Below are 57,671 nucleotides of genomic sequence, written 5' to 3'. Positions count from 1 at the left end.
GCGCTTTGGGCGGCGAGTTGCTTCTGGGACGTGCGGTCAGCGGATTTCTGCGCGAAGCCGGTGGGCAGATAACCGGCATCGTTACCGATGAGGGCGCGATCGCCGCCGAACGGGTCGTGCTCGCCTGCGGTACGGGGATCTCGGCGCTGCTGGACGGCAGCGAATTCTCGTTGCCGATCGAGGCGTCGCCGGCAATTTTATTGCGCTATCACGCGGCGGCGCAGGCGGTGAACACGCTGATTGCGGGCGACGACATCGAAGTGCGTCATGCGCAAAATGGCGATCTGCTCGCGGCGGAGGATTATCCCGCTGGCGGCAATGTCAAACACGTGGAAGAGGACGCGCAATCGGCGATTCAAAGCCGCCTGCACGGCTCGGCGCCATTGCAGCTGCAGACGTGTTCGGTGGGGCTGCGCCCCAGGCCGCGCGACGGTTATCCCATTCTCGGGTCGCTGGGCGCCACCTGTCTCTATGTGGCGGTGATGCATCCGGCCGTGATGTGCGCTCCGACGCTGGGTCGGCTGGTCAGCGACGAGCTGCTGCACGGCGTTAATCCCGCCATTCCTCACGGCTACCGCCCGGCGCGATTCACTGATCGGGCTGCTGGATAATCTTTCCGGCTACGGATTAACACCGTTATGCGCTCAACGTTGCAGCGGTTTTTTGCGCCGTCGGCGAGGCTCTTATATATTTATTAGCATGCCTGAGGCAGGTTAGGCATGAAACGGCGGTCGATCGGGCCGCTGCAAGTACGACAGTTAATCCGTTCGCCAAGAGGCTGCGAGCCTGTGCTTTCGGTAGGGACAGCCGCCAATCGTTTCTACGGCGACCGAAGGCGGAGCAGCTACTCACCGGTCACGAGGACACTTACCATGCATAAGAGAACACTGGCGTCACTGCATTACGAAAACATGCCTTACGATGGGGTACACTTTCACATTTTGAAACGGGAGACGCCTGGCCATACGGCGTTGCTGAAACTGGATGCGGGCAGCCGGCAACCGGCGCGTTTTCATCCGGGCTGGGTGAAACTGATGGTGCTGAGCGGTGAACTGAAGGTTGACGATCAGACGTTGCAACCCCATGAGATGTTGATCATTCCTGCCAATACCGCTTATACGGTACAGGCCATCACGGAAGTGATTTGTCTGGCGATTTCCGAGCTGGACGGCGCCGAGTTGGCCCGTTGATGAGATAACAACGTTGGATGGAGGAGAGCCTAGGCGCTCTCCTTATCCCTTCAGCAGTAAGCCGTCCCCCAGGCCGAGTTACCTGCTGATTGATGCGTACACCTCCTGATTATGCCACCGCGCTTTCCCTCTCCATCACTTTCGGCCGCGTCGCCCCCGCAACGAGCCGCCATCGCGCAGCGCATGCGCAACGTCATCGCCTCCGTTTTACGCAGAACGATGAAATTTTGGTGTAAATAGTGAGTTTCTTCGCATAAGGCCCCTGGTGTGGCTTGCGAGAACGTCACTATATGGAGGATCATGCGCTCCCTCTATCAAATAAAAGACATTCGCGTTATCAAAAGGGACAAACGATCATGGGATTCGAAGTCGACAACGCCGAAACGAAACGCATTGACCTCAGCAGCCACGAAAACTCCTCGTTCGAGGTGACGGGGCTGGTGAAACACTATCCGGCGGGCTTCATCATTCCTTACCACTCGCATAAACGCTGTCATTTGCTCTATTCGCAACAGGGCGTTATGGCGGTCGAGGCGAGCAGCGGTCGCTGGATCGTGCCGCCCACCACCGCGGTTTGGTTGCGGCCGGGGGTAGAACATCAGATCGTCATGCAGAGCAACATCTGCGTTTACGGGATTTTGGTCGATGAAATCACCGCCGCGTGTTTGCCGCTGCGCGACGGCGTATTACAGGTTTCACCGCTGTTGCGAGAACTGATCGCCCAGTTGGCGACGCTGGCGCCTGAAGGGGCGGAGACCAAACGCAATGCGCTGCTCAGAGCGCTGTTCCTGGAGGAGCTGAGCCTGCAGCCGCAGCTGGCGCTGCATCTGCCTTGGCCGGTAGAGGCGAGAATGGCCGAAATTTGCCGGCAGTTGGTCATCACACCGGCCGACGAACGCGGTATTGAGGCCTGGGCCGATTCACTGTCGATCAGCGTAAAGACCTTTCAACGCCATTTCAGCCAACAAACCGGCATCACCTTCGGCCAGTGGAAACAACGCCTGCGGCTGCTGTCGTCCATTCCGCTGCTGCTGGCCGGCAACTCGATCATCCACGCCGCCTTCGAAAGCGGTTACGAGAGTCACAGCGCCTATTCGGTGGCGTTCAAAAAACTGTTTGGCGTTTCGCCTTCGCGCTTTACGCTATAGCCTTATGGCATAGCGCGCTTCTCCTATAGATTGAAGCAACCTAATGACGTATAAAGCAAAGCAGTCAACTTCCGAGGCCGCGTCCCGTGATAAAAATTGTCGTGTATCTGATTCTCGCCGTGACGATCGCCATTATTGCGGCAAGAGTCCTCTTTCGTTTGCCGGATATTTCCCAACGTTCACCGCAGGCGGCGTTGCCGGCGGATCCTGCCGCGCTATTGCCGGCGCGAGCCGCCGAACTGATGGCGGCGCATCCCGGCCTGAGCGGCGTGGTGCCGCTGGTCAGCGGCCACGATGCATTCGCCAGCCGCCTGGCGCTGGCGCGAATGGCGGAAAGGTCGATCGACGCCCAGTATTACATCTGGCATAACGATACCTCCGGGCAGATCCTGCTGAAAACCCTGTATGACGCCGCCCAGCGCGGCGTGCGCGTGCGGCTGCTCTTGGACGATAACGGCGTCGCCATGGACGAGACCCTTGCGGCGCTGAACGCCCAGGAAAACGTCGAGATCCGTCTGTTCAACCCATCAACCGTGCGCACGCCGAAGTTGGCCGGCTACGCCTTTGACTTTATGCGCATGAACCGGCGCATGCATAACAAGTCTTATATCGTCGATGGCGCGGTGGCGATCATCGGCGGCCGCAACATCGGCGACGAGTATTTCCAGGTCGGCGACGAAAACTATTTCCTCGATCTCGACGTGTTGAGCGTCGGTAACGTGGTGGCGGAAACCGCCGAGGTCTTCGATCGCTACTGGAACAGCGCTTCGGTGTTTGGCGTTGAGCAAATTATCCGAGGCGAAGGCAATCTTTCTGCTTTCCTGACGCAGGCCACCGCGACCGAAAGCAGTGACCGGGCCCGCAAACTGGCGGTGCAGCTGGAAACCAGTGCGGTGCGCTTTCGCGATGGCGCCGTGCAGCCGGAATTCACCCAGGTCGAGCTGGTGGCCGACGATCCGGCGAAAGGGTTGGGTAAGGCTTCGCGCGATCGTTTGATGGTGACGCAGCTCAGCAAGATCATCGGCGGTGTCAACCAGCAGTTGGAGCTGGTCTCCGCCTATTTCGTGCCGGGCCGGGAAGGGGCGAGCTTTTTTGAATCGCTTGCCAAACAGGGGAAATCCATCCGTGTGCTGACCAACGCGATGAACACCACCGACGTGCTGGTGGTCCATGCCGGCTACGCCAAATACCGACGTGAGCTGCTGAAGGCGGGCGTCGAGCTGTTCGAGCTGAAATTGCGCGCCGGCCAACCGACGGGGCGCAAGGAGCTCAAACCGCTGGGGCTGTCCGGCGCGGCGCTGCACGCGAAAACCTTCGCCATAGACGATAAGCGGGTGTTTATCGGTTCGTTCAATTTCGATCCGCGCTCGGCGCACCTGAACTGCGAAATGGGCTTTTTGATCGACAGCCCGACGCTGGCGGCCGACACCCGCCAACTGTTTGATGGCCCGCTCGAGTACGCCGCCTACCGGCCGACATTGACGCCCAAGGGCAAAATGGTGTGGAACGAAGCCTTCGAAGACGGTCACACCGAGGTGCACCAGCAAGAACCCGGCGCCGGCTGGGTAAAACGCATCGTTCTCACCGTGGCCGGCTGGCTGCCTATCGAGTGGATGTTGTAATGGCGTAGCGGTAGGGAAAAGGAGGGTACGCCGGTTTTGGCCGGCGAGCCTTATGGTCACCAAACAGCTGCAAACTCGCGGTTATATGGCGCTGCTATGAAGGGGCCGGACACGCAAAGCAGCCATTTACTGCGCATGGAAGGCTACCGCGACAGGCTGATGGCCGCCGGCTTTCAGCTGGATCTGGCGGCACGGGGAATTGCGGGTTCGGCGGTCGCATTTGGGGGAAAAACTGGCGTGAGATTTGTCTTTTTTGTGACGATGTCACTTTGGGGTTTTGATGAGAACTCGTCGCGATATAAAGAAAAAACTCTATAGAAGAGAAAGTGTTACATCCAAAGGGCCCATCGCCAGCGGTGGTGAATACCGTTGGGGACGCCATGGCAAACAGGCGGATGATGAGCAGTTGCCGCTGCGTGAAAGCATGCATGGGCGGATACAACATGGCATGGATTACACGCCGCTATTTCAATTTCTGCTCAGTAAAGTGGGCCAACCCTGGAATGAAGTACATAGCGAAGCGGTTAGTCGATTGGACAAACCAGCACCCATTTTTTACCTGGTGGCGCTGCACCGTAAAAACTGGCGGAGCTATGTCTGCTGTGGTGAATCTAGCTATTACAGCGGACTGTGTGTCGATGAACGCGGGATACTGCAGAAAGTGAACCCGGCATTTACCGCAGAGGATGTGCCGGTGAGATGCCGTTGTTGCACCTACACGTTCAACGGGGAACTTGTGCCCGTCACGGAAAAGAACTGGCAAAAGCCTTATGAGAAGGAGTCCTGGGAATAATCAGGTCTCACGAGTGTCATTCTGGTGCAGATTTGGACTGCCGGAGTTTGCCAGATTTCATGTAGCGCGATCAAAAAGGAGGGTATTTTGACCCATTTTGCAGAGTGGCACAGCCAAATCCAGGCGCTTGAGGTTGAACTGCATCAGCCGCCGGTGCGGCGCGATCCGCGGCGCGTCGCGGCATTGCTGCATGAAGACTTTGAAGAGATTGGTCGTTCAGGGCTGCGTTATGACAAACGCCAAACCGTTGCGGCGCTGGAAATGGAAACTGAACATCCGCAGATTTTTGCCCAAGGTTTTAAGCTGGCGCAAATCAGCGAAGGCGCCGTGTTGCTGACGTATAAAAGTTTTCAGCGTGACGCGCAGGGCCACGCCGTTCGTTGCACCGAACGCTCATCGATTTGGCTTCTGACAGCCAAGGCAGGTTGGCAGATGCGGTTTCATCAAGGTACGCCGACTAAGGGTTAAACTGAGATGGGTTGATAGATGAGCTTAAACATAAAAAAGGATATCAGCCTGATAAGGCCTTGAAGGTGAGGTGAGAAAGGACGGGCAGGATAACCCCGGTGCGTATCCAGCAATTCAATTTAACATAATATACATTATGCGCACCTAGGTGCAGGTATGTGGATTATGCCGTCCAGGCCATGATTCATGGGGTTTCACCTGTGGCCAACCAGGCCAGCGCCAACTGCTCGTGCCGTTGAATAAATTCGTCTTTCAACCGGCCATAAGCCGCTGGATTTTGCCGGCAGTCTTCTGCTGCCTGGTATTTGATTGCCCTGTATTGCTGAGCAATATCATAATGCTTGCGCAGATAATCTCTGAACGCCAAATGTCAGATCGCCTGTTCACTTCCCGCAATGAATGCATGCACGTGATGCGTGCGTTTGCCGTTTCCCTTGATGTCGTAACGCCTGCCGGCAATGCCGTTCTCGCCACGCGGCGTATATCCCATGTCACGCATCCTGTCATTCAAGCTATCCAACGCCGGCAGACTTTCAACCTCCAGCAATATATCAATCGTTGGGATAGTGATGATGCGCGCTGACATTTTCCACTCTAATAATGATGACCGGGCATGGTTTCCAATGGCGCATACCTGCCGGTATTGGCCAAAAACCCCCTGCTTTTTTGATCGCGCTACGTGAAATCTGATAAAACGTGGCGGCTACGATACTGCAGATTTCTCCCAAACGCGTCATTTAAGCGGGCAGTATTTGCACGCCAAATGCGCATTGGCGCGCGTTTCATTGCTTTCGGCGCCCACCACGGCGTTGGCTATACTGAATGGAAACATTCTTCCTCGCTCCAGGAGCCTCTCCATGTTTGATCATGTGAAATTTGGCGTCAGCGACTTTGCCCTAAGCAAAGCGTTTTTCCTCAATGCGCTGGCGCCGCTGGGTGTAAAAATCGTCGCTGAAGGCGAGCCCGGCTATGGCGTCGAACTTTGTCCCGATCGGGGTAATGTGTCATTGTGCCTGTTTCAAACCGACGAAAAGCCGGCGCATCTGCACCTGGCATTTGTCGCAAGCAGCCGTGAGCAGGTCGATGCGTTCTACCACGCAGCGCTAAACGCCGGCGGCAAAGACAATGGCGCGCCCGGTTTACGGCCCCATTACCATGCCCACTACTATGCGGCATTTGTGATCGGCCCGGATGGCCACAATATCGAGGCAGTTTGCCACAATCCGATGGACTAGTATTTTTTCCAGTTAAAACAGCATGTTAATTGCGAGGTAACGCACTGGATTTAACATAACGTAATTGTGACATCGTCACTTAAAGTTACCCCGTCACGTCAATCCACTCCGCTCCCGTGATGCCGGCCAGCCGCTGCGGCGCAATTCTCACGCCTGAATTATCGCTGCCGCCTGCCGGAAGCACTTCACTGTAGCTGCACAGGCTGCGATCGCAGTAAACTCTCACCGTTGCCGGTGCGGCAAAGGGGCAAACGCCGCCGGGCGGATAGCCGGTCAGCGCCTCCACCTCCTCCGTCGGCAGCATGCGTGCCTTTACGCCAAAGAATTGCTTGTACTTCTTGTTGTCGATTCTGGCGGTTCCCGCCATTACCAGCAGCACCACATCGTCGTTAACGCGAAACGAAAGCGTCTTGGCGATCTGCCCGCTCTCCACGCCAAAGGCTTCTGCCGCCAGCGCCACCGTTGCGGTGTTCTTTGCCAGCACCATCACCGTCGTCTCCGGTGCGTGCTCGGCCAGAAAACGCTGAACGCGTTCTATGCTCATGCCTTGCCTCCTGATATTGCTAAGCCATTGATAATGCCGAAGTGATGGTTTCGGTTTTAACATCGCATGCTAAAAATGAGAATCAAAATTGTTCAAATCGGTGAATCTGAACAAAGCTTTAAGGGGCCAACGCCTTTTTTATCTATCATTTTTCATGGAGATAACCGTATGACCACGCAAACGACAGCAAGGCCTTCAGCGGCCGCGGTGGCCGTCTATGAATGGCTCAATCCGATACCCTACGGATTTTTTACCGCGGCGCTCATTTTCGACATCATCTATGCCTGCACGGCGAATATTCAATGGGTCAATGGTGCCAGTTGGCTGATCGCCATCGGCCTGATTTTTGCCATTATTCCCCGGCTGATTAACCTGGTACAGGTGTGGTTCGGCAGCGGCCGGCTACAGGGCTCATCGGTCAAGCTCCATTTCTGGCTGAATCTGTTGGGCATCGTTCTTGCCATTATCAACGCTTTCGTGCATAGCCGGGATGCGTATGCCGTGGTGCCGCAAGGTCTGGTGCTGTCTGCGATCGTGGTCGCGCTGCTGAGCTTCGCCAACATTCTGCTGGCCGTGAGCGCCCGCGCAAAATAAGGAGGTTTTCATGAAGCTATCATCCATCGCGATTGCGCTTTCGGCCGTGCTGGCGCTGGCCGGCTGCGATAACAGCGCCGTCATTTCGCCGGAACAACAAATGGGGCCGGATCCGGCGTTGCCGGCGGCGCAAGACTTCCTGATGCCGCCGATGCAGGTGCCAAAGGGCGTAGGCTGGCAGCAAAACCAGATGCCGAAAGTCGCCGAAGGCTTGAAAATTGACAAGGTGGCAGACGGTTTGCTGCACCCGCGTCAGTTGCTTACCCTGCCCAACGGCGATGTTTTGGTGGTGGAGGCCAACGGGCCGGGCACCGAAGCGGTCAGCACCCCCAAGCAGCTGATCGCCGGGCTGGTTAAGGGCAAGTCAGGTAAAGGGGGAAAAGGCGGTAACCGCATCACCCTGCTGCGCCCAACCGCCGACGGCAGTTGGGAAAAGCATGTCTTCCTCGAGGGGCTCGATTCTCCGTTCGGCGTTCAGCTGATTGGCAACACCCTGTATGTGGCCAACACCGGCAATATCATGCAGTACGCCTATCAGCCGGGCGAAACGCGCATCAGCGATCCGGGTAAAGAGCTGGCCGATCTGCCGGACACCATCAATCATCATTGGACCAAAGCCCTGCTGGCCAGCCCGGACGGTAAAAAGCTGTATGTCGGCGTCGGCTCCAACAGCAACATCACCGAAAACGGCCTAGCCGTAGAGTACCGTCGCGCCGCCGTGCTGGAAGTGGACACCGCCTCCGGCGCCAGCCGCATCTTCGCCAGCGGCCTGCGCAATCCGACCGGGCTGCAGTGGGAACCGCACAGCGGCAAGCTGTGGGCGATTGTCAACGAGCGTGACGAGATCGGCGCCGATCTGGTGCCGGACTACCTGACCTCGGTGCAGGACGGCGGCTTCTACGGCTGGCCTTACAGCTATTTCGGCCAGCACGTCGATCGTCGGGTACAGCCGGCGCGGCCGGATCTGGTGGCGAAAGCCATCAAGCCGGACTACGCTCTCAGCTCGCACGTCGCGCCGCTGGGGCTGCTGTTCTACACCGCGAGCGCTCTGCCGGCCGACTATCGCGGCGGCGCCTTTGTCAGCGAGCACGGCAGCTGGGATCGTTCGCCGCTGAACGGCTATCGGGTCAGCTACGTGGCGTTTGAGCAAGGCAAGCCGGTCGGTAAACTCAAAGCGGTGGTCACTGGCTTTGTCTCCGACGACGAGAAGGAACTCTATGGCGCACCGGTTGGATTAGCGGTCGATAAGGCTGGCGCCCTGCTGATTGCGGATGATGTGGGCAACACCGTTTGGCGCATCAGCGCTAAATAACGTTAACGTGCAGGTTCCGAAGAACCTGCACGTGACATTGTCACTCAATGCTTTGCGCCAACCAGACCGTTCTTCCCCCGCAGGCGGGATCTTCTACCACATGATCAACCACGCGGAAGCCGTTCTCCTGCAGCAAGCGCGTATACTCCTCAGGCGCCAGGCTGGCGTGAAACAGCGGCTGGCCTTCGAAATTGCCGATCGCCACGCCGTCTTCAGGGCCGCTGGTGAACATCAGTGCGGCATTCGGCTTGGCGTGCCGTCTGAACAGTAGAAACATGCGGCGCTGATCGTCGCGCGCCAAATGGAAGAAGCTGTCCCAGGCCAGCAGGCCGTCGAATCTTGTCGCCAGATTCAGCTGGCGCATATCCATCTGCCGCCACTCCTGCTGTGGAAAACGCTGCCTGCAGCGCGCGATCATCGCCTGCGCACCGTCGATGCCGGTGACTCGATACCCTTGTTCAATAAAATAGGCGGCGATCGGCGCGCCATTGCCGCAGCCGAGATCGAGCAGCCGTGCATTGGCCGGGGTAAGCTGTAAAAAGCGGTCGAGCCACGGCCGCTCAAACAGCGCGGTGGGTCTGAGGCGTTCCCAGGCGGCGGCATGTTCGTCATAAAGCGGAATAATCATGCTCGCCAGTTCTTCCGTCATTAATATTTTCCCCGTTATGTTATTGGCGCAATAAAAATAGCCTTTGGTCAAAATTAACGCGCTTATCCGATAATATATTCATCAACAGGCCGTTGACCAGAAATAAAAGGTTTTAACATTTCGACATAAACCAGTACAATTCCCTCCCCTGTGTTAACCCTTTTTTAGGTTGATTGTGTCGTTAATTCAGCCCCATGCATCGCGAAATCGGGCCGCCGCCTGGTTAGGGATGTTTGCCATTCTGATGTTGTTCATTGCGCCGGTGATCTCGCGATCCCTGGAGCATGTACGCGCCGGAAGTGCTGGAACGACCGTCATGGCGGATTGCGGCATGGATATGCCGATACATCACGAGATGCACTCGCCGCTGCCTGAACCTGAAAAAGCCGCGCAGCCGCTGATGCAGCACGGCGGCGGCCACCACAACATGGCGATGATGATGGACGACAGCGCCTGCGGCTACTGTGTGCTGTTGTTGCATGCGCCGCTGCTGGACGTGAGCCACGCCCCGCTGTTCTGGTCTCAATCTCTGGCCTCGCGCCCGCCGCCGACTCATTATCTCGTTCCCCTGTTTGCCCACGTTGTTCACACCGAATTACAGCCGCGCGCGCCGCCCGTCTCTTTCCTCTGATTTAACAATAAGCCCATTGCCGTTCTCTGTATTGCCGTTGATCGCTTCAACCCGGCGGAATTAATTCGCCCAATGGTTATGCATCGAGACGACATTATTAGCCCGGTTATTTCCACGTAGAGGGAATTAACCCCCCGTATTTTCCGATGGTGATTTTCGCCAGGCCTCCCCACGCCTGAATAAATCGCCGGAGAATAATGGAAAAAGTTAGCTTAAGGAAAGATGATGTTTAAACCCGCTTATAAAAAGAACGCCGCCACCCGCGCCATTACCACCGCCATGCCGCTGTTCCTGCTGGCAGGCCACGCGGGGCAGGCGCATCAGCACCCTACCGACGCACAGGTTAATGATGGCGACGTGATCACCGTCACCGCACCGCTCTACTCTCCGCTGACCATCGTGACGTCACCGAAAACCCCGCGTCAGCCGGTGCCCGCCAGCGACGGTTCGGACTATCTGAAAACCATCCCCGGTTTTTCGCAGATCCGCAACGGTGGCACCAACGGCGATCCGGTGTTCCGCGGCATGTTCGGTTCGCGGTTGAAGATCCTCACCGACGGTTCGGAAATGCTGGGCGCCTGCCCATCGAGAATGGACGCGCCCACCTCTTACATCTCGCCGGAAAGTTTCGATCTGCTGACCATCACCAAAGGGCCGCAGACGGTGCTGTGGGGGCCGGGATCGTCGGCGGGCACCGTGCGTTTCGAACGTGAACGCCCGCGCTTCGACAAGCCGGGCGTCAAAGGCAACGCCAGCGTGCTGACCGGCTCCAACGGCCGCTGGGACGAGAATATCGACGCCAGCCTCGGCGCCGAGCAAGGTTACTTGCGGGTGATGGCCAACAAATCCCGTTCCAACGACTATCAGGACGGCACCCATACGCGCGTGCCGTCGCGCTGGGACAAGTGGAACGGCGATCTGGCGCTCGGCTGGACGCCGGATGCCGACACGCTGCTGGAAGTGACTATGGGACGCGGCAACGGCGAAGCGCGCTATGCCGGCCGCAGCATGGACGGTTCGCAGTTCAAGCGCGAAAGCCTGGGCATGCGGGTGGAAAAATCCAACATCGGCGAGGTGCTGGATAAGCTGGAAGCGCAGGTCTACTACAACTACGCCAACCACGTGATGGACAACGTCACCCTGCGCTCGCCGGGCAGCGGCGGCATGGGCGGCCACGGTGGCCATGGCGGCATGAGCATGGGCGGCCACGGCGGGCATATGATGTCCTCCGGCATGACGATGCAGCTCGATCGCCGCACCGTCGGCGGCCGCGTGATGGGCACCTGGCAGTGGCAGGACGTGAAGCTGGAAAGCGGCCTGGACACCCAAACCAACACCCACCGCAGCATGAGCCGCGGCAGTTGGGAAAAAGACGCCCAGTTCAACAGCTACGGCGCATTCAGCGAGCTGACCTGGTCCACCAGCGAGCAGGATAAGCTGATCGGCGGCGCGCGTCTCGATCGCACCCTGGTAGAGAACTTCCGCAACGGCGGCGATGCGGAGCGTTCCAACACCCTGCCGAGCGGCTTTATGCGCCTTGAGCACACGCTGGCCGAGCTGCCGCTGATGCTGTACGCCGGCGTCGGTTATACCGAGCGTTTCCCGGATTACTGGGAGCTGTTCTCGCCGAAGCTGGGTCCGAACGGCAGCAAAGATCCGTTCGCCAGCGTCAAGAGCGAGAAAACCACGCAACTCGATATCGGCGCGCAGTACAACGGCAAGCGCTTCAACGGTTGGGTCTCCGCTTACCTGGGCCGGGTCGATGATTTCATCCTGTTCAAATACGATCCGCACAACGCGCGCCTCAGCCAGGCCGATAACGTCAACGCCAACATTATGGGCGGTGAAATGGGCATGGGCTACCAGCTGAGCGAACACTGGAAAACCGACGCCAGCCTGGCCTACTCCTGGGGTAAAAACACCCGCGACGGCCGCCCGCTGCCGCAGATCCCGCCGCTGGAAGCGCGCCTGGGGCTGACCTACGAGTACGGCGACTGGAGCGGCACCGGCCTGTGGCGTCTGGTCAGCAGCCAAAACCGCGTGGCGATCAACGAAGGCAACGTGGTGGGCAAAGACTTTGCCGAAAGCGCCGGCTTCGGCGTGCTCTCCGCCAACGCTGCCTACAAGGTGAATAAAAACGTCAAGCTGAGCGCCGGTCTGGATAACATCCTGAACAAGACCTACAGCGAGCACCTCAACCTGGCGGGCAACAGCGCCTTTGGCTATTCGGCCAACAGCGCGGTGAATGAACCGGGCCGCACCCTGTGGGCCAAGGTTAACGTCACCTTCTAAGCGACTCACCGGGCGATGGATAACCGTCGCCCGGTCAGGCGATATGCGATCCGGTTCTTAGGATATGAGTTTTAAGTTTTTCCCATTCGGTTAGGCGGCGATTACTATCATCCTCAGGTTAATCATTGCTCCGGAGGGAATATGCAAAAGATCACTCGTTTTCTGGCCCTGCTCGGCGAGCTGATGATCGAAAAAGCCGAAGACACCGCAACACAGGCTGCCCAGCCTGACGATCGTGACGACGCGTTGCCACCGCGCCTTGAGCGTGGCATTCCGCTGGCCGACCGCTTCCTGTTCATGTAATTTCCCGCGCTGTTTCCGCTCACACTGAACGCACGATATGTTCTCGCAGCCGCTGGTGAGCGGGATCCCGATGCGATCGTTCGTGCCACAGCATAGTCATTTCAAAACCCGGCACCGCCAACTCGGACATTCGCAACAGCACTATCAGGCGCATCCGGGGCGTGTCGTTAATTCAGGGCGGCGAGAAATGCCCGATAGCCCTGCGCGCTGCTGTCCAGCTCGTGCTGCTGAACCTGCTCTGCAGCCCCGTCCGAAGCGGCTTCCTTGCCGTAAAAGGCAAAGAACGAAGCATAGTCGGCCCGCACGTAACCGGCGGTGACTTCAAACGGCCGGAAGATTTCCTCCAGCGAGTAGCGATAACGCCCTTCACGCGCGTAATCTTCTGCGCGCACGCCCGCCGTGACCGCCAGCGCCAGTTTCTTGTTCTGCATCTTATAGCCGCTGCGGGAACCGTAGGCCCAGCCGTAGGTGAGCACGTCGTCCAGCCATTTTTTCAGCAGCGGCGGGCTGCTGAACCAGTAAATCGGGAACTGCAGCACGATGTTGTCATGGGCTTCAATCAACTGCTGTTCTTTGGCGACGTCGATCTGCCAGTCCGGATAGGCCTGATGCAGTTCGTGCACGGTATACAGCGCCGGATAGCGGCGCAGTTCCTCCAGCCAACGTTTATTGACCACCGAGTTCGCCATATCGGGATGGGTCACGACCACCAAGGTTTTCATACTGAGTTCTCCAGTCAGGTGTTTCGACGCATCTTAGAGTATGCTGACAGAATGTAAAATACGCACACTCACGACACATACTTACCCTGGAGAAAGTGTAAATGACCGCAGAATCCCGCTGCAGCCCAACGGGCATCAGCCTCGAAGACACCGGCTATGGCTATACGCTGTCGGTGATCAACGGCAAATACAAAATGATTATTCTCTACTGGCTGGCGCTGTATAAGCCGGTATTGCGGTTCAACGAACTGCAGCGCTGTATCGGCACCATTTCGTACAAGACGCTCAGTTCGACGCTTAAAGAGCTGGAAAAAGATCGGCTAGTGGTGAGAAAGGAGTATCCGCAGATCCCGCCCAAGGTGGAGTACAGCCTGTCCGAGCGCGGGCGTTCGCTGATCCCGGTGATCGACATGATGTGCCACTGGGGGGAACAGCACCGGCCGGAAGCGCCGGTGCCATAAGGGGTTAATTGTCCGCCGCCGCTGAGGTTGCCGGCGCGGGTTCATCGTGCTCGACCAACGCGTCTGCCGGCCGGCACTGGCGCAGCGTGCGCACGCTGCAGGCCACCAGCACGCCGAGCACTGCGGCGAACGCACCGAACGACAGCACGCTCATCAATGGGGTGAACACCCTGCCCAGAACGCCGAGCCCCAGCGCGCCGATCGAATCGCCGGTCACATCCTGTGCGGTGCCGAGGCTGTTCACCCGCCCCAGCAGATGGTCCGGCGTGTTGCTCTGGATCAGCATGAACTGCAGAAGTGAGGCGATGGCATTGGCATAGCCGTAGCACACCAGCGCCAACAGCGCCGGCGCCAGATGGCTGAACAGCCCCAGCGATGCGATGGCGGTGAACGCGACGATAGCGGCGGCCAGGATCAGCACGCCAGGGCGAGAGAAACGCCCCACCCAACCGCTGGTCAGCGCGCCCAGCATCGCACCGAGCGGCACCGCAGAATACATCAGGCCAATTGAGGAGGCCCCGACGTGGTAAGCGTTCTGCGCCAGCGCCGGGAACAGCACCCTGACGGCGCCGACGATGCTCATCAACATCCCCAGCAGCACTACCGAACCCACCACCTTATTGCGCCAGACAAACTGGAAGCCGCTGGCGAGCGCGCGCAGCGGGTGTTCCGGCTCCTGCTGCTGCGGCAGCAGCGTCGGCAAGCGCACCAGCGGCACAAGGGTGCCCAGCGTCCCGGCCGCCGCGACGGCGAAGGCGAGACCGACGCCGCCGAACACGATGATAATCCCGCCCAGCGCCGGCGCCAGGATCGCGCCGATGCGCACCGTCACCATGCTCAAGGCCCCCGCCGCCGCCAGGTTTTCACGCCCGACCAGCAGCGGGATCACCGCCATCAGCGCCGTCATGCCCAGCGCGCCAAAGAATCCGTCCCAGGCTGCCAGCAGGTAGAGCGCCCACAGCGACGGCGCCGGGGCGAAGGCGTTAAGACTCAGGGCGACAAAACCCAGCCCGCAGGTGCCGCGCGCGAACAGGATCAGCTTGCGGCGATCGTATCGATCGGCGAGTACCCCGCCCAGCATCAGGCCGATAAACATGCCCACCCCGTCCAGCGCCACCGCCACCCCCACCTGCAACGTGGAGCCGGTCATCGCCTGGATCTGAATCGGCACCCCCACCGCCAGCATGCCGAGTGAAAACACCGACAGCATGCGGGCGCAGAAAATCGCGCGAAAATGCGCATTGCTTCTCAGCAAACTGAAATCAAGAAAAAAAGAAGGTCTGGCCATAGTGTCCTGCATATCATGTTTTAGTACGGACCGGGGCGCACGCCCCGGCCCGGTTGCGTTATACCAACCCGTATTGCCGCGTCAGCAACTCATGCAATAGCGGCCCGAGCGTCTCCAGCGAGGCCGGCGACAGGATGTCTGCGTGTTCGCAGCCTTGGTGATGGCAGATCAGCCCATCCAGATACGGCGCCCACACGGCGTTGATATCCATCTCTGGCGGCAGCGTCCGGTCGGCGACAAACAGCGTCGCCGTGCCGTGGAAACGCCGGCTGCGCGCCTGAGAAAGAAGGCGCACCGCGTCGCGGTAGTTGGCGACAATGCTGTCAAACATCGCCGCCTTCTCCGCCATCAGCGCCGGATCGCCATGATCTTCCGCCATAAACTCGGCCTGCTCCTGCGCCACCTCCTTCTGCGCCTCCTCCTCGGTGGGGCCGGTCCAGTCCTGGCCTTCCGGCGGATAGGTATCCAGCATGCCGAGGAACGCCACCTCCTCACCCTGCTGCTGCAGGCGCGCGGCCATCGAATGCGCCAGCGTGCCGCCGAGCGAATAGCCCAGCAGGTAGTAAGGCCCCTGCGGCTGCAGGCGGCGCAGAGTGGCGAGATGACGATCGACCATCTGCTCAATGTCTTCGCAGGTGGCGATGGCACCATCCGGCCTTGGCGACTGCAGCCCGATAATCGGATAGCTCCCCGGCAGATAACGGCTCAGCCCCGAGTACTGCCAGGCGAAACCGGAAGCCGGGTGCAGACAGAACAACGCCGGGCCTTGGCCGGCCCGCAGCTGCAGGCATTCGCCGACGCCGCGGCTTTCGGCCGAGTTGGCGGCCTGCGCGTCATCGAGCAGGTGCGCCATCTTCTCCAGGCTGCGGGCGAACATGATTTGCCCGACGGTCAATGGCCGAGGGACGCGCCGCCGCAATTCCGCCGCCAGACGCATCGCCAGCAGCGAGTGGCCGCCCAGTGCGAAGAAGTCGTCGTCGGCGTACACGTTTTCACGGCCCAGCAGTTCCCCGAACAGCGCCGCCAGCAGGCGCTCGCTGTCGCTGTGCGGCGCGCGGCCGCTCTGCGGGTTCAGCTGCGGCCGCGGCAACGCCTTGCGATCCAGCTTGCCGCTGGCGCTGAGCGGGAAGCTGTCGGTCATGACATAGCTGACCGGCATCATATGCGCCGGCAAACGCGCCTCCAGCGCCTGATGCAGTACGGCGGTATCCAGCGTCACGCCCGGTTGGGCGATCAGCCAGGCGACCAGCTGCCGCATATCGGCGCCGCCCAGTCCCGTCGCGCCCTCGCCCAGTTCGATGGCGTGCACCGCCGCTTGCGCTACCCCCGGCTGCGCCAGCAGCGCCTGCTCGATTTCGCCCAGCTCGATGCGCTGGCCGCGGATCTTCAGCTGATCGTCGCTGCGGCCCAAATACTCGACGCTGCCGTCCTCCAGCCAGCGGGCGATATCGCCGGTACGATACATGCGCGCGCCGTTGCCGGCGGGATCGGCGACAAACCGCTGCGCCGTTAATCCCGGCCGATGCAGATAGCCGTCGGCCAGCTGAATGCCGCGCAGGTAGAGATCGCCGGCGCAGCCGACGGGCACCGGCCGCAGCATGGCGTCGAGAATGCTCAGTTGGGTGTTCCAGACCGGTTTGCCGATCGGCACGCCGGCGCCGCTCACCGCCGCCAATGCCTCGCCGGACGCCGGTTGATAGGTAACATCGACCGCTGCCTCCGTCGGGCCATACAGGTTATGCAGCGGCGCGGCAACCAATGCCTGATAGCGGGAAGCCAGTTCACACGACAGCGCTTCGCCGCTGCAGAACACGCGTTTCAGGCTGGCGGCGGCGCGCTGCGGCGCCCGTTCGTTCAGCGCCTCAACCCAGATAGCCAACATCGACGGAACGAAATGCAGCGTGGTCACGCCATAGTCGTCGATCAAGGTCGTCAGCGCCTGCGGATCGCGGTGCGCCTCCGGCGGCGCCATCACCAGGCGCGCGCCGACCATCAGCGGCCAGAAGAACTCCCAAACGGAAACGTCGAAGCTGCACGGCGTTTTCTGCAGGACCACGTCCTGCGCATCAAGCGCATACTCATGCTGCATCCAGAACAGGCGGTTGACGATCGCCCGGTGGTTCACCACCACCCCTTTCGGCCGCCCGGTAGAGCCGGAGGTATACAGCACGTAGGCGGGATAATCGCCGCTCCTCGCCGCTGGGCGCGGTGCCGGTTCGCGCCCGCTGTCGTCCAGCGCATCGAACCGCAGCGTCGGCGCCAGCGCGGCGAAGCGGGCATCCAACGCGCTCTCGGTAACGATCAGCCGTGGTTTGGCGTCCTCCACCATGTAGGCCAGCCGCTCGTCCGGATAGCCGGTATCCAGCGGCAGCCAGGCGGCGCCGGTCTGCACAATCGCCGTCAGCGCCAGGCTGAGGCGCACCGAACGCGGCAACGCCACCGCGACGATATCGCCCGGCTGAATGCCGGCCGCCGTCAGCCGTTCGGCCAACAGCGCGGCCTGGCGCTGCATGTCACGGTAGCTGAGGCTGTGCCCGGCGTCCTGCAGCGCGATGCGTTCCGGCGTGCGCCTCGCTTGATCGGCGATCGCCTGATGCAAGGTGGTGTCCGCCACCGCCTGCCCGGTGCGGTTGACCGCCGCGACCAGCGCCTGCTCCTGCGGCGTTTGCAATTGCCAGCGCGGCAGCAGCAGATCCGGTTGCGCTATCCATTGTTGCAGCAGCGCCATCAGCCGTGCGGCGAAGCGTTCAGGCTGCGGCACCGAATCGCGGTACTCCATCAGCAGACGCAGGCGCTCGCCCGGCAGCACCAGCAGCGTCAGCGGATAGTGGGTATAGCCTTTGTTACGGATGGCATCGCAGCGCAAGGAACCTGCGCCGCCAAGCAAGGCGTCGTTGTCCGGGTAGTTTTCCACCACCAACAGCGTGTCGAACAGCGTGCCCGCTCCGGCCAGATGCTGGATCTCTCCCAAGCCCAAGTCGTCGTGCTCCAGCAGTTCAATCTGCCGATGCTGCAGTTCGGTCAGTTGATCCGTCAACGAACGGTCATGCTGCAGACGAACCCGCACCGGCAGCGTGTTGCTGAACAGGCCAACGTGTTCCTCAATCCCTTCTATCTGGCCAAAGCGGCCGGAAACCGGCGAGCCGAACACCACGTCCTGATGGCCGCAACAGCTGGCCAGCTGCAGCGCCCAGATGCCCTGCATCAGGGTATTGAGCGTCAGCCCGCGTTCGCGGCACAGGGTCAGCAAGCGCCTTTCCTCGGCCGGCGGCAGCGTCATTTCCAACTCATGCACGCTATCGTCATGCGATTCACCGAACAACAACGTCGGGCGCACATCCTGCAGCGTCTCACGCCAGCGGCGGCGCGAGGCGTCGGCATCCCGCGCGGTCAGGCGGCGCACGATATCGGCGTAGTTCGAGCGCAGCGGCGGCAACGCCTGCTCGCCTTCACGCAGGGCCAGCATCAGATCGTTGAGCACCACCGGCGTCGACCAGCCGTCGACAATCAGATGGTGCGCGTTAAGGAACAGCGTGTAGCGTTCGCTATCGCCGTGTTTGATCCGCAGCGCATGCAGCATCGCGCCCGGCTGGTTAAACAGATCGCGCTGCAGCTCTTTCTGCTCCAGCTCATTCAGCGCCTGCATCTCTTGTTCGGCGGACAGCGGCGGCAGCCTGTGGCTGTCCAGCGGCCAATGGCTTTCCTGCGGTATCAGCTGCAGCGGTTCGCCCTCGCGGTTGAACCGGGCGGCCAGTTGCGGATGGCGGCGGATCACCGCATTCAGCGCCTGCTGGAGTTGATGTTCGTCCAGCTCGCCGCAGAGGCTCAGGCGCGTCAGCGAGTTATAGCTGCCGCCCTGCTGCGCCGTCTGCGCATGGAACAGCAGGCCATGTTGCAACGGCAACAGCGGCAGCGCCGCGGCCAACGGCCCGCACTCTTGCTCCCAGGCGCGCACCGTCTCATCGTCAACGTTCGGCTGGGCGATCTCGGTCGCCACCAACGTTGCCGCCGCGCGTTCGGGATGACGCTCGGCAAACTCGCACAGTGAACGCACCGCTTGCTCGATGCCGCTGTGCAGCTGCGCAATGTCGTTCTCGCTGAAAATCGCCTCCAGCCAGCTCCAGTTGATCGCCAGGCAGGCGCCGTCGCGCCGCTCTTCGACAAAGATATTCACCTCCAGGCCATATGACAGCGCCTGTTGCGCATCCTGTGCCACGGCGAAGGCGTCGCGGAAGCGGGTTTGGCTGCGTTGCGGCGTCCAGTGCCCCTCATCCTGGCTGAAACGCCCGAGGTAGTTGAACAAGATCTCCGGCGCATTGCGCTGTGCCAGCGCCGCCAGTTCGTCACGCTGCGGATGCAGATAACGCAGCTGGCCATAACCGACGCCGCGATCGGCCACCGCTCGCGTCGCCCGTTTCACCGCACGCACGGCCTCATTGTGCTCAGCGTCATGCAGTTCAATGTGCAGCGGATACTCCGCCGTCAGCCAGCCGACGGTGCGGGCCAGATCGAGTCCGTCGTCCAGTTCTGCGCGGCCGTGCGACTCCAGAGAGAAACGCAGCGAAGCGGCCTGGAAACGGCGGCGGCAGGCCTGAGCCAGCGCGCACAGCATGATCTCTTCAACCTGCGCGCGATATCCCTGCGGCAATGTGCCGAGCAGCGCGGCGGTCAGCCGGCTGTCGAGCAACGTGCGTTTTTCCGATACGTCGCCGGTGCGATCGCCAAGCGGATCCAGCGCGCGTCGCCCCAAACGCGGTGCGCCGTCCGCCAGCATCCGCCGCCAGAACGGCAACTCGGCTTCCCGGCGTTCAGCATCGGCTCGTAGGCGTGCAGACCACTCATAGAGCGAGGTTTCTTCCGGCGGCAATGTGATCGGCTGCCCCTGCATGGCGCTGTCGGCCACCTGCCTCAGCTCGTCGAGCAGGATGCGCCAGGAAACGCCGTCGACCACCAGGTGATGGATCGCCAGCACCAGCCCCAGGCTCTGCCCGTCGCGCTGCAACAGGATGCCTTGCATCATGGCGCCGGCAGCCGGTTCGAGATGGTCAAGTGCGGCATCAAACGCCTGTTCCGCCGCTAACTCCAGCTCACCGGATACGTTATGAACCTGCATCAGTTCACCGCCGGCGGCGGTTTCAACCACCAACTGCCCCTCGCGGATCCGCGCGCCCAGCGCCGGGTGCGCCGCACGCAACTGCTCCAATGCATAACGCAGCTGTTCCGGTTGCAGCTCGGCAGGCACGCGCAGAAAAACGCCGTGCGCGAAGCGACGATGCATATCGCCCGTCTCGGCAAACCAATGCAGGATCGGCAGCCCGTCGATCGGGCCTTGTTGCACGCTGCGCGCAGCCTGAGAGTCTACGGCCAGCGGCTGCATCGCCTGCGCCATGCGCGCGGGGGTGTGCAGCGCGAAGATCTCGCGCGGCCGCAGCAGATACCCTTTGCGCCGCAGGGCGGTGCCCAGCCCCATCGCCGAGATGCTGTCGCCGCCGAGCGCGAAGAAATCATCGTCGGCGCCGATGCGATCCATCCCCAGCAGCTGCGCCATCGCGCCGCAAATCAGCCTTTCCTGCTCGGTGGCCGGCTCGCGAATGCTTTGCGCCAGCGTCTCCTGCGGTTTGGGCAGCGCCTGGCGGTCAATCTTGCCATTCACGTTAAGCGGCAGCTCCGGCATCACCACCAGGATCGCCGGCACCATATAATCCGGCAGACGCTGCGCCAGCTGCCCCAGCAGTTCGCTTTGCAGCGTGGGTGAGGCACGGCGCGCGTCATCCTGCACCGAGCAATAGCCGATCAGACGATAGGTGGCGCCGATCGGCTCGGCGATCGCTACCGCCCGCCCCACGTCCGGCAAGGCGGCCAAGGCGCTTTCCACCTCACCCAGCTCGACGCGGAAGCCGCGCACCTTGATTTGGTGATCGGTCCGGCCAATGAACACCAGCTGGCCCTCCGCGCTCCAGCGCATCAGATCGCCGCTGCGGTACATCACCTCGCCTTCGGCGAACGGATTGGCGACAAAGCGCGCCGCCGTCAGATCCGGGCGCCGCAGGTACCCGCGCGCGATGCCTTTGCCGGAAATGTACAGCTCGCCCGCCGCGCCGATCGGCACCGGCTGCAGGCGGCCGTCGAGCAGCCAGACTTCGGTATTGGCGAGGGGACGGCCAATTACCGGCTGTTCGGCGGCCGTGACCGGCGCGCCGAGGGTATCAACGGTGTATTCGGACGGGCCGTAATAGTTGTGGATCTCCACCTCCGGATGCTGCTGCATCAGGTTCCACAGCGTCGGCGTTGCCGCCTCGCCGCCGATCATCACGAATGCCGGCAGCGGGAACTGCCCCTTCAGCAGGCCGCAGTCCACCAGTTGCGAGAAGAATGACGGCGTGATGTCCAGCAGATCGATCGGCGTCTGTTGGGTTTGTTCGAGCAGCGCCCAGGGATCGCGGCGCAGTTCCTCATCGAAGATGACCAGTTCGCTGCCCATCATCATGCAGAACAGCGGTTCCCAGGAGGAGTCGAAAGAGAACGAAGCGGTATGGCCGGCGCGCAGGCGGCGCCCATGGCGAGCCTGGAATTTTTCGATCGCCGGGCCAAACAGCGAGGCCTGATGCGACAGGAACAGGTTCAGCAGCCCGCGGTGCGTGGACATCACGCCTTTGGGTTTGCCGGTCGAACCGGAGGTGTAAATCATATAGGCCAGATGCGCCTCGTTCAGCGGCGCACGCCGTTCGGCATCCGTTATCGGCGCAGCTTCGGCGGCCGCGCAGCGCGCCAGACACGCTGCGTCGTCCAGGCACAATACCTGTGGCAGATCCGGCATATTGGCCTGCGTAGCGCGGTGGGTCAGCAACATCGCCGGTCGCGCGTCGTCGCACATCAGCGCCAGGCGTTCACGCGGGTAATCCAGATCGAGCGGCATATAGGCCGCGCCGCTGGCCAACACGCCGAACAGCGCGACCAGCGTGTCCACCGAGCGCGGAATGCCGATGGCGACCACGTCTTCCGCGCCGATGCCGCTTTCGATCAGCACTCGCCCCAGCTGCATCACCCGTTCGGAAAGCTGACGGTAGCTGAGGCGCACATCGCCGCAGGCCACCGCCAGCGCCTCGGGCTGCCGCTCAACCTGGCGCTGGAAAGCGTCCATGATTGACACCATGCCCGCCGGCGGCGTCAGATGCGCGCCGCGCCCCCAGGCCGCGAGCTGCTTTAACTCCCCTTCGCCGATCAACGCCAGTTGACCGTTCGGCTGGTGCGGCTGCCGCGCCAGTTGCTGCAGCCAATGGCCGATGCGCTCCGCGTGGTGATGCAAGGTGCGCGGCGAGTATTTGGCCGGGTTGGCCACCAACGACAGCGTCAGCACGCCGTTGCGAAAGCCGATCTCAAACTCGAGATCGTCGACCGGCCCCATCGCCAGCGTATGGGTAACGGCCGCCTGCCCGTCGAAAGACAAGGCGCTGTGGTAAACCTTGACGTTGATCACCGGGCCGTACAGTTCCTGATGGCCGCCAACCAGGCCGAGATCGCGTTTGATCTGCTCCGCTTCATAGCGTTGATGGCGGCGCGCCTGTTTGATTTGCGCCACGGTCGCCTGACAGACGTCCGCCAGCGACATCTCCGGCGTCACATTCAGCAGCAGCGGCAGCACGTTAACCACCGGGCCGACCGCCGCCAGCGCCTGGGAGCCCATACGGCGCATGAAAGGAAAACCGAGTGAAAAACGGGTTTCGCCGCTCATGCGCGCCAGATACATCGCCAGCGCCGCTGTGACGATATCGGCCGGTTGCAGCGACTGCAGCGCGCCATCGCGCAGCGCTTCGTCAAACAGCGATTCCGGCAGCACCAGCGCCTGTTTGAGCGGCCGGGTGCCCGGTTCAACCTCCCGACTCTCCGTCGATAACGACAGCGGCGACGGCAAATCGCGCAGATGCTGTTGCCAGAACTCGGCCGCCCGCCGGCGCGCCGGCGACGTTTGCCATTGCTCAAACTCTTCCACCACCTTGCCGAACGGGGTAAACGGCGATGCCGCCGGCGACAGCCCGTGACGCAGCGCGCGATAGATATCGGCGATCCGGCGGGTGATGGCCTCGAAGCTGAAGCCGTCCAGGGTCAGATGATGAAAGCGCTGGTACCAGAACCAGCGATCGGCGCTGACGCGGATCACCAAATGGCGATAGAGCGGCCGTTCGCCGTCCGCCGGCAGATCCTGCGCCAGATCGTCGTTCATCAGCGCCAGCGCCGCCTGCTCGGCGTCCGGCCGGGAGCTGAAATCGAACCACTCCGGCGCCTGCACGCGTGCGGGATCGGCTATCAGCGGTAAACGCTGCACCGGCTGGCCGTCCTGCGCCTCAAAGAATCGCGCCTGAACCGTATCCGCTTCGGCCAGCCCTTGACGGATCGCGCGCTCCAGCGCCGAACGATCGATAGCGCCGTGCAGTTCGGTGTAGTGCGCCACGGCGAAGCTGTTGCGGCGCAGCGCGATTTGGTCGGCGATCCAGATCCCCGGTTGCGCAGCAACCAGCGGATAATCCCGATACTCGACCTGAGTATCCGGTAAAGAAAGCGTTTCTGACATGGTGTCTGTCCTTTCCCTCAAACGGAATATATCGATTGACTGCCAGGCGCTTAACGCGCCGCATCCGCCGCTTTCAGCGCCGCCGGCCGCATGTCCTGCCAGTGCGTTTCGATGTAGTCGATGCACTCGCCGCGCGACGCCGGCCCCATCAGCACGCGCCACCCCTGCGGCGTATCGGCAAACTGCGGCCACAGCGAATACTGCTGCTGCGCGTTGACCAGCACGGAGAAACGGAGGCTTTCGTCATCGAACGGGTTTTGTTGTTCCTGAGTCATTTTCATTACCTGTCTGTCAAAATGTGGGATTACTTCATTGCGGAAAGCAGCCGGCGCACGCCGTCCACCAGACCGCCGCGCCAGCAGAGCGCGTCATGTCCGCCGGAATACACGCGGTATTCGGCGCGGTGCCCGGCCGCCGTCAGCGCCTGGTGCATCTGGCGATTGACGAATTCGATGTCCGCCTCCCGATCGCCGGCCTGTTGGATCACGGTGAGCTTGGGTGCCGCCGCGTTGCGCTGCCGAACCTGGCGTATCAGCCAGCCTTCCTCCAGTTCGTGGCGTTTTTCGAACTGGGTCACAAATTGCACCGTAGGCCACCAGAAGGAGCCGGACTGGCTCAGCACGTGGCCGAAGCGCTCTGGCCAGTGCAAACCGGCGTATAACGCCGCCAGCCCGCCGTAGCTCTGGCCGGCGACCACGGTGCGCGCCCCAGTCTCGCTGAACGCTTCGCGGCGCTGCGCCTGCGGCAGCAGTTCGTCGATCACCGCCTGCCAGAAGACGGCGTTGCAGGGCAGCTCGTTTTCCCGGTATTCACCATCGATCGCATCGATCAGCAACCAGCACGCGGGCGGCAACTGCCCTTTTGCGGTTTCGTTCTCGATCACCGGCAGCAGCGCATGCCTTTCGATCCAGTTTTGGCCGTCGAGCAGCAGCACCAGCGGGCGGTTCGCTTTCACCGCCGCGTCGCCGCTGGCATACAGCCAAACGCGCCGCTGGTTACCCAGCCGTTCGCTGTGCCACTGAAATAGCTGTAGCCGCGCCTCATCCAGCGGCCGATCGGCGGCCTGCCAGGCGCTTTGATCGTCGGCATCCGGCCCTTGCGCCAGGGATACGGACCGCGGGCGATGAGACGGCCCCAGCGAGAGCCGATTCAGCGGATCGGCTCTCGCCAACGGGAACAGCGATACCCACCAGGCACGCTGCTGGCGGTCGCGTAACGTTTCGTCATCGCTGAAGACGGGGGGGAGATCTCGCTCGGTAATGGGGATCAGGCTGTAGCTGCCGCGCCAGCGGCGATCGATAACGGCCGAGCCGTACCAAACGTCAGTGCCAGGGAGCCTGGTCAGGCTGCTGGGGGACGTGCTGTGGTGATTGGTAATGCCGTTGATATCGGCGTAAACGCGGCATATCGGCGAGTGCCGTTCATCGCCGGCGGGGTCGCGCCATAGCCAGGTCATTTTGACGTGGCGTTCGTCGAGCGCGTCGACGATGGGCGTGCCCTGCGCGGCAACCTTTTGCCACCACGCGGATTGCCCCGCCACCTCTTCATGCAGCCATTGCGCCGCCAATCCCTCATGACCGTTGTCTGGCCTCTTTTCCGGCAAAAACTCCATAGTGCCCCTTACATAACATGAGTGATTTTTACAAAACCTGACAATCGTATTGATACTCATTATCATTTTCAATACTATTTGTCGGATTTTTACCGTCGTGCACATACGGCGTCTCCGCGTCGACGGGTGAATACCACTCGCCGATATTTCGGGGTTTATCAGGGTGGCATAACACACAACGCAGGTATGCAGGAGAGATAATGAAGATTAAAAACAAAGGGATAGCTAACGGGAATGCGGAGGCGATGTCCGCCAGGCGTCTGTTGCTGGGATCGGCGCTGGCGTTATTGCCCTTGGCGCAACACGCGTCTGCGGCAGCGGACGAAACGATTTTGGTGACCGCCGACGCGCAAAACAGCGTGACCGCGCCGGTCAAAGGGATCGTCGCCAAAGAGAGCGCCGCCGGCACCAAGACCGCCGCCTCTCTGCGCAAGACGCCGCAGTCCATCTCGGTGGTCACGCGCGAGCAAATGAACGACCAGGAGCCGGCGTCGGTCGCCGACGCGCTGAACTACACCAGCGGGGTGATCACCACCTACCGCGGCAACTCCAACCGCAATGACGAAGTGATCAGCCGCGGCTTCCGCTATGCGCCCAAACTGCTCGACGGCCTGCACTTTGGCCTCTCGAGCCAAAATGGCGGCGCCGGGCAGATCGACCCCTGGCTGCTGGAGCGCGTGGAGATGGTGCACGGCCCGGCCGGCGTGCTGTACGGCCAGGTCAGCCCCGGCGGCGTGGTGGTGATGACCAGTAAACGCCCTACCGCCCAGAGCATTCACGAAGTCAAATTCAGCACCGGCAACCGCCATCTGGCGGAAACGGCGTTCGATTTCGGCGGCAAACTCAACGACGACAACACCCTGTTCTATCGCCTGAACGGTATCGCCAGAACCGAGCACGAGTTCGTCAAAGACAGCAAGCAGCAACGGGTGGCCATCGCGCCGGCCTTCACCTGGCTGCCGAACGAAGACACCAGCTTTACGCTGCTGACCAGCTACCAGAACGATCCGAAAGCCGGGTCGCGCAACTTCCTGCCGCGCGCCGGCACGCTGTTCTCGACCAGCGTGGGCTATGTACCTTACGACTTCAACGTCAGCGAGCCCAGCTTCAACAAATCGCGGCGCGAGCAGGCGTCGATCGGTTACAGCCTCGAGCACAACTTCAGCGATGCGCTGTCGTTTACCCAGAACCTGCGCTTCACTCACCGCGATGAAGACTATAAATATCTGGTCTATAACGTAAATTCTGACGTTAACGACCACACCGTGACGCGCAGGGCGCAGCATGAAACGCAGATGACCAACGAGTTTGGCGTGGATAACCAGCTGAAGGGCCTGTTCGATACCGGCGAGGTGAAGCACACCGTGCTGGGCGGGCTGGATTACCGCTACAGCCATAGCGATTCGAAGATGTATCGCGATCTCGGCAACGATTACCCGATCGACTGGGCCAATCCGGTTCGCCCCAGCATTGATGGCAGCGCGCTGACGCTGGTTTCCAGCGAATTGAAGACGCTGAATCAGGTCGGGGTGTATCTGCAGGATCAGCTGGAGTGGAATAACTGGAACCTGCTGCTGTCCGGCCGCCAGGACTGGTCGCAGGTCAACACCCGCGATCGCACCGTCGGCGGTAAAGAGCAGACCTACAACGATGCCCAGTTCACCGGCCGCGCGGGCCTGCTCTACGCCTTCGACAACGGCATTTCGCCGTACGTCAGCTACAGCACCTCGTTCGATCCTAACCTGTATCCGAGCGCGCCGGGCGCCGATCCGCTCAAGCCGACCACCGGCAAACAGACTGAGGTGGGCGTGAAGTACCAGATCCCGGGCGGCAATACCCTGCTGACCCTCTCCTGGTTCGACATTACCCAACGCAACGTGGCGTCCTATAACCGTCTCACCTCCGCCTATGAGCAGATTGGCGAGGTGAAATCCAAGGGGATTGAGGCGGAAGTGCACGCGCAGCCGACGCCGGCGATCAAGCTGACCGCCGCCTATACCTACACCGACGTAGTAACCAAAGACTCCAACTCGGCGGACGAAATCGGCCACAGCCCGGCGGGCATCCCGCGCCACGCGGCGTCCGCCTGGGGCAGCTACAGCTTCCTGAGCGGCGCGCTGAACGGCCTGACCGTCGGCAGCGGCGTGCGTTACATCGGCGATGCGCCGGCCGACGCCACCGGTCAGTACGATGTGCCGCACTACACGCTGTACGACGCCATGGTGAAGTATGACCTCGGTCAGGCTTCGTCGGCGCTGCGCGGCGCGGCGCTGCAGCTCAACGTGCAGAACCTGACGGACAAGAAATACGTTTCGTCGTGCAGCGGCGAGTACGCCTGCTTCTACGGCAGCGGCCGCAGCATTATCGCTTCGGTCAACTACCGCTGGTAACGACAAGGGGCGGCCATCGCCGCCCCTTTCTTCCGCCTTTCTCGCCGCCTTTACTCCTGCTTCAATTCCCGCAAGTGTTTGTACACCGTGGCGCGCCCCATCGACAGCACATTGGCGATGTAATCCGCCGCGCTTTTGGCCTTGAACGCCCCCTGATGATAGAGATCGCTGACCAGCCGCCGTTTCTGCTCGCGGCTCAGCGCACCGAGCGCAGCGTTCTCGCGCCGCAGCCAGTCATGCAGGAAGGTGTTGATCTTCTCCTGCCAGTCGTCTTTGAACAGCTGTTGCGGCTGCGGCTGTAATCGCGTGACCGATAAAAACATGTCCAGCGCATTGCGGGCGTCCTCGAACATCGCGGTGCTCAGGTTGATGCACAGCAGATAGCTGGGCTTGCCCTGCTCGTCGCGCGCGGCGATGCTCACCGAACGCATCTTTTTGCCGTCCCAGTTCAGCTTTTCATAGGGGCCGGTCACGCCGGCGCCGCCATCGAGCTCGAAGTCTTCCAGCCCGGCGTCATCGCCCGGTTTGCGCTTCGACAGGTTGTTCGCCAGATAGGCAATCTTGTTGGTGGCCAGATCGTGGATCACCACTTCCGCATTCGGGAAAAACAGCGCGGCGATGCCGTCGGCGACCGATCGCAAAAGGTCGAGTTGAGAAGAAGAGTTCGGCACGCTGGGGGTCTCCGTATAGCCCGGTTTGGTTTGCGGTTCAGCCGCTTAGCATACCGCAGTTGCCGCCGCTTGCCGAGCGGAGCGGCGGCAAGCGGCGTATCCTTCGCCGGTTATTCCGCCTCGGCGCCGCGCCGATAAAACACGTAGCTCTCGCGCGCCACGCTGTCGCGGACCCGATAGCGCCAGATCAGGCCGAGCGAGGTAAACCACAGCGGCATGCTGCACAACGCGATCAGCGTATCGCTATCGAACACCATCAGCACCAGCGTAAAGGCGAAAAATGCCAGCGTCAGCCAGGCCATCGCTACCCCGCCCGGCATTTTGAAGTGGGAAGCGGCGTGCAGATCCGGTCGCTTCTGGCGATACACCAGGTAGGCAACCAAAATCATGCCCCAGCTGTAAACCACCAGGATCGCCGCCACGGTAGAGACGATGGTGAACAGCGTCATGACGTTCGGCACCAGTACCAGCAGCAAGGTGCCGGCCACCATGCAGAAGCAGGAAAACAGCAGGCTGCGGATCGGAATGGCCGTGGTGCGCGACAGAATGCGGAACTGACCGTGGGCATGCTTTTCCATCGACAGGCTGTACAGCATGCGGGTGCTGGAATACACCCCGCTGTTGGCCGAGGACATCGCCGAAGTCAGCACCACGAAGTTGATCACTGCGGCGGCGGCCGGCAGCCCCGCCCGCTCGAACAGCATCACGAACGGGCTGCTGTCTGGTGAGATGTGGCTCCATGAGGTGACGGCGATAATGGTCAGCATCGAGCACACGTAGAAGACGATGATGCGGGCCGGGATCGCGTTGATCGCCTTCGGCAGCACCTTCTCGGGGTTTTTGGTCTCCGCCGACATCGTGCCCAGCAGCTCGATGCCGGTGCAGGAGAAAATGGCGATCTGGAAACCGGCGAAAAAGCCGAAGATGCCGTGCGGCATGAAAATGGCGGGATCGGTGACGTTATGCAGCGAAGCGGTCACGCCGTCCGGCGAAGTCCAGCCGCTGAACACCATCCAGGCGCCGGTGGCGATCAACGCGACGATCGCCACCACCTTGATCATCGCGAACCAGAATTCGGCCTCGCCGAACATCTTGACCGACAGCATGTTGAACAGACACAGAAACCCCAGCGTCAGCAGCGCCGGCAACCAGGGCGAGACGTCTGGCAGCCAATATTGCACGTAGCCGCCGCACACCACCACGTCGGCAATGCAGGTCACGACCCAGCTCAGCCAGTAGGACCAGCCGAGAAAAAAGCTGGCGCGCGGCCCCAGGTATTCCGAGACGAAATCGGCGAACGAGCGGTAATCGAGCCGGGTGAGCAGCAGCTCCCCCATCGCTCTCATCACCATAAACATGAAAAAGCCGACGATGGCGTAAGTCAGCACGATGGAGGTGCCCGACAGCGCGATAGTCTTACCGGAGCCCATAAACAGCCCGGTGCCGATGGCGCCGCCGATCGAAATCAGTTGAATGTGGCGCGCACTCAGCCCGCGCTGCAAGGTTTGGGCACAGTGAGGCCCCTCGGCTGAACCTGGGTTCAGCCGATCGCAGTGGTTTTTTGTCATGGTGTTACCTGTCCGTCGTTAAGGCGATTAAGCAACCGATGCGCGGTTGCAGCAGGAATGAAACGCCCGCGGGCGCTCTAACCGGCAAAAAAATTGAGACCAAACGCTGCCCGCCCCGTTGTGACAGGGAGGTAATAATAATGGATGCCAAGAAAATGCTCTCGTGAGCCGTCGTATCGCCCACGTTTGGCGTACAAAGCCTGAGCGTGGTGGGTAAACACTACAATATCAAATGGTTATACTTTCCCTTGTGCAACAAAAAAACGACGCCGGAGCCGTTTTAACATTAATTTAACTCTGGCGAGGGGAAATGCCATTGTCAACATGGCAGTTAAATAAAATGAAACTTTTTGATCACATTCAAGCTTCTGAAAAATAGATAAAAAGGGTTTTTATGCGCTTTATATGCATAAATTATGCATGTGATCGCTCACCGCCGACAAAAAGTAATTAACTATTCATTTACCGCTCTGCAGGCGGCGAAAAACCGTCCGCTGGCCCGATGAGAGGGGGGCTAACAACCGGCATAATTAGTGGTAAATTTAGCGTCGCAAAGTGTTATGCGCTTGCTAATCCACGGTTAAACGAAATAAATACCTCTAATATATAAAGGTTGGTTATGGAAAAGCTATCCTACGCTTCAGACAGCAGCACCACCGCTTGGGCTACATATCTGCAACAAATCGATCGCGTCGCCCCTTACCTCGGTGACCTGTCACGCTGGGTTGATACGCTGCGTCACCCTAAGCGCGCTTTGATTGTCGATATCCCGCTGCAGATGGACGATGGCACCATCCGTCACTTCGAAGGTTTCCGCGTACAGCACAACCTGTCGCGCGGGCCGGGCAAAGGCGGCATCCGCTTCCACCCTGACGTCGATCTGAACGAAGTGATGGCCCTGTCCGCCTGGATGACCATCAAGTGTGCCGCGGTCAACCTGCCGTACGGCGGCGCCAAGGGCGGTATCCGCGTCGACCCGTTCAAACTGTCTGAAGGTGAACTGGAGCGACTGACCCGCCGCTACACCAGTGAAATCGGCTTCATCATCGGGCCACAGAAAGACATTCCTGCGCCGGACGTCGGCACCAATGCCAAAGTGATGGCCTGGATGATGGACACCTACTCCATGAACCACGGCACCACCATCACCGGCGTGGTCACCGGCAAACCCATCCACCTCGGCGGCTCCCTGGGCCGTGAGAAAGCGACCGGCCGCGGCGTGTTCGTCACCGGCAGCGAAGTGGCCAAGCGTCTGGGCGTGCAGATCGAAGGCGCCAAAGTGGCGGTACAAGGCTTCGGTAACGTGGGCAGCGAAGCGGCCCGTCTGTTCGTCGGCGTCGGCGCGCGCGTCGTCACCATCCAGGACCACTCCGCTACCCTGTTCAACGCCGACGGCATCGACCTGGCCGCGCTGACCGAATACCAGGCCAAGCACAAGCAGATCGCCGGCTTCCCTGGCGCCAGCGAGATCGAGAGCGAAGCGTTCTGGTCGGTCGACATGGACATCCTGATCCCTGCGGCGCTGGAAGGCCAGATCACCCGCCAGCGCGCCGAAATCCTCAGCGCCAAACTGGTGCTGGAAGGGGCTAACGGCCCAACCTTCCCAGAAGCGGACGACATTCTGCGTTCCCGCAACATCACCGTGGTTCCGGACGTTATCTGTAACGCCGGCGGCGTAACGGTCAGTTACTTCGAGTGGGTGCAGGACATGGCGAGCTACTTCTGGAGCGAGTCCGAGATCAACGAGCGTATGGACAAGATCATGACCGACGCGATGGTCCACGTCTGGAACAAGGCGGCCGAGAAAGAGTGCAGCCTGCGCACCGCCGCTTACATCGTGGCCTGTGAGCGCATCCTGACCGCACGTAAAGAGCGCGGCATCTACCCAGGTTGATGCCCGTATCCCGGCCTGCTCCGGCAGGCCGGATTTTCCTCAGCGCAAACAGCGCTTCAACACCTTACCGGTACTGGTCATCGGCAAACGCTCGACGAACTCGACGATGCGCGGATACTTGTATGCCGCCAGCCTCTCCCGGCTCCAGGCGATCAGCGCCTCTTCCTCGATCGGCTCCTCCGTCTCTTTCAACACCACCACCGCTTTGATCTCTTCACCCAGCGAAGGATGCTCGACACCGATCACTGCCACCAACGACACCGCCGGATGGCGAATCAGCGCCTCTTCAATCTCGCGCGGATAGACGTTGAACCCGCCGCGAATGATCATGTCCTTGGCCCGATCGACGATGAAATAGAAGCCGTCGGCATCGCGGCGCGCCAGATCGCCGGTGCGGAACCAGCCGTTTTCCAGCACTTCCGCCGTCGCCTCGGGACGGTTCAGATAGCCTTTCATGATGTTGTAGCCGCGCACCGCGATCTCTCCCACCTGATCGACACCGTCGATCGGTTGCCCGGTGACGTCGAGCAAACGAACCTCCACGCCCCAGATCGGTTGGCCGATGGAGCCGGGTTTGGTCACGCGGTGCGGATGATTAAAGGTGGCGACCGGGCTGGTTTCCGACAGCCCATACCCTTCGAGAATGTTGACGCCGAAGCGGCGCGAGAAATCCTCCAGGATCTGCACCGGCAGGCTGGCCCCGCCGGACACCGCCATACGCAGCGTGCTGCGCAGGCGCTCGATATCCGTATGCTCATCCAGCGCATTCAACAACGCCCAATACATGGTCGGCACGCCGGCAAAAAAGGTAATGCCGTGCCGCTGCATCAGCGCGATGGCCTGCGCGGCGTCGAAGCGTTCGACCAGCACCAGGGTGGCGGCGGCGGAAAATCCGGCATTCATTTGCACCGTCGAACCAAACGTGTGGAACAGCGGCAACGTTACCAGATGGCGATCGGGATCCGTTTCCGAGCCGTCGAACAGCCGCACCGATCCCAGCGCGTTAAGCACCAGGTTGGCGTGGGTCAACTCCGCCCCTTTGGCGCGGCCGGTGGTGCCGCTGGTATACAGCACCACCGCCGTGTCGCTTTCGAGCGTCGCGGCCGAAGCGAACTCGGTGGCCTGTGCGGCTATCGCCGCGCTGAAACGTTCGCCTTCGAGCGGCAGCCGATCGCCGATGATAAACACCTCACGGCATTGCTCCGCCTTCGCCGCCGCCTGCAGCGCCTCTTCCCCCAACGGCAGGCCGCTGCTGCCTTCGAAGCAAAACAACGCCACCGCCGCCGAGTCCGCCAGGTAATAGTCGAATTCTGCGCTCTTAAGCAGAATATTGAGCGGCACCACCACCGCGCCGCTTTTGAGAATGGCGTAATAGATAGCCGGAAACTCCGGCCGATTGGGGCAGGCCAGCGCCACCCGTTCACCGGGCTGCACGCCGCGCGCGACCAGTAAATTCGCCACCCGGTTGGCCATTTCATTCAGCGCCCGATAGCTGAGCGGTATATCGTCCTGTATCACCGCCGGCCGTTCCGGCCAGGTGCGCGCACTTTCTTCAAGCAAGGTAGCCAGATTCAGCATCGGGGATCCTCCCTGGGGTTGAGCGGCGAGAAAGCGCCGCAGTATCACGAGTATAGATAGGCGCTTTGCGGTTCGCATTCCCAGGGGCGCTGGGCTATACCTTAGGCATTCCCCCTCCTGCAGGAGTTGTGATCATGAGCAAGAAAAAAATCCTGATGCTGGTCGGCGACTACGCCGAAGATTATGAAACCATGGTGCCGTTTCAGGCATTGCAGATGATCGGCCATTGGGTGGACGCCGTGTGCCCCGGCAAAGCCGTCGGCGACTATATTCAGACCGCGATCCACGATTTTGACGGCGCGCAGACCTACAGCGAGAAACCCGGCCACCGTTTCACCCTGAACGCCGACTTCGCCGCCGCCAAAGAAGAGCACTACGATGCGCTCTTGATCCCCGGCGGTCGGGCGCCGGAATACCTGCGTCTGAACCCCGACGTGATCGCGCTGGTACAGGCGTTTGACGCCGCGAAAAAACCGATCGCCGCCGTTTGCCACGGCCCGCAGCTGCTGGCGGCGGCCGGAGTGTTGAAAGGCCGCACCTGCAGCGCCTACCCGGCCTGCGCGCCGGAGGTGCGGCTCGGCGGCGGTCATTATGCCGAGATCGGCATCGATCAGGCGCACGTCGACGGCAATCTGGTCACCGCCCCGGCCTGGCCGGCGCATCCGCAGTGGCTGGCGAAGTTCGCTGAGGTATTGGAGCAGTAATGCGGCGCTAACGGAGCTGCTCGATCAGAAAATGGATGTCGTACAGCCAGCGTTTGGCGCGCGCGGAGCGCACCAGCATAGACACGCACAGCGGCCGAGTGTGCTCTTTACAGGCGGAGGGAGAAAACCAGCGCCCGGTATTGCTCGGCGGCTGGAAATACAGCTCGTGGTTATAGTTGCCGCTGTCGACGCCGAAGGTGTCGAAGTAGCGGCGCATCAGCGTGTTGGAGTCGCTGAACGACAGATTGAGCACGGTGTTAATCTCGGTTTCCGGGGTGATGGCCACGCCCTTCTGCAGCCGCCCTGATGCGTTGAAGGCGGCGATAAGCGCAATGACCTGTTGCTGAATGTCTTCTGCCATGACGACCTCGAGCCGATATGAAGAAAAAGTGAGTGCGATTACCTGTCTGACTCTGCCCGCCGCGGCGAGTTCGGGCCGCCGCGCGGGTTTTCCGTTTCTTTACACTTTCCATAAAAAACGCGCGCAGCCAAACGCCCGGCGCGCGCGGTCGAAGGTTAGCGGCTGAGCGTCGTCTTGTCGGCGATGACGCCATCCCCCTGCCGCTCGGCGGCAACCCCGCCGCCCAACACTTTATACAGGGTCGCCTGATTATCGTACGCCGTCTGCTGCGCGGCGATCAGCGACTGCTGCGCCGTATACAGCGTGCGCTGCGCGTCCAGCACGGTCAGATAGCTGTCCACGCCCTGGCGGTAGCGCAGTTCGGCCAGACGATAATATTGCTGCGCCGCCCCCACATAGCCGGTTTGCGCCGCCAGCTGTTCCCGCAGCGTGGCTTTGCGCGCCAGCGCGTCGGCGGTTTCCTGAAATGCCGTCTGCACCGCTTTCTCATAGGTGGCGACATACAGATCTCTCTGCGCTTTGCTGTAGTTCAGTTGCGAAGTGTTATAGCCGCCGCTGAAAATCGGCAGGCTGATGCTCGGGGCGAATGACCAAACGCCCGCGCCATGGCTGAACAGCGACGAGAGTTCACCGCTGCCTACCCCGCCGCTGGCGGTCAGGCTGATCGACGGGAAGAACGCCGCCCGCGCCGAGCCAATATTGGCGTTGGCGGATTTCAGGTTATGCTCCGCCTGCAGCACGTCCGGCCGCGTCAGCAGCACCTGCGAAGAAACCCCGGCCGGCAGGTCACGCATGATCCCGCCCAGCGCGTCGATGCCGCCGGGCAGCAGGTTTTCCGGCACGCTTTGCCCCACCGCTAAATCCAGCGCGTTTTTCGCCTGCGCGGCGTTGGTCGCATAGCTGGCGGCGTCCGATCGCGCCTGCTGATAAACGGTCTCCGCCGACGCCACGTCGACCTGCGACGAGATGCCGTGCTGCTGGTTTTTGCGCGTCACCTCCAGCGACCGTTTGGCGCTTTCCATCGTCTGCTGCGCCACCGCCAGATTGCTGCGCTCGGCCGCCACTGCCACCCAGTCGGTGACGATGTCGGCGATCAACGTCAGGCGGGTGCTTTTCGCCGCCTCCGAGTTCGCCAGATAGGTTTCGAACGCCGCCCGCGACAGGCTGGCATTTTTGCCGAACAGATCCAGCTCAAAGGCGCTGACGCCGGCCTGCGCTTCGTAACTCTGGCTGATGGCGGTGGCATTGCCGTTGCCGGTCAGCGAACGCCCGCGACTGCCGTCTGCGGTGGCGTTGATCGTCGGCAACAGCGCTGCCCGCTGCTCACCGTACAGCGCGCGCGCCGAGGCGATATTGGCGATCGCCTCGCGCAGATCGCGGCTGCTGCTCAGCCCCATCGCCACCACCTGGCGCAGCCTGGCGTCCTGCACATAGTCGCGCCAGGCGACGTCCGGGTAGCTCAACGCCTGCTTGCCGGCGGCCTCGCCCTGCGGCAGGTTGGCGGGCACCGGCGCCGCCGGGCGCTGGTAGTGCGGATCCAGCGACAGACACCCGCCCAGCAGCAGCGGTAAAGTTAACATCATGACTCGTTGCAACACGTTATTCTCCTGCCTGCGACGGCGAGTTGGCGGGCCGACGGGTAAACATGCGGCGCACCAGCACATAAAACAGCGGGACGAAAAAGATCGCCAATGCGGTGGCGGTAAGGGTGCCGCCGATAATGCCGGTACCGATGGCGATGCGGCTGTTGGCGCCGGCGCCGCTGGATACCGCCAGCGGCAGCACCCCGGCGGTAAACGCCAGCGAGGTCATCAGGATCGGCCGCAGGCGCATGCGCGCCGCGTGAACCGCCGCGCCAATCAGCGTTTCACCGCGCTGGTGCATTTCCTCGGCGAACTCGACGATCAGAATGGCGTTTTTTGCCGACAAACCGACGATGGTCAGCAGCGCCACCTGGAAGTAGATATCGTTCTCCAGCCCGCGCAGCGTGATCGCAAGCAGCGAACCGACGATGCCCATCGGCACCACCAACATCACCGCAAACGGAATCGACCAGCTCTCATACAGCGCCGCCAGGCACAGGAACACCACGATGAGCGAAATGGCGTACAGCGACGATGCCTGGCCGCTGGTCAGCCGCTCCTGATAGGAGAGCCCGCTCCAGGAATAGCTGCTGCCGGCGGAGAACTTCGCCGCCAGTTTCTCCATCTCGCTCATCGCCGTGCCGGAACTGACGCCGGCGGCGCCCTGCCCGGTGATCTCGAACGACGACAGCCCGTTATAGCGCGACAGGTTTTCCGGCCCGTAGATCCAGTGCGAGGACGCAAAGGCGGAGAACGGCGTCATGCTGCTGTCGCCCGCCGCGTTGGTGCCGCGCACAAACCATTTGTCGAGATCTTCCGGCTTGGCGCGATACGCTATGTCGCCCTGCATATAGACTTTTTTCACCCGGTTGCGATCGATAAAGTCGTTGATGTAGGTGCTGCCGAACGCGCTGCTGAGCGTGCTGTTGACGTCGCCGGCGCTCAGGCCGAGCGCCTGCAGTTTGCCGCTGTCGATCTCCACCTGCAGCTGCGGCGTGTCCGGCAAGGTGTTGGCGCGCACCGCCAACAGCGACGGATTGCCGGCGGCGGCGGCGACGATCTGATCGCGCATCGCCTGCAGTTCGGCGCGGGTGGTCGCCCCTTTGGCCTGCAGTTCGAAGGTGAAGCCGTCGGACTGGCCGAAGCCGTCGATCGCCGGCGGGCTCATGGAGAACACCTGGGCGTCGCGCAGCGAGGCGAAATGCGCCATGGCGCGCTTGGCGATGGCGTCGGCGGTGTTTTCACTGCCGCCGCGTTGGCTCCAGTCTTTGAGGCTGACGAACGCCATGCCGGCGTTTTGCCCGCTGCCGCTGAAACCGAAGCCGTTGATGGTGAAAATAGTGCTGACGTTGGCCTTTTCCTGCTCGAGGAAATAGGCGGTGACCGCCTCGCTCACCGCCGAGGTGCGGGCATTGGTGGCGCCGGCCGGCAAGGTGTACTGCACCATCACCGAACCCTGATCCTCATTGGGCAGGAAACCGGTCGGCAGACGCAGATACATCACGGCGGTGGCGATCAGCAGCAGGCCGTACAGCAGCAGATAGCGCGTCGGCCGGTGGATCACCCCGCCGACCTTGTCGGCGTACTTCTCCTGCAGCCGGTTATAACCGCGGTTGAATTTACCCAGCAGCCCTTTGTCGGTCTGTTCTTCATGCGACGCTTTCAGCAGCGTGGCGCACAGCGCCGGCGCCAGCGTCAACGCCAGCACCACCGACAGCACCATCGAGGAGACGACGGTGATCGAGAACTGGCGGTAGATCACCCCGGTGGAACCACCGAAGAACGCCATCGGCAGAAACACCGCCGACAGCACCAGCGCGATGCCGACCAGTGCGCCGGTGATTTCGCGCATCGATTTCTCCGTCGCCTCACGCGGCGGCAGCTTATCTTCACGCATCACGCGTTCGACGTTTTCCACCACCACGATGGCGTCGTCCACCAACAGCCCGATCGCCAATACCATGCCGAACAGCGCCAGGGTATTGATCGAGTAGCCGAACGCCGCCAGCACGCCGAAGGTGCCCAGCAACACCACCGGCACGGTGATGGTCGGGATCAGCGTGGTGCGCAGGTTTTGCAGGAACACGAACATCACCACCACTACCAGGACCACCGCTTCGAACAGCGTTTTCACCACCTCCTCGATCGAGATGTTGATGAAGTCGGTGCTGTCTTTCGGGTAGGCCACCTTATAACCCTGCGGCATCGCGCTTTGGTATTCCGCCACCTTGGCCTTTACCAGCTTGGCGGTGTTGAGGGCGTTGGCGCCCGCCGCCAGCTTGACCGCGATCCCCGCCGCCGGGTGGCCGTTGAGGTGCGCGCTGGCGGAGTAGTCTTCGTTGCCCAGTTCAACCCGCGCCACGTCGCCCAGCCGCACCAGCGCACCGCTGCTGTCGCTTTTCAGGATGATATTGCGGAACTGTTCCGGCGTTTGCAGCCGCGACTGCGCCTTCACCGTGGCGGTCAGCTGCTGGTCGGCGGCGGCCGGCAGATCGCCTACCTTGCCGGCGGACACCTGGGTGTTTTGCGCCTCGATCGCCGTCTGCACGTCAGAAGGCATCAGCGCATAGCTCGCCAGCCTGGTCGGATCCAGCCAGATGCGCATCGCGTATTCCGAGCCGAATACCTGCACGTCCCCCACGCCCTCGATGCGCGACAGCGGATCCTGCAGGTTGCTGACCAGATAGTCGGAAATGTCGGCCATCGTCGCCTTGTCGGTCTCGTCATACAGCCCGACGATCAGCAGAAAGCTGCTCTGGGATTTCTTGACCGTCACGCCTTGGGCGGTGACCGCACTCGGCAAGCGGCTTTCCGCCTGCTGAACTTTGTTTTGCACCTGCACCTGCGCGATATCCGGATCGGTACCCTGATCAAAGGTGACGTCGATGCTGACCGAGCCGCTGGAGCTGCTGGTCGAAGAGAAATACAGCAGGCCATCCAGCCCGGTGAGCTGCTGCTCTATCACCTGGGTGACGCTGTTTTCCAGCGTTTCCGCGTCCGCGCCCGGGTAGGTGGCGGAGATGGAAATCTGGGGCGGTGACACGTCCGGGTACTGCGAGATGGGCAACGAATTGATCGACATCAGGCCGCACAGCATGATGATGATGGCGATCACCCAGGCGAACACCGGCCGCCGGATAAAGAACTGCGCCATATCACTGCTCCCCGCGTTGGTTTTTGTCGACCGAGACTTCAACCGGCTTCACTGCGGCGCCGATCGTCACCTTGCTGGTGCCTTCGACGATCAGGCGATCGCCTTCGTTCAGCCCGCTGCCGATCAGCCAGTTGCTGCCCACCACCCGTTCGGCGCTGACGGTGCGCTGCGCCACTTTGTTTTGCTCGTCCACCACCAACGCGGTGGCTTCGCCCTTGGCGTTGCGAGTGATGCCCTGCTGCGGCGCCAGAATGGCTTTGGGATCGACGCCGTTATCCACCGTGGCATGGACATACATGCCGGGCAACAGCTCATGTTCGGGGTTGGGGAACACCGCGCGTAGCGTGACCGAACCGGTGGCCTCATCCACCGCCACCTCGGTCAACTCCAGCTTGCCGGCGTGGGCATAAGACGTGCCGTCCTCCAGCTTGATGGCGACCGGCGTGACCGCGCCACGCTGTAACGCCGCCTGCTGGCGCCGCAGTTTAAGCAGCTGGGCGCTGGACTGGGTCAGATCGACATAGATCGGATCTAACGCGCGGATGGTGGCCAAGGCATCGGTCTGGCCGGCGGTGACCAGCGCGCCCGGCGTCACCGACGAGATACCGATGCGCCCGGCGATCGGCGCACGCACCTGGGTATAGCCGAGATTGATGCGCGCCGTCTCCAGCGCCGCCTGATACTGCGCCACCGACGCCACGGCCTGCAGATACGCGGCTTTGGCGTCGTCTGCGTCCTGTTTGGAAACGCCGTTTTCTTTCACCAGCACCGCATAGCGCTGCGATTTGAGCCGGGTGGATTGCACCGTAGCCTGGGCGTTTTTCAACTGGGCGGCGGCCTGATCGTAGCTGGCCTGATAGCTGGCGGGGTCAATTTGATACAATACCTGCCCGGCTTTCACCTCGGTCCCTTCGGTAAACAGCCGCTGCTTGATGATGCCGTCGACCTGCGGCCTCACGTCGGAGGTCATGGTGGCGTTGACCCGGCCGGTCAACTCGCTGTTCAGGGTCACTGACTGGCCGCGCAGCGTGACCACGCCGACCTCCCGCTCACCGCCTGCGCCCGCCGGCGCGCCGGCGTTTTGTCCGTCGCAGCCGGCCAGCAACAGCGACAGCCCCAGCGCTAAAAGCGTTTTCCTCTGCATTGCAATACGATCCTATTGAGAATGACTATTCTCAATATATCGAATGCCGCAATGCGCTTCTGAAAGGGTTGCGTAAGGATTGCGTAAAATCTTTTCGGGCTGGAAAACGCGCAGCGCGGTGGGTTTACCCTAATCTGCGCGCAAGCGTCAGCGCCAAAACCGTGGCGATGCTGATACCCGCCGCTCCCAGGAAAACGGCGGATGAACTGCCGGGAATGAACGCCATAAAGGATGACAAGAACTGGCCGGAGAAAATCGCCATCGATAAATAGGCCAGATTTCGCCCCCGGGAGCGGGGGGAGCTTTGTTCTACGGTCATATGATTAACCAACGGCACCGAGAAGCCGAACCCGCATCCCATCAGAATGCCGCCGGCAACAAATGCCGCAGTGCCGTGCGCAGAGGCGAAGAGCAGATGCGCTGCGGCATAACAGACAAACGCCGCGCCAAGCGCGCCGTTTTCTCTGAGTAAAGCCACCAACCTGGGCATCAGCGCGGCGGCAAAAACGGCGATAAGCGAGATAAACGACAGGAAGTATCCCGTTTGCGCCGCCCCGATATTCATGTGGTGGAAATGCTGCGGGATGACAATGATCCCGGTGAAGAAACAGATCATGGAAAGCACAGCGGAAAAATAGACCGCTGTTAATCTGCCGGCGCCGGTGGAAATGGCATCACCGCGCTGAACGTTGTCTGATTCGCCCACATCGGACTGAGGTTTGGGCACAAACAGCAACTGCATCGCCAGCAACACCCAGGCGACAAGATACAACAGGAAGGGCCAGCGCCAGCCGAGTGTCGCCAACAGCCCGCCGATAAACAGAAAGATGACGCCGCCCAGCTCGATCGACATGCCTTGCGAAGCGATCATTTTCAAGCGCGCCTGCCCACTGTAAAAAGCAGAAATCAGACCGGTGCCGGCTGACATCACGATCGCCGTTGCGCCGCCAAGCAGCAGGCGGTCGAGCATCACCGGCCAAAAGCCGCGAAGCAACAGCCCTCCCGCCCCAAGCAGGCCATACAACAGCAGCCCCCAGCTGAGCGCCGCGTAAGCGCCCGCCTTGTCAATAAAACGTCCGGCGAAGGGGCCAAATATCACCACGCCCAACGACGGCACGGTGACCAGCCAACTGGCCGCGGAAGGCGTGCCCAACTGGCTCGCGATCTCCGTCAAACCGGGAACGATCACGCAACCGACCATGATCGTCAGACAGGCCACGGCCAAGAGCGTAAACGCCGCCATTTTTCTTAATTCACGCATAGAGTGCCTCACCAAATATCCGATATACGGATATAGTATCCATAATACGGACGATATTCTTGAGGCTTCTGCCCAACATGTCAACGTGCAAACTGTAAACCGAATGTCAACCCTACCCTGCCAACGTCGGCAACCCCCCAGTTATTACCTGCAATGGCTGGCAGGCGCTTTTTGGCAATCCATGCGCTTTGTCACTCAATGAGCGTTGACATCGCCCACATCCGGCAACAGAATAATGACCACTATTTGGATAAATTATCCATCATACGGATATATCAGAATCAATATCAACCACACCACATCTCGCTGCCGTCAAGTCGGCGACAACCTAAGTGAGGATCTCATGAGTAAAGAAATTTCACGTCGTAATATCATCAAGCGCATTCCGCTGTTGGCTGGCGGCGCCTTGCTTTCTCAATCCCTGCTGTCTTCCGCCATGGCGGCACCATCATCCGCCCTACCGGCGGCGGCGCGGAAAGGCGCGTTTACTGATGCGGGCGCATCGCTCGATAAGTCATTGATTTCCTACTATCAGGTGCCGATGCAGAAACGCTTGAAGATCAATGAGAAAGGCATTCAGGGCAAGCCCTACGCCGAGTTCTTCGACAGCAATCTGGATGCGCCCGTAGAGATGATCCGCGCGCTGGAACAGGGGCCGTTGGCAAAAGAACACATTCTTCAACCCACGAAAGCGGGCCTGAAAACCCTATTGGAACGTTTTGACGAGTTTCCGGTATCGGGTTACGCCGTCGTTGAGGATGGCGGTCCCTGCGCGTATGCGCAAAGCCGCCATATTTTTCCGGGCGTGACCACGGAGATGTTCAAGTGGTGGTTCTGCTGGCACCCGATCGAGAGCGAACGCTATTATCTGTGGTTCCCGCATGCTCATATCCACAACTCGGTTGTCGATCCCAAGCGTCTGGCGGATACCCGTCTGTCCTACGCTGAGCGGCTGTACGGCAACCCGAACCACATTACCGAGTACATTGGCGATAACTATCTTGACGGCGTTATCCATTTTAATGCGCCGGAAAGCTTCGGCGTCGAGAGCGAGTTGCTCAAAAAGCATCGCTTTACCTTTAACGCCAGCGGCATCATCACGCCTTATGATGCGCAATCAACGCCGCTGGTGTTGATGATTCATCTGGGGCGCGACACGCCGCAAGGGATGGAAATGGTCAACCGTTACTGGATCGGCACGCATGAATCCTGGGATAGATTCGATAAGTTCCCGGACGGCGGAAAACGCTCCCGCGAATACATCACAAAAGCGGGGATGACGAAAGCGTCGCTGGAAGGCTTTGCTTATGAAATGGCCGTCCACGATATGACGGAGTTTTCTTCGCTCGGCCGTTTCCTGCCTGAAATTTATGCCCGGTTCGGCAACAGCTGACTGCCGCCTTCCCCTCGCCAACGCAGCGCCGGGGGCGAGGCATGCTTGCCCATGCGGCGTTTAGCGTCTGCCGGGCCAAACGCCCCGGCTTGTTATGCCAGCATCGCCTCGATTTCCGCTTTGCACTGCATCAGCGAACCGAGCAGATGGTCAAACTTTTCCTCGAAGCGCATGGCCGGAACCGCAATGGATATGGCGTAAAGCTCGTTGACGCCGATATTGAGATAAACGCCGACGCCACAGACGCCGCGAGCGTGCTCTTCGCGATCGATGGCGTAACGACGGATCCTGGTTTCCCGAATGTCCTCCAGTACGGATGAGACGGTTCTGAGGGTATTATCCGTTCTGACATCCGGCTGGCCGCCAAGCAGATCCGCAATCTTTTCGTCAGGCAGCTCGGCCAGAATGGCTTTGCCATGCGCCGTGCAGTGACACGGAAAGGCGGTGCCAACGGCTGATACGACGCGAAGTTCCTGATCGGAAACAAACTGGCCTACCGATACCGCGTGGCTGCCGCGGTAAACGCACAAATCGACGGTTTCACGCGTGCGGCGGCCCAGCGTTTCCATCGCCGGTTTTGCAAGGGTGATCACATCCGTATGCGCGGAAGCCGCCAGGCGGGCGAGCGCCGGCCCTAATTGAACGCCGCCGCTGCCCATGATGAGCAGCTGTTGCGATTCAAGCGAGGTGACCAAACGGTGTACGGTGGTGCGTGGCAGCCCCGTTTCCCGGGACAATTGAGAGATGGTCATGCCCTTCGGTTGAGTTTCCAGCGCCCGCAGCAGGGTGGCGGCCCGGGCAATCACCTGTGAGCCGCTATTATCCGCGTCATTACTCATCGTGATGTTCCACATTGAATGGGGTCAGGGACGAAAGAATATCACAGGTTGTCCACATATTGGATAGGTGGACAAGATCCATGGAAAATCCCCCGCCTACCTGCCTCATCACAGATACCAGGATTTTTTAGAGCAACACCGTGAGATAAAAGCAATAGCTCCCCCCATGATATTCAGGATGGCAGTCTGCCCATGTTTCATCATCGCGCAGGCGCCTACGCCAACAGCCTCGCGTACCTACGGTTTTTTACGGCTTCGCCAATCTGAACACCGTTTTGGTGTGCCAATAGTAGTCGATCGCCGCCGCGATATTCGGCATCCAACCGTCCGGCTCATAGGGCACGAAGCCGGAAAAACCCAGCCTGCGGGCAGAGACCTGGAACCCCGCGCCGGAGAAAATGCGCGCATAGTCGTCCAGCGAGCGATCCTGCACCACGGTATGCGTCTGTTCAGCGACCCTTGCGCGCCATTGCGGCCACAGCGGGTTGTCGGTGTGGCAACCGGTCACCGCATAGTAAACGCCGCCCGGTTTCAGCGCCCGCAGCATATCGGCGGCATGCTGCGCGATATCTTCGATCAGGTAGATGACTTCATGGCTGAAGGCGATATCGAAATGGTCATCCCAGCCTGTCAGCCGCGTGTCGGTTTGATAATCGATCGGCAGGTTTCCTTTCAGGCGATTGGCGTGTTCGACGGACTGGCGGGCGATATCGACGCCGAGCCCTTCACGAAATGGCCGGATTTGGTGCAACAGACGCAGAAAACCGCCCTGATTGCAGCCGAAGTCCAGCACCCTGACGCCGGACAGTTCGTGTTCCGGCACCAGAGTTAGCAGATGCCGCCAGATAGGTGCATGGCCTTCGGCCATGGCCTGCTCTGCGTGCGGATCGCGATACCAGGTGGGAATGCTCAAGGGTGAGTCGTTCATGATGGCCTCCTTATGTTTCCACTCAGCCAACCACAGCCTATGGCGACAAACAACCGTGCGCGCATTTTTTGAACATTCACTGCTCTGGCTTGCCATGCACCGGCAGCTGGCTGGTCACGCAGTGAATGCCGCCGCCGCCGGCCGCGATGGCGTCGATCTCCAACTGCACCACCTTGCGCTGCGGATAGAGCGCCGACAGTAGCGTAAATGCCGCCTTATCCGCCTGCGGGTCGCCAAATTCAGGGGCGATCACCGCGCCGTTGATGACGAAATAGTTGATGTAGCCCGCCGCAAAGTCCGGATTGTTACGGCTGAAACGGCTGTCGCGCGGCGCCAGCGGCGGCGAAAGCGTATGCACCTGCAGCTTGCGGCCGTCGGCGTCGGTCGCTGCCTTGAGGATCGCCAGATGCGCCTGGGTAACCGCATGATCATAAGAGGCCGGATCGGTGTCCAGGTTGGCCACCACCACGCCCGGCCGCACGAAACGGGCATAAAAATCGACGTGGGCGTCGGTGATGTCCCGGCCTTTAATGCCCGGCAGCCAGATAATTTTGCGCAGGCCGAGCATCGCCTTCAGCTCCTGCTCCACCCGATCGCGGTTCCAGCCTGGATTACGGTTTGCATTCACCCAACTGCTCTCGGTCATGATGCCGGTGCCGCGCCCATCCACCTCAATACCGCCGCCTTCGCCTACCAGCGCGCTGCGGCGCGGCTGAGCGACGCCGTATTTTTTGGCGGCGAACGCCGCCAGACGCGCATCCCTGGCATGCCGCTGCTTATCGCCCCAGCCGTTGAAGTTGAAATCCACCGCGCCCAGCGCACCGGCGTCGTTGACGACGAAATTGGCGCCAATGTCACGCATCCAGATGTCATCCAGCTCGGTGACGACATAGCTGACGTTCTGACTGCCGCAGGTGGCCTCCGCCAGCTGCCGTTCGTGCGCGCGGCAAAATACCGTCAGCGGCTGAAACTCGGCGATGGCGCGGGCGATGCGCCCCTGCGCTGCCTGCACGTCCGCCGTGAACCCGCCCCAAATCACACGCTGTGCGCCGAAGGCGAGAAACGCCCGCAGCTGAGGTTCCCCTTCGTCGGGCATCCGCCAGGCCGGATTAAGCGCAGCTTCTGCGTGACCGCGTAATGGAAAGCCCAACGATGCCGTCAAGCCGACGCCGGCCACCGCCGAAAGCTGCTTGATAAAGGTGCGACGCGTTGACATAAACAACCTCTTTTAATTAATTTAAATTCAAATAGTTAGCCGAGATCTTTACGCTCCGGCACTTGAATCTCATACTAGTCTTCCCTCGCCACCGCGACAAACGATATATTTAGCGGATATCTGATTAGACAGGCTTATCGATAATGTTAAAACACTGGCCCCCCTTGAGCGCCCTGCGCGGTTTCGAAGCGGCGGCGCGCCTGGGTAGTTTTCATCAGGCCGCCGAAGAATTGCACCTGACCCAGTCGGCCATCAGCCAACAGATCCGCAGCCTCGAGGCGTTTTTGGAACAGCCGCTGTTCTTCCGCACCGGCCGCAGCGTAACGCTGACCGACGCCGGCCACGATCTGTTCAGCACCGCGCAGGTGATGCTGCAACAATTGGCCGTCGGCATTCGCCGTTTGGATCAGTACCGCAAACCCAACCAGCTGATCGTCAACACGACGCCGGCCTTTGCCCGCCACTGGCTGACGCCGCGGCTGGGCGAGTTCAACCAGCGGCATCCGCAGATCGATCTGTGGCTGTTCACCAGCTTCGAGCCACCGGATATGGCGACGGACAGCATCGATCTGGCGATCCGCGACGATCTCAGCGCGCAGGCGGACTGCACCTTTAACGTTCTCTGTACCGACCGGCTCTATCCCGCCTGCCACCCCAGCCTGCTGGCGTTGGCGCCGGAGCAGCGCGTGACCTTGCACGGCGAACGCGAGATGGACTGGAGCCACTGGACGGTGGCGGGCGGCGCGCACGTCGGCCAACGCGACAGCGGGCTGAACTTCTCCGATCCTGGTCTGCTGCTGGACGCCGCCTGCAACGGCCTCGGCATCGCGTTGGTCAGTCAGCTGCTGGCGCAACACGCGCGTGAGGCCGGGTTGCTGCACCCGTTAACCGAGCAACGCGTGCGCGGCGCCAACTGGGCGTGGCTGCTGCATCGCGACAGCGAACACAATCCGCTCGCCCGTCACTTCTGCCAATGGCTGCAGTCGGCATTGCCCGCCGGCGCATAACGCGTCACGTCACGATTTGCTACTCTGGTCAGGCGACCCCGCCTGACCGCTGCTACCTTCAATAAAGCGCCGCAACAGCCCGAAGAAAACGCGCTAACCTGCTGTTTAAAAAATAATTAGTTGAATTCACCTGATAACTGAACATCGCTAAAAGGATCTTCTATGTCTGCCGGTTTATTGAAAACGATAGCGCTGAGCGTGGCCCTTGCCTGCACCGTTCCCGCCGCCTTTGCCGCCGATCTGACCGCCGGCGCGGTCGCCGCCCCGGATCAGTATGGCGCCAAGGTCGCCGCGCACATTCTGCAGGCCGGCGGCAACGCGGTCGACGCGGCGGTCGCCACCGCCTTTACCCTCGCGGTGACCTACCCTGAAGCCGGCAATATCGGCGGCGGCGGCTTTATGACGCTGTATGTCGACGGCAAGCCCTATTTTCTCGACTACCGCGAAGTGGCACCCAAGGCCGCCGGCAAGACCATGTATCTGAACGAGAAAGGCGAAGTGATCGAAAATCTCAGCCTGGTGGGCAGCCGCGCCGCCGGCGTGCCGGGCACCGTGCTGGGGTTGTGGGAAGCCCACAAGCGTTTCGGCAAGCTGCCGTGGGCCGAACTGCTGACGCCGGCGATCGGCTACGCCCGGCAAGGTTTCACCGTAGCGGATCAGCAGTATCAGTACCGTGAAGACGCCAACAAGCTGTTCGCCGGTAAAACCAACTTCGGCGACTATTTCGGCGCCATGAAGCCCGGCACGGTGTTCAAACAGCCGGAGCTGGCCGCCACCCTTGAGCGCATCGCCAAATCGGGCGCCGACGATTTTTATCACGGCGAAACTGCCCGCCTGCTGGTGGCGCAAATGCAGCGCGACAACGGGCTGATCGGCGCGGCGGATCTGGCCGACTACCGGGTGAAATGGCGTGAACCGATGCGCATCAGCTGGCGCGGCAACACCGTGTATACCGCCCCGCTGCCCAGCTCCGGCGGCATCGCGCTGGCGCAGCTGCTGGGGATAAAAGAAGATCGCGCCGCCGACTTCAAGGGCGTGCCGCTGAACTCGGCGCGCTATATCCACCTGTTGGCGGAGATCGAAAAACGCGTGTTCGCCGATCGCGCCGACTACCTCGGCGATCCGGATTTCACTAACGTGCCGGAAGCGCAGTTGATCGCCCCTGATTACCTGCAAAAACGCGCCGCCGAGATCAATCCGCAGGCGATCTCACCGACCGAGCAGGTACGGCCGGGGCTGGAAACCCACCAAACCACCCATTTCTCGATCGTCGATGCCGCCGGCAACGCCGTCAGCAATACCTATACGCTGAACTGGGACTTCGGCAGCGGCGTGGTGGTCAAAGGCGCCGGCTTCCTGCTCAACGACGAGATGGACGACTTCAGCGCCAAACCGGGCGTCGCCAATGCCTTTGGCGTGGTGGGCAGCGACGCCAACGCCATTGAGCCGGGCAAACGCATGCTCTCCTCGATGAGCCCGACCATCATCACCCGCGACGGCGACGTCACCCTGGTGATCGGCACCCCGGGCGGTTCGCGCATCTTCACCTCGATCTTCCAGGTGATCAACAACCTCTACGATTACCACCTGCCGCTGGCGCAGGCGGTCGCCGCCCAGCGCGTACACCATCAGCTGTTGCCGAAGGACACCGTCTACTATGACAGCTTTGCGCCGCTGACCGGCAAACCGGCGGACGAGCTGAAGGCCATGGGCTACACCCTCGAAAACCAGGGCTGGAACATGGGGGATATTCAGGTCATCCGCATCGATGGCCGCACGCCGGAAACCGCGTCCGATCCGCGCGGCCGCGGCGTGGGCCTGGTGGTGAAAAAGTAACGCCCCTGCGGCCCGCCTCAGGTTAGACGGGCCGCTACTTCCCCGCATTGACTGCCGCTGCGCCCTTTCTTACTCATCTATACTGAAGCGACAGGCTCGCGTTTGACGACGGCGTCTGCCTTCCTTCTTAGACGATAACGACAATATTAATTTTAAATCAATCACCTGCATTTATCGTAAGCGGTGTCGGAGGCAATCAACAATGGCGAAAAGACGAGCAGTACCCGGTGTCCATCCCTACGATGGGCCCGCCGGCGGTTGGGGCGCGCTGAAAGCGACGGCCATCGCCGTGCGCACACAGATGGATACCCTGGAAGCGCCGGTGACGCTGATGCGTACCAACCAGCCCGACGGGTTTGACTGCCCGGGATGTGCGTGGCCGGATAAAGAGCATCGCTCCACCTTTCAGTTTTGCGAAAACGGCGCCAAAGCCGTGACCTGGGAAGCGACCAGCAAGCGCGTGACCCCCGAATTCCTGGCGCAAAATACCGTGACCTCACTGCTGCAAAAAACCGATTATCAGTTGGAGGACTACGGCCGTCTGACCACGCCCCTGTTTTATGACGCCGGGACGGACACCCTGCGCCCGCTGGCCTGGGACGAGGCGTTCCAACGCATCGCCGCCGTCTTGCAGACGCTGCCGCCGGAACAGGTGGAATTTTATACCTCCGGCCGGGCGTCCAATGAAGCGGCCTACCTGTTCCAGCTGTTTGCGCGTGAATTTGGCAGCAATAACTTTCCCGACTGCTCCAACATGTGCCATGAGCCGACCAGCGTTGGCCTGCCGCAGTCGATCGGCATCGGCAAAGGCACTGTCTCGCTGGACGACTTTGACAGCGCGGAGCTGATTATTTCCATCGGGCACAACCCGGGCACCAACCACCCGCGCATGATGGGCACGCTGCATGAGCTGGCGCGCAAAAAAGTGCCGATCATTGTGTTTAACCCGCTGCGCGAGCGGGCGCTCGAACGTTTCACCGATCCGCAAAACGTCATCGAAATGGCGACCTACAGTTCGACCCCGATCGCTTCAACCTACTATCAGGTCAAAGCCGGCGGCGATGCCGCGGCGCTCAAAGGCATCGCCAAAGCGTTGCTGCAGTTGGATGATGAGCATGGCAATGCGCTGGATCACGCCTTTATTGCTGAGCACACTGAAGGGTTTACGGCTTTCGACGCCGATCTGCGGGCCACCCGTTGGGAAGCCATTGAGGCGGAAAGCGGTCTGACGCGTCAGGATCTGGAACAGGTCGCCGCCGCTTACGCGAAATCCAACGCCACCATCGTGACCTACGGCATGGGCATTACGCAGCACAATAAAGGGACGGCCAACGTGCGCCTGATCGCTGACCTGCTGCTGCTGCGCGGCAACATTGGCAAACCGGGCGCCGGCATTTGCCCGCTGCGCGGCCACTCTAACGTGCAGGGCAACCGCACCGTCGGCATCACCGAAAAACCCTCGGCCGAATTTTTGGCGAAGCTGGAAACGGTGTTTGGCTTCACGCCGCCCAAAGCCCACGGTCACGATGCCGTGAAATGCATGCAGGCGATGATCGACGGCGCTTCGAAAGCGTTGATTTGCCTGGGCGGCAACTTCGCCGTGGCGCTGCCGGACCCCGAGCAGAGCTTCCCGGCGATGAAAGCGCTGGAGTTAAGCGTGCATATCGGCACCAAACTCAATCGCAGCCATCTGTTGGTGGCGAAAGAAACTCTCATTCTGCCCTGCCTGGGCCGTACCGAGCTGGACCTGCAGGCCGGCGGACGGCAATCGGTGACGGTGGAGGATTCGATGTCGATGGTGCATGCCTCGTCCGGCAAATTAAAACCGGCGTCGGAACTCCTGCGTTCGGAACCCGCCATTGTGGCCGGCATGGCCAAAGCGGTGATGCCCGCCAGCAAGGTGCCCTGGGATGAGTTGGTCGAGGATTACGACGTGATCCGCGATCTGATCGAAAAAACCATACCGGGCTTCGACGATTACAACGCGCGCATTCGCCAACCCGGCGGTTTTCGCATGCCATTGCCGCCGACAGAACGCCAGTGGCCGACGGCGACGGGCAAAGCGATGTTTTCGGTGTTCAGCGGGTTGCACGAAGACCAGATTGCGGCGGAACAAGATACGCTGCGGCTGATCACCCTGCGCAGCCACGATCAGTACAACACCACCATCTATGCCCTGGATGACCGCTATCGCGGGGTTTTCGGCCGGCGCGACGTACTGTTTATGAATGACAGCGATATGCAACGTTTGGGGCTGGAGCATGGCGACGTGGTCGACCTGGAAACGGCGCTGCCCGGCAGCACCCAGCGCCTGGAAGGCATCACGGTGATCGCCTACAACATCTCGGCCGGATCGGTCGGCGCCTACTACCCGGAAGCCAACGTGCTGGTGCCGCTGCATTACATCGATGAGGAGAGCGGTACGCCTTCGTACAAATCGGTGCCAATCCGCGTGAAGCTGAGATCCAAAGAGGTGCGCGCGGTCGATATCGCCTGACGGAAACGGTTTGAGCCTTTCTCCACATGGAGAAAGGCTTCTCCCCTTTATACCTGCGCCACCAACACATTGACGTTGGCGGGGAAAACCAATCCTTCCAATGCATTACCGCTGTCGGAGGTCACCAGATAATCGACCTCGGGCCATTTGGCCACCAGCGTCATCGCATGCCCGCGCAGCTTGTTTTCGTCGGCCAGCACAATGCACTTGCGGCTCTGCGCAATCATTTTGCGCGCGATGGCCGCCTCATTGACGTTTTGATCCATCACCCCGGTCTGCACATTAACCGCACCGGCGCCGATAATGGCGTAATCGGCGAAAAACGCTTCGATATTATTCAACGCGATCGCGCCCAGGCACGCCATTTTGGAGTCGATGAACTGCCCGCCGATCAGCACCACGTCGATGGAGTCATTTTCCAGACAGACGTTGGCGATCAGCGGCGAGTTGGTGATGACCGTCAACTGATCCACCGTCGCCAACTGCCGAGCGAACTCCAGCGTGGTGGAGCCGAAATCCACGAACACCGTATCGCCCGGTTGGATCAGCGTCACCGCTTTCTCCGCGATGGCGCGCTTCTCAGCCTCGGCGATTTTGGCCCGCTCATTGAATTCATGCTCGAACTTGAACTGGCTGCTGACCGCGCCACCGTGGATCTTCTTGATCAGCCGATAGTCTTCCAGCTTGTTCAGATCGCGCCGAATGGTTTCCTGCGAAACCTGGAATTTATCCGCCAGCTCATTCACGTAAACCCGGCCATTGGCCTGGATCAGCGCCAGTATTTCATTGCGCCTTTCCACGGAATTAGAGATATCCATTCACATTACACTCGCTGCCTTAAGTAAGAGTGACTGCTTCCGCCGAGACTCGCGGCGTTAACTGACGGAATACTACGGGTTTCAGGGCGTTAGACGCAAGCCGTAGCCGCCGTTCATCCGGCGGGTTCGATGCTGATGTGCAGCGCGTCACGCTCGCCGCCGGGCGGCAAGGCGATGTTGCGCAGCAGGATCCGCCGTTCCGGCAGGCAGCGATGCGTTTTGCGGTACAGCACTTTCTCCCCCAGCCGCACCACCACCGAACCGGACACCGGCTGTTCCACGCGCATATTGATCGTGACCGAGGTGGGCTTGCCGATCAGCGCCACGTTGGCAGGCGCGGTCAGGCGGATCCGCTCGTCATGCCGCACCGGCAGGATTTGCCGCGCCGGCGGCAGCGTGCGCTGCAGCGAACGGGCAACGGCTTCGCCGACGTGCAGCCCTTCCTGATAACACTGGTCGCCCATGTCTGCCGGGTGCAGCATGTTACCGACGGCGAAATAGGCGGCGTCGGAACAGCGGCCGAACTGATCGGTCAGCGGGCAGCCGCTCTCCGGCCGCTGCGCCAGGTGGCTCTGGCGGATCAGCGTATACTCCCCGGTGAAGCGGCCGGTGAAGATCAGGCTGTCGCAGGCGATGCGCCGTTTCTCTCCCTGGCGATTCTCCACCTCGATGGATTCGACCCGATCGCGGCCGGCAATGTCGGTCACCCGCGAATAGTAGTGGATCGGCACCCCCATCAGGCGCGCATAGAGCGCGCTCAGCCGCCAGGCGACGGGCCTGCCGCCGCTTTCAATCATGGCGACGGCGCGCACGCCGGCGTTGCGCAGCGTCCACAGCGCGGAGAAGCTGACCAGCTCGGTGCCGACCACCACCGGCGCCTTGCCCGGCTGCAGCCTGCGCAAATAGACGAACTGCTGCAGCGCGCCGGCGGTCAGCACGCCCTGTGGCCGCAGGCCGCTCACCAGGCGCGGATGACGCGGCGTCTCGCGCACGCCGGTCGCCAGGATCACCCGCTGCGCTTTCAAGGTGCTGACGCCACGGCGGTCCGTGATGGTCAGCTCACCGTCTGGTTTGATGGCGAGCACCGTCACGCCGGTGCGGATCTCTACCTGCCCGGCGCGCGCCAGTATCTTATCAACATAGGTGGACCCCAGCATCGGCCGGTAAAAAGTCTGCAGCCCGAAGGTGGGATGTCGGCAGTGCCTGGGCACGCCGCCCGCCTGTTGTTCCCGCTCCAGGATCACCACATCCTCGATACCCGCCTGCCGCAGCGCGGTCGCCGCCGCAATCCCGGCCGGCCCTGCGCCGACAATCGCCACCTGATACTCAGTTTTCATCAATGCTCCCTACGGCCAGCGTTTGGCCAAAACGATCGCCCACCATTTCCGCCACCCGGCTGCTGCAATAGAAACCGTTGCAGCGCCCCATCATCACGCGCGTGCGGCGCCGCAGCCCGCCGATGCATTCCGGCGGCACGGCGGAATCGAACGCCGCCTCTATCTCCCGCTGGGTCACCAGCTCACAATGGCAAACGATGCCGCCGTTGTCCGGGCGCGCATAATCGCGCAGCGCATAGTCGGCAAGCATCGGCATCTGCGGCCAATGCACGGTCTGCGGCGTTGTCGGCGTGAAGCACGGCGTAAACTGGTCGCGATAGAGCTGTTCCACATATTGCGCGATGCCGAGCGCCGCCGTCAGGCCGGTGGAGCGAATGCCCGCCACGCAGATCCACTGCCGGTCGGGATAGTGCTGGATGCGGTAGTGTTTCTGTTCGGTCGCCGGGCGTAATCCGGCATAGCTGGCGGTCACGCTGTAATTCGCCAGCGTGGGCAGCAGCCGGGTGCCCTGTTCGATCAGCTCGCGCATTTTGGTTTCGTCCACCGTCGCCGTCTCGCGGTCCTGTTGTTCTTCGGCGGTCGGCCCGAGCAGCAAATTGCCAAAGATGGTTTTCGACAGCAGCACCCCTTTGGTGATCGCCGTCGGCACCGGCAAGATGATGGCGTTGACCTGACCGGCGGCGGCCTTGTCAAACACCAGGAACTGCCCTTTGCGCGGGCGGATTTCAAACTCGGGCTGATGGCAGAAACTTTCTACCCGGTCGCCCTGATTGCCGGCGCAGTTGATGACGATTTTGCCGTGAAACTCGCCCCGGTTGCTGGTTAGCCGCCAGCCGGTCGACAAGCGTTCGGCACCGGTCACCTCGGTATTGAAGCGATAGTCGCCGCCGTGTTTGACGCCTTGCGTCAGGTACGCCAGCGGCGTGCTCCAGGGATCGATCACGCTCTCTCCCGGTACCTCTACCGCCGCCAACGCGCCGGGCGCCAGCCGCGGCTCACGGCGATACAGCTCGGCGGCGTCGATCTGCGCCACGTCCAGCACGCCGTTGTCATGCGCCTGCTGCACGATCGCGGGCAGCGCCGCCAGCTGCTGCTCGTCCCACGCCACCACCAACGCGCCGGTAGGCAACAGCGGCAAATTCATCCGTTCACGGATGGCGACAAACTCCCGGTAGCCGGCCTGCATGCAATGCAGTTCCAGGCTGCCGCTCGGCGCATCGAAGCCGGTATGCAGCAGCGCGCTGTTGGCTTTGCTGGCGCCGGACAGGATATCGCCCCCCTTTTCCAACAGCAGCGTACGGGCGCCCATCAGGCAGAATTTGCGGAATACCGCACACCCGACCACACCGCCGCCAATCACGACAATGTCCCACTCCGTTTGTTCTTCCATCATGCTGATGTCCCGTTTTGATGTGATAACCACAATAAAACCACACAATAACCGCATTTGAAATGGTAAAAACAACACAACTCCCAAAAAAAGGCCGCAGAAGGCGGTGATAAGCAAAAAGTATGAGGTCGATCACGCGGGGTTATTTTATCTTGTGATTTATGTTGCTTTAATGTGTGAAATTGAAGATAGATTATTAAAACAGTCACACAAACAACACCAGGCACAATAAAAAAACAAAACCTATAAGAGAGCGAAGCAATGATGAATCAACGTTATGCCGCGATTGATCAGGGAACCACCGGCACCCGGGTCGTGGTGTTCGGCGAAGACGGCAGGCACCATTCGCCGGCCAGCATGCCGCACAAGCAGATCACCCCCAATCCGGGCTGGGTGGAACACGACGCCCTGGAGATTTTGGCGAATATCCGCCGCTGTCTCAGCCAGTGCGACATGGTGGATGCCATCGGTTTAGGGCATCAGGGCGAAAGCCTGCTGGCCTGGGACGCCGACAGCGGCCTGCCGCTGTACAACGCCATCGTTTGGCAAGATCAGCGCACCGAGCCGGAGATCCAGCGCCTGAAACGCGAAGGCGTCGAGCCGCTGGTGATGGCGAAAACCGGCCTGCCGCTCGATACCTACTTCTCCGCCAGCAAGATGGGCTGGCTGATGAACAACGCGCCGGGGGCCAGGCAGCTGGCGCAACGCGGCCGCCTGCGGCTCGGCACCATGGACGCTTTCTTCCTGTTCCACCTGTGCGGCCGGCACCTCACCGACTATAACTCGGCCTCGCGCACCTCGTTGTTCAACATTCATACCCTGCAGTGGGACGAGGAGCTGTGCCGTTTGTTCGGCGTACCGATCGACAGCCTGCCCGAGGTCAGAGACAACATCGGCCACTTCGGCGACGTCGCGCTCAACGGCAAGCCGGTGCCGCTGACGGCCTGCATCGTCGATCAGTTTGCCGGCACTTACGGCCACGGCTGCCATCAGCCGGGGCAGATGAAGATCACCTTCGGTACCGGCGCCTTTTTACAGGCGATCACCGGGCCGCGCCCGATCGACGCCGGCGAGTCCGGCCTGTTGCCCACGCTGTGCTGGAAGCTGCCCGGCAGCGAGCCGGTGTATGGCCTGGACGGCGGCGTTTATAACGCGGCCTCCGCCATTAACTGGGCGAGAAAGATAGGCCTGTTCAACGATTTCGATGAATTCGGCGATTTTCCGGCCCAGCCGGCCATCGCGCGCGGCCTGGCCTTTGTGCCCGCGCTCTCTGGGCTGGCCTGCCCGTACTGGGATCGCTCCGCCGCCGGAATGTGGGCCGGCCTGTCGCTGGAAACCGAGCGCAAGGATCTGCTGCAGTCGATCCTCGAAGGCATCGCCATGCGTTCCGCCGAGGTGATCAACGCCATGGATAAACTGAAACCGATCGGCGACAGCATTTCGGTGGACGGCGGTCTGTCCGCCAACCGTTACTTCACGCAGTTTCTCGCCAACCTGATCCAAAAGCGCATCGTCTCTCCCGCCAATAAGGAGATCACCGCCCAGGGCGTTGCGCTGCTGGCGCGTAAAGGATTGGGGATGGAACATCCGCTCAAGGTGCTCAGCCGCTATGAAGTGACGGAACCCGCCGAGGTCGATATGAGGGTCTGGTTTACCCGCTATCAGGAAATCATCGCGCGCTCGCGCGGCTTACGTTCACCGCAGGAGGAACACCATGGCTGAGTTCGGTAATGTCATCATCTATATCATCATGGCCGGCACCCTGATCGGCGCGTTGGCGTCGATCGTCAAGCCGGAAGGCGAGCTGGGGCGTGAGTTCGTCAACGGCATTCATGCCATCGGCCCGGTGTTTCTCGCCCAGGCGGGCATCATGGCCGCGATCCCGATCATCTCTTACCTGATCATGTACAGCATCGGCCCCTTCTTCTCGGCGCTCGGCTCCGACGCCTCGATCGCGGCGCTGGCGGTGATCGCCGTGGACATGGGCGGCTACCAGTTGGCCGACGCCATCGCCGCCAACCGCGATATGTGGATCGTCGCCATGCTGGTGGGTTACACCTCCGGCGCCAGCATCGTCTACCTGATCCCGGTCGGGCTTATCATGCTGAACCGCGACGACCATAAATATCTGGCGTTAGGGGCCATGGCGGGCTTGATCAGCATTCCGTTTGCGGTGCTGATCGCCCTGGTGACCATCACCTTCAACAACCTGCCGGTCAGGGAGATCATCTCCACCACCTCGCCCGCCGCGCACTATCTGCAGCTGGACTTGCTGCAGGCGCTGCGGCTGCTGTCGCCGCTGTTCGCCCTGTGCTTCCTGTTGGCGCTGGGGCTGAAGCTGCGGCCGGCGGCGATGGTGAAAGGGTTCCTGATCTTCGGCAAGGCGGCGGATGCCTTTATCAAGCTGGTATTGGCGTTATGCATCATCGAACATTTCACCGGCGTGTTTAAAAAGGTATTCGGCGGCTGGGTGTTCGATCCGTTATTTGCCGACAAAGACGAATTATTCCGCGCTATCGAGATTGCCGGTTATATCGGCATTATGTTGGCGGGCACATTCCCCATTTGTTATTTATTCCAGCGCTATTGCCGCAAGCCGATGCATTTCATCGGTAAAAAGCTCGGTTTATCGGATACCGGCGCGCTGGGCTTTATTATGGTATTGGCCA

Annotated in this window: 44 protein-coding genes and 2 pseudogenes (2 of these 46 cut by a window edge); 23 read left to right on the top strand and 23 right to left on the bottom strand. The window is 61.1% G+C overall.

Annotated elements, in window-relative coordinates; all coding sequences use genetic code 11:
• From ACJ8PN_RS17070 to ACJ8PN_RS17040, 7 genes are all read left to right on the top strand, one after another.
• Positions 1-611: the 3' portion of an NAD(P)/FAD-dependent oxidoreductase gene (locus tag ACJ8PN_RS17070; RefSeq protein WP_442535109.1), read on the top strand. 442 nt of this gene lie to the left of the window's left edge; the window shows 611 of its 1,053 coding nt (coding positions 443-1,053); its start codon lies beyond the left edge, outside the window; the stop codon is at positions 609-611.
• A gap of 261 nt (positions 612-872) precedes the next feature.
• Positions 873-1,190, top strand: a complete 318-nt coding sequence (locus tag ACJ8PN_RS17065) for a cupin domain-containing protein (protein ID WP_015377878.1) — start codon at positions 873-875, stop codon at positions 1,188-1,190.
• 356 nt (positions 1,191-1,546) lie between these two features.
• Positions 1,547-2,338 carry an AraC family transcriptional regulator gene (locus ACJ8PN_RS17060; protein WP_442535108.1) on the top strand — a complete coding sequence of 264 codons (792 nt, stop codon included), beginning with the start codon at positions 1,547-1,549 and terminating at the stop codon, positions 2,336-2,338.
• Between the two features lie 86 nt (positions 2,339-2,424).
• Positions 2,425-3,960: a phospholipase D family protein gene (locus ACJ8PN_RS17055; RefSeq protein ID WP_351108448.1), complete on the top strand. Its 1,536-nt coding sequence runs from the start codon at positions 2,425-2,427 to the stop codon at positions 3,958-3,960.
• Positions 3,961-3,996: 36 nt separating this feature from the next.
• Positions 3,997-4,278, top strand: a complete 282-nt coding sequence (locus ACJ8PN_RS17050; protein WP_351108451.1) for a hypothetical protein — start codon at positions 3,997-3,999, stop codon at positions 4,276-4,278.
• A complete protein-coding gene (locus tag ACJ8PN_RS17045; protein WP_351108454.1) occupies positions 4,241-4,753 on the top strand; it encodes a hypothetical protein in 513 nt (170 codons plus the stop codon). Before ACJ8PN_RS17050 ends, ACJ8PN_RS17045 begins: the two co-directional genes overlap by 38 nt.
• An 87-nt stretch (positions 4,754-4,840) precedes the next feature.
• On the top strand, positions 4,841-5,221 hold the full coding sequence (locus ACJ8PN_RS17040; protein WP_171454026.1) for a nuclear transport factor 2 family protein: 381 nt from the start codon (positions 4,841-4,843) through the stop codon (positions 5,219-5,221).
• Positions 5,222-5,405: 184 nt separating this feature from the next.
• Here ACJ8PN_RS17040 and ACJ8PN_RS17035 read toward each other — a convergent pair.
• Positions 5,406-5,807, bottom strand: a pseudogene (locus ACJ8PN_RS17035) (GrpB family protein).
• Between the two features lie 271 nt (positions 5,808-6,078).
• Between ACJ8PN_RS17035 and ACJ8PN_RS17030 the strand changes: the two are divergent.
• On the top strand, positions 6,079-6,456 hold the full coding sequence (locus ACJ8PN_RS17030; protein WP_442535107.1) for a VOC family protein: 378 nt from the start codon (positions 6,079-6,081) through the stop codon (positions 6,454-6,456).
• 85 nt (positions 6,457-6,541) lie between these two features.
• Here ACJ8PN_RS17030 and ACJ8PN_RS17025 read toward each other — a convergent pair whose 3' ends face one another.
• Positions 6,542-7,000: a YbaK/EbsC family protein gene (locus tag ACJ8PN_RS17025; protein ID WP_442535106.1), complete on the bottom strand. Its 459-nt coding sequence runs from the start codon at positions 6,998-7,000 to the stop codon at positions 6,542-6,544.
• A 168-nt stretch (positions 7,001-7,168) separates the two neighbouring features.
• On the opposite strand from ACJ8PN_RS17025, the gene ACJ8PN_RS17020 reads away from it, so the two are divergent.
• Both ACJ8PN_RS17020 and ACJ8PN_RS17015 read left to right on the top strand, forming a co-directional pair.
• A complete protein-coding gene (locus ACJ8PN_RS17020; RefSeq protein ID WP_351108460.1) occupies positions 7,169-7,594 on the top strand; it encodes a DUF2231 domain-containing protein in 426 nt (141 codons plus the stop codon).
• Between the two features lie 10 nt (positions 7,595-7,604).
• On the top strand, positions 7,605-8,906 hold the full coding sequence (locus tag ACJ8PN_RS17015; RefSeq protein WP_351108463.1) for a PQQ-dependent sugar dehydrogenase: 1,302 nt from the start codon (positions 7,605-7,607) through the stop codon (positions 8,904-8,906).
• A 40-nt stretch (positions 8,907-8,946) separates the two neighbouring features.
• On the opposite strand, the gene ACJ8PN_RS17010 is transcribed toward ACJ8PN_RS17015, so the two are convergent.
• Positions 8,947-9,555: a class I SAM-dependent DNA methyltransferase gene (locus ACJ8PN_RS17010; protein WP_411260726.1), complete on the bottom strand. Its 609-nt coding sequence runs from the start codon at positions 9,553-9,555 to the stop codon at positions 8,947-8,949.
• A 229-nt stretch (positions 9,556-9,784) separates the two neighbouring features.
• Here ACJ8PN_RS17010 and ACJ8PN_RS17005 point away from each other — a divergent pair, with 229 nt between their 5' ends.
• The 3 genes from ACJ8PN_RS17005 (at position 9,785) to ACJ8PN_RS16995 (ending at position 12,781) form a co-directional block, all read left to right on the top strand.
• Positions 9,785-10,186, top strand: coding sequence for a DUF2946 domain-containing protein (locus tag ACJ8PN_RS17005; protein ID WP_171454031.1), 402 nt, complete (start codon positions 9,785-9,787; stop codon positions 10,184-10,186).
• Between the two features lie 225 nt (positions 10,187-10,411).
• Positions 10,412-12,478, top strand: a complete 2,067-nt coding sequence (locus ACJ8PN_RS17000) for a TonB-dependent copper receptor (protein WP_442535113.1) — start codon at positions 10,412-10,414, stop codon at positions 12,476-12,478.
• Positions 12,479-12,619: 141 nt separating this feature from the next.
• Entirely contained in the window at positions 12,620-12,781 is a 162-nt protein-coding gene (locus ACJ8PN_RS16995) for a hypothetical protein (RefSeq protein WP_351108469.1), read from the top strand.
• Positions 12,782-12,800: 19 nt separating this feature from the next.
• Here ACJ8PN_RS16995 and ACJ8PN_RS16990 read toward each other — a convergent pair.
• Positions 12,801-12,902, bottom strand: a pseudogene (locus ACJ8PN_RS16990) (LysR family transcriptional regulator); the annotation flags it as partial.
• A 46-nt stretch (positions 12,903-12,948) separates the two neighbouring features.
• On the bottom strand, positions 12,949-13,503 hold the full coding sequence (locus tag ACJ8PN_RS16985) for an NAD(P)H-dependent oxidoreductase (RefSeq protein WP_033633026.1): 555 nt from the start codon (positions 13,501-13,503) through the stop codon (positions 12,949-12,951).
• 101 nt (positions 13,504-13,604) lie between these two features.
• On the opposite strand from ACJ8PN_RS16985, the gene ACJ8PN_RS16980 reads away from it, so the two are divergent.
• On the top strand, positions 13,605-13,964 hold the full coding sequence (locus ACJ8PN_RS16980; protein WP_044031224.1) for a winged helix-turn-helix transcriptional regulator: 360 nt from the start codon (positions 13,605-13,607) through the stop codon (positions 13,962-13,964).
• 4 nt (positions 13,965-13,968) lie between these two features.
• On the opposite strand, the gene entS is transcribed toward ACJ8PN_RS16980, so the two are convergent.
• Genes entS through fes form a run of 4 tightly spaced genes read right to left on the bottom strand, consistent with a single transcriptional unit; the run spans position 13,969 to position 25,433 of the window.
• Positions 13,969-15,252, bottom strand: coding sequence for an enterobactin transporter EntS (gene entS, locus ACJ8PN_RS16975; RefSeq protein WP_411260729.1), 1,284 nt, complete (start codon positions 15,250-15,252; stop codon positions 13,969-13,971).
• A gap of 58 nt (positions 15,253-15,310) precedes the next feature.
• Positions 15,311-23,821, bottom strand: coding sequence for an amino acid adenylation domain-containing protein (locus ACJ8PN_RS16970; RefSeq protein WP_442535105.1), 8,511 nt, complete (start codon positions 23,819-23,821; stop codon positions 15,311-15,313).
• Positions 23,822-23,871: 50 nt separating this feature from the next.
• Positions 23,872-24,096 carry an MbtH family protein gene (locus ACJ8PN_RS16965; protein ID WP_004937955.1) on the bottom strand — a complete coding sequence of 75 codons (225 nt, stop codon included), beginning with the start codon at positions 24,094-24,096 and terminating at the stop codon, positions 23,872-23,874.
• A 29-nt stretch (positions 24,097-24,125) separates the two neighbouring features.
• Positions 24,126-25,433, bottom strand: coding sequence for an enterochelin esterase (gene fes, locus ACJ8PN_RS16960; RefSeq protein WP_442535104.1), 1,308 nt, complete (start codon positions 25,431-25,433; stop codon positions 24,126-24,128).
• 200 nt (positions 25,434-25,633) lie between these two features.
• Here fes and ACJ8PN_RS16955 point away from each other — a divergent pair, with 200 nt between their 5' ends.
• The gene (locus ACJ8PN_RS16955; RefSeq protein ID WP_171454037.1) at positions 25,634-27,823 is read left to right on the top strand and encodes a TonB-dependent siderophore receptor; all 2,190 of its coding nucleotides are present in this window, start codon (positions 25,634-25,636) and stop codon (positions 27,821-27,823) included.
• 50 nt (positions 27,824-27,873) lie between these two features.
• Here the strand turns inward: ACJ8PN_RS16955 and ACJ8PN_RS16950 are convergent, their stop codons facing one another.
• On the bottom strand, positions 27,874-28,494 hold the full coding sequence (locus ACJ8PN_RS16950; protein ID WP_015377909.1) for a helix-turn-helix transcriptional regulator: 621 nt from the start codon (positions 28,492-28,494) through the stop codon (positions 27,874-27,876).
• Between the two features lie 110 nt (positions 28,495-28,604).
• Positions 28,605-30,062, bottom strand: coding sequence for an amino acid permease (locus ACJ8PN_RS16945; RefSeq protein WP_442535103.1), 1,458 nt, complete (start codon positions 30,060-30,062; stop codon positions 28,605-28,607).
• Between the two features lie 619 nt (positions 30,063-30,681).
• Between ACJ8PN_RS16945 and ACJ8PN_RS16940 the strand changes: the two genes are divergently transcribed.
• The gene (locus ACJ8PN_RS16940; RefSeq protein ID WP_004937972.1) at positions 30,682-31,956 is read left to right on the top strand and encodes a Glu/Leu/Phe/Val family dehydrogenase; all 1,275 of its coding nucleotides are present in this window, start codon (positions 30,682-30,684) and stop codon (positions 31,954-31,956) included.
• A gap of 39 nt (positions 31,957-31,995) precedes the next feature.
• Here the strand turns inward: ACJ8PN_RS16940 and ACJ8PN_RS16935 are convergent, their stop codons facing one another.
• On the bottom strand, positions 31,996-33,534 hold the full coding sequence (locus tag ACJ8PN_RS16935; protein ID WP_442535102.1) for a long-chain-fatty-acid--CoA ligase: 1,539 nt from the start codon (positions 33,532-33,534) through the stop codon (positions 31,996-31,998).
• Between the two features lie 134 nt (positions 33,535-33,668).
• On the opposite strand from ACJ8PN_RS16935, the gene ACJ8PN_RS16930 reads away from it, so the two are divergent.
• Entirely contained in the window at positions 33,669-34,238 is a 570-nt protein-coding gene (locus ACJ8PN_RS16930) for a DJ-1/PfpI family protein (RefSeq protein ID WP_004937978.1), read from the top strand.
• Between the two features lie 7 nt (positions 34,239-34,245).
• Here the strand turns inward: ACJ8PN_RS16930 and ACJ8PN_RS16925 are convergent, their stop codons facing one another.
• From ACJ8PN_RS16925 to ACJ8PN_RS16905, 5 genes are all read right to left on the bottom strand, one after another.
• The gene (locus ACJ8PN_RS16925; protein ID WP_004937980.1) at positions 34,246-34,599 is read right to left on the bottom strand and encodes a DUF1493 family protein; all 354 of its coding nucleotides are present in this window, start codon (positions 34,597-34,599) and stop codon (positions 34,246-34,248) included.
• 155 nt (positions 34,600-34,754) lie between these two features.
• Positions 34,755-36,197, bottom strand: coding sequence for an efflux transporter outer membrane subunit (locus tag ACJ8PN_RS16920; RefSeq protein WP_442535101.1), 1,443 nt, complete (start codon positions 36,195-36,197; stop codon positions 34,755-34,757).
• 1 nt (position 36,198) lies between these two features.
• Entirely contained in the window at positions 36,199-39,336 is a 3,138-nt protein-coding gene (locus ACJ8PN_RS16915) for an efflux RND transporter permease subunit (RefSeq protein ID WP_442535100.1), read from the bottom strand.
• Position 39,337: 1 nt separating this feature from the next.
• Positions 39,338-40,480 carry an efflux RND transporter periplasmic adaptor subunit gene (locus ACJ8PN_RS16910; protein ID WP_411260735.1) on the bottom strand — a complete coding sequence of 381 codons (1,143 nt, stop codon included), beginning with the start codon at positions 40,478-40,480 and terminating at the stop codon, positions 39,338-39,340.
• Positions 40,481-40,604: 124 nt separating this feature from the next.
• A complete protein-coding gene (locus ACJ8PN_RS16905) occupies positions 40,605-41,741 on the bottom strand; it encodes an MFS transporter (RefSeq protein ID WP_411260736.1) in 1,137 nt (378 codons plus the stop codon).
• A 343-nt stretch (positions 41,742-42,084) separates the two neighbouring features.
• On the opposite strand from ACJ8PN_RS16905, the gene ACJ8PN_RS16900 reads away from it, so the two are divergent.
• The gene (locus ACJ8PN_RS16900; protein WP_060559688.1) at positions 42,085-43,134 is read left to right on the top strand and encodes a DAPG hydrolase family protein; all 1,050 of its coding nucleotides are present in this window, start codon (positions 42,085-42,087) and stop codon (positions 43,132-43,134) included.
• Between the two features lie 92 nt (positions 43,135-43,226).
• Here ACJ8PN_RS16900 and ACJ8PN_RS16895 read toward each other — a convergent pair whose 3' ends face one another.
• From ACJ8PN_RS16895 to ACJ8PN_RS16885, 3 genes are all read right to left on the bottom strand, one after another.
• Positions 43,227-43,973: an IclR family transcriptional regulator gene (locus tag ACJ8PN_RS16895; RefSeq protein ID WP_004938000.1), complete on the bottom strand. Its 747-nt coding sequence runs from the start codon at positions 43,971-43,973 to the stop codon at positions 43,227-43,229.
• A 247-nt stretch (positions 43,974-44,220) separates the two neighbouring features.
• Positions 44,221-44,901 carry a class I SAM-dependent methyltransferase gene (locus tag ACJ8PN_RS16890; RefSeq protein ID WP_156865996.1) on the bottom strand — a complete coding sequence of 227 codons (681 nt, stop codon included), beginning with the start codon at positions 44,899-44,901 and terminating at the stop codon, positions 44,221-44,223.
• A gap of 76 nt (positions 44,902-44,977) precedes the next feature.
• Positions 44,978-46,117 carry an agmatine deiminase family protein gene (locus ACJ8PN_RS16885; RefSeq protein WP_442535099.1) on the bottom strand — a complete coding sequence of 380 codons (1,140 nt, stop codon included), beginning with the start codon at positions 46,115-46,117 and terminating at the stop codon, positions 44,978-44,980.
• A gap of 143 nt (positions 46,118-46,260) precedes the next feature.
• Between ACJ8PN_RS16885 and ACJ8PN_RS16880 the strand changes: the two genes are divergently transcribed.
• The 3 genes from ACJ8PN_RS16880 to ACJ8PN_RS16870 all read left to right on the top strand — a co-directional run bounded on the left by ACJ8PN_RS16880 (position 46,261) and on the right by ACJ8PN_RS16870 (position 51,457).
• The gene (locus ACJ8PN_RS16880; protein WP_442535098.1) at positions 46,261-47,124 is read left to right on the top strand and encodes a LysR substrate-binding domain-containing protein; all 864 of its coding nucleotides are present in this window, start codon (positions 46,261-46,263) and stop codon (positions 47,122-47,124) included.
• Positions 47,125-47,286: 162 nt separating this feature from the next.
• Entirely contained in the window at positions 47,287-48,960 is a 1,674-nt protein-coding gene (gene ggt / locus ACJ8PN_RS16875) for a gamma-glutamyltransferase (RefSeq protein ID WP_442535097.1), read from the top strand.
• 202 nt (positions 48,961-49,162) lie between these two features.
• Positions 49,163-51,457 carry an FdhF/YdeP family oxidoreductase gene (locus ACJ8PN_RS16870; protein WP_351108511.1) on the top strand — a complete coding sequence of 765 codons (2,295 nt, stop codon included), beginning with the start codon at positions 49,163-49,165 and terminating at the stop codon, positions 51,455-51,457.
• Positions 51,458-51,504: 47 nt separating this feature from the next.
• Here the strand turns inward: ACJ8PN_RS16870 and ACJ8PN_RS16865 are convergent, their stop codons facing one another.
• The 3 genes from ACJ8PN_RS16865 to ACJ8PN_RS16855 all read right to left on the bottom strand — a co-directional run bounded on the left by ACJ8PN_RS16865 (position 51,505) and on the right by ACJ8PN_RS16855 (position 55,005).
• Positions 51,505-52,275: a DeoR/GlpR family DNA-binding transcription regulator gene (locus tag ACJ8PN_RS16865; RefSeq protein WP_004938020.1), complete on the bottom strand. Its 771-nt coding sequence runs from the start codon at positions 52,273-52,275 to the stop codon at positions 51,505-51,507.
• A 113-nt stretch (positions 52,276-52,388) separates the two neighbouring features.
• Complete coding sequence (locus ACJ8PN_RS16860) at positions 52,389-53,612, bottom strand: FAD-dependent oxidoreductase (protein ID WP_351108514.1); 1,224 nt, start codon at positions 53,610-53,612, stop codon at positions 52,389-52,391.
• A complete protein-coding gene (locus tag ACJ8PN_RS16855; protein WP_351108517.1) occupies positions 53,602-55,005 on the bottom strand; it encodes an NAD(P)/FAD-dependent oxidoreductase in 1,404 nt (467 codons plus the stop codon). Before ACJ8PN_RS16855 ends, ACJ8PN_RS16860 begins: the two co-directional genes overlap by 11 nt.
• A gap of 258 nt (positions 55,006-55,263) precedes the next feature.
• On the opposite strand from ACJ8PN_RS16855, the gene ACJ8PN_RS16850 reads away from it, so the two are divergent.
• Together ACJ8PN_RS16850 and eutH are read left to right on the top strand one after the other, a co-directional pair.
• Positions 55,264-56,724, top strand: coding sequence for an FGGY-family carbohydrate kinase (locus tag ACJ8PN_RS16850; RefSeq protein ID WP_346595294.1), 1,461 nt, complete (start codon positions 55,264-55,266; stop codon positions 56,722-56,724).
• Positions 56,717-57,671: the 5' portion of an ethanolamine utilization protein EutH gene (gene eutH, locus ACJ8PN_RS16845; protein ID WP_049188926.1), read on the top strand. 278 nt of this gene lie beyond the right edge of the window; the window shows 955 of its 1,233 coding nt (coding positions 1-955); its start codon is at positions 56,717-56,719; its stop codon lies off the right edge, out of view. Before ACJ8PN_RS16850 ends, eutH begins: the two co-directional genes overlap by 8 nt.

It is taken from the genome of Serratia sp. CY76391, assembly GCF_052166695.1.
GTDB classification, from domain to species: domain Bacteria; phylum Pseudomonadota; class Gammaproteobacteria; order Enterobacterales; family Enterobacteriaceae; genus Serratia; species Serratia nematodiphila.
This window is presented reverse-complemented; position numbering and strand designations above follow the sequence as displayed.

Bases quoted from the DNA above. Each gene is read 5' to 3' on its own strand.
- ACJ8PN_RS17065 (WP_015377878.1), top strand. From the start codon at position 873: ATGCATAAGAGAACACTGGCGTCACTGCATTACGAAAACATGCCTTAC.
- ACJ8PN_RS17060 (WP_442535108.1), top strand. From the start codon at position 1,547: ATGGGATTCGAAGTCGACAACGCCGAAACGAAACGCATTGACCTCAGC.
- ACJ8PN_RS17045 (WP_351108454.1), top strand. From the start codon at position 4,241: ATGAGAACTCGTCGCGATATAAAGAAAAAACTCTATAGAAGAGAAAGT.
- ACJ8PN_RS17030 (WP_442535107.1), top strand. From the start codon at position 6,079: ATGTTTGATCATGTGAAATTTGGCGTCAGCGACTTTGCCCTAAGCAAA.
- ACJ8PN_RS17025 (WP_442535106.1), bottom strand. From the start codon at position 7,000: ATGAGCATAGAACGCGTTCAGCGTTTTCTGGCCGAGCACGCACCGGAG.
- ACJ8PN_RS17020 (WP_351108460.1), top strand. From the start codon at position 7,169: ATGACCACGCAAACGACAGCAAGGCCTTCAGCGGCCGCGGTGGCCGTC.
- ACJ8PN_RS17015 (WP_351108463.1), top strand. From the start codon at position 7,605: ATGAAGCTATCATCCATCGCGATTGCGCTTTCGGCCGTGCTGGCGCTG.
- ACJ8PN_RS17010 (WP_411260726.1), bottom strand. From the start codon at position 9,555: ATGACGGAAGAACTGGCGAGCATGATTATTCCGCTTTATGACGAACAT.
- ACJ8PN_RS17005 (WP_171454031.1), top strand. From the start codon at position 9,785: ATGTTTGCCATTCTGATGTTGTTCATTGCGCCGGTGATCTCGCGATCC.
- ACJ8PN_RS17000 (WP_442535113.1), top strand. From the start codon at position 10,412: ATGTTTAAACCCGCTTATAAAAAGAACGCCGCCACCCGCGCCATTACC.
- ACJ8PN_RS16995 (WP_351108469.1), top strand. From the start codon at position 12,620: ATGCAAAAGATCACTCGTTTTCTGGCCCTGCTCGGCGAGCTGATGATC.
- ACJ8PN_RS16985 (WP_033633026.1), bottom strand. From the start codon at position 13,503: ATGAAAACCTTGGTGGTCGTGACCCATCCCGATATGGCGAACTCGGTG.
- ACJ8PN_RS16980 (WP_044031224.1), top strand. From the start codon at position 13,605: ATGACCGCAGAATCCCGCTGCAGCCCAACGGGCATCAGCCTCGAAGAC.
- entS (WP_411260729.1), bottom strand. From the start codon at position 15,252: ATGGCCAGACCTTCTTTTTTTCTTGATTTCAGTTTGCTGAGAAGCAAT.
- ACJ8PN_RS16970 (WP_442535105.1), bottom strand. From the start codon at position 23,821: ATGTCAGAAACGCTTTCTTTACCGGATACTCAGGTCGAGTATCGGGAT.
- ACJ8PN_RS16965 (WP_004937955.1), bottom strand. From the start codon at position 24,096: ATGACTCAGGAACAACAAAACCCGTTCGATGACGAAAGCCTCCGTTTC.
- fes (WP_442535104.1), bottom strand. From the start codon at position 25,433: ATGGAGTTTTTGCCGGAAAAGAGGCCAGACAACGGTCATGAGGGATTG.
- ACJ8PN_RS16955 (WP_171454037.1), top strand. From the start codon at position 25,634: ATGAAGATTAAAAACAAAGGGATAGCTAACGGGAATGCGGAGGCGATG.
- ACJ8PN_RS16945 (WP_442535103.1), bottom strand. From the start codon at position 30,062: ATGACAAAAAACCACTGCGATCGGCTGAACCCAGGTTCAGCCGAGGGG.
- ACJ8PN_RS16940 (WP_004937972.1), top strand. From the start codon at position 30,682: ATGGAAAAGCTATCCTACGCTTCAGACAGCAGCACCACCGCTTGGGCT.
- ACJ8PN_RS16935 (WP_442535102.1), bottom strand. From the start codon at position 33,534: ATGCTGAATCTGGCTACCTTGCTTGAAGAAAGTGCGCGCACCTGGCCG.
- ACJ8PN_RS16930 (WP_004937978.1), top strand. From the start codon at position 33,669: ATGAGCAAGAAAAAAATCCTGATGCTGGTCGGCGACTACGCCGAAGAT.
- ACJ8PN_RS16925 (WP_004937980.1), bottom strand. From the start codon at position 34,599: ATGGCAGAAGACATTCAGCAACAGGTCATTGCGCTTATCGCCGCCTTC.
- ACJ8PN_RS16915 (WP_442535100.1), bottom strand. From the start codon at position 39,336: ATGGCGCAGTTCTTTATCCGGCGGCCGGTGTTCGCCTGGGTGATCGCC.
- ACJ8PN_RS16910 (WP_411260735.1), bottom strand. From the start codon at position 40,480: ATGCAGAGGAAAACGCTTTTAGCGCTGGGGCTGTCGCTGTTGCTGGCC.
- ACJ8PN_RS16905 (WP_411260736.1), bottom strand. From the start codon at position 41,741: ATGCGTGAATTAAGAAAAATGGCGGCGTTTACGCTCTTGGCCGTGGCC.
- ACJ8PN_RS16900 (WP_060559688.1), top strand. From the start codon at position 42,085: ATGAGTAAAGAAATTTCACGTCGTAATATCATCAAGCGCATTCCGCTG.
- ACJ8PN_RS16895 (WP_004938000.1), bottom strand. From the start codon at position 43,973: ATGAGTAATGACGCGGATAATAGCGGCTCACAGGTGATTGCCCGGGCC.
- ACJ8PN_RS16890 (WP_156865996.1), bottom strand. From the start codon at position 44,901: ATGAACGACTCACCCTTGAGCATTCCCACCTGGTATCGCGATCCGCAC.
- ACJ8PN_RS16885 (WP_442535099.1), bottom strand. From the start codon at position 46,117: ATGTCAACGCGTCGCACCTTTATCAAGCAGCTTTCGGCGGTGGCCGGC.
- ACJ8PN_RS16880 (WP_442535098.1), top strand. From the start codon at position 46,261: ATGTTAAAACACTGGCCCCCCTTGAGCGCCCTGCGCGGTTTCGAAGCG.
- ggt (WP_442535097.1), top strand. From the start codon at position 47,287: ATGTCTGCCGGTTTATTGAAAACGATAGCGCTGAGCGTGGCCCTTGCC.
- ACJ8PN_RS16870 (WP_351108511.1), top strand. From the start codon at position 49,163: ATGGCGAAAAGACGAGCAGTACCCGGTGTCCATCCCTACGATGGGCCC.
- ACJ8PN_RS16865 (WP_004938020.1), bottom strand. From the start codon at position 52,275: ATGGATATCTCTAATTCCGTGGAAAGGCGCAATGAAATACTGGCGCTG.
- ACJ8PN_RS16860 (WP_351108514.1), bottom strand. From the start codon at position 53,612: ATGAAAACTGAGTATCAGGTGGCGATTGTCGGCGCAGGGCCGGCCGGG.
- ACJ8PN_RS16855 (WP_351108517.1), bottom strand. From the start codon at position 55,005: ATGATGGAAGAACAAACGGAGTGGGACATTGTCGTGATTGGCGGCGGT.
- ACJ8PN_RS16850 (WP_346595294.1), top strand. From the start codon at position 55,264: ATGATGAATCAACGTTATGCCGCGATTGATCAGGGAACCACCGGCACC.